Source organism: Clostridium sp. 2218st1_F5_2218SCRN_220325, assembly GCF_039062665.1.
In the GTDB taxonomy this organism is placed as follows: domain Bacteria; phylum Bacillota; class Clostridia; order Peptostreptococcales; family Peptostreptococcaceae; genus Intestinibacter.
Genome location: NZ_JBCLNH010000001.1, coordinates 1 through 57,671, shown reverse-complemented (window position 1 = coordinate 57,671; position 57,671 = coordinate 1). Strand labels below are relative to the sequence as shown.

Annotated in this window: 52 protein-coding genes, 1 pseudogene and 1 riboswitch (1 of these 54 running past the window's edge); of the genes and pseudogenes, 43 read left to right on the top strand and 10 right to left on the bottom strand. The window is 28.3% G+C overall.

What is annotated here, in order from left to right:
- The 18 genes and pseudogenes from ABCM86_RS00265 to ABCM86_RS00180 form a co-directional block, all read left to right on the top strand.
- Positions 1-508, top strand: partial view of an iron-containing alcohol dehydrogenase family protein gene (locus tag ABCM86_RS00265; RefSeq protein WP_343003199.1) — the final stretch only. It extends 581 nt beyond the left edge of the window; 508 of the gene's 1,089 nt are visible here — the last part of the coding sequence; its start codon lies off the left edge, out of view; the stop codon is at positions 506-508.
- Positions 509-773: 265 nt separating this feature from the next.
- On the top strand, positions 774-1,187 hold the full coding sequence (locus tag ABCM86_RS00260) for a hypothetical protein (RefSeq protein WP_195931647.1): 414 nt from the start codon (positions 774-776) through the stop codon (positions 1,185-1,187).
- Positions 1,188-1,189: 2 nt separating this feature from the next.
- Positions 1,190-2,035, top strand: coding sequence for a DUF5685 family protein (locus ABCM86_RS00255; protein ID WP_343003198.1), 846 nt, complete (start codon positions 1,190-1,192; stop codon positions 2,033-2,035).
- The gene (locus ABCM86_RS00250; RefSeq protein ID WP_343003197.1) at positions 2,028-2,789 is read left to right on the top strand and encodes a DnaJ domain-containing protein; all 762 of its coding nucleotides are present in this window, start codon (positions 2,028-2,030) and stop codon (positions 2,787-2,789) included. The genes ABCM86_RS00255 and ABCM86_RS00250 overlap by 8 nt, the downstream gene beginning before the upstream one ends.
- Before the next feature lie 27 nt (positions 2,790-2,816).
- Positions 2,817-4,553 (top strand): annotated as a pseudogene (dnaK, locus tag ABCM86_RS00245) (molecular chaperone DnaK); the annotation flags it as partial.
- A 163-nt stretch (positions 4,554-4,716) separates the two neighbouring features.
- Positions 4,717-4,819: riboswitch (SAM riboswitch) on the top strand.
- Between the two features lie 198 nt (positions 4,820-5,017).
- Positions 5,018-5,986 (top strand): methionine ABC transporter ATP-binding protein, encoded by a 969-nt coding sequence (locus ABCM86_RS00240; RefSeq protein ID WP_343003196.1) that lies wholly within the window; start codon positions 5,018-5,020, stop codon positions 5,984-5,986.
- Complete coding sequence (locus ABCM86_RS00235; protein WP_343003195.1) at positions 5,976-6,641, top strand: methionine ABC transporter permease; 666 nt, start codon at positions 5,976-5,978, stop codon at positions 6,639-6,641. Before ABCM86_RS00240 ends, ABCM86_RS00235 begins: the two co-directional genes overlap by 11 nt.
- Before the next feature lie 95 nt (positions 6,642-6,736).
- Positions 6,737-7,537 (top strand): MetQ/NlpA family ABC transporter substrate-binding protein, encoded by an 801-nt coding sequence (locus ABCM86_RS00230; protein ID WP_195931697.1) that lies wholly within the window; start codon positions 6,737-6,739, stop codon positions 7,535-7,537.
- 332 nt (positions 7,538-7,869) lie between these two features.
- Complete coding sequence (locus ABCM86_RS00225; RefSeq protein ID WP_295675432.1) at positions 7,870-8,550, top strand: response regulator transcription factor; 681 nt, start codon at positions 7,870-7,872, stop codon at positions 8,548-8,550.
- 134 nt (positions 8,551-8,684) lie between these two features.
- A complete protein-coding gene (locus ABCM86_RS00220) occupies positions 8,685-9,875 on the top strand; it encodes a HAMP domain-containing sensor histidine kinase (protein ID WP_295675435.1) in 1,191 nt (396 codons plus the stop codon).
- 275 nt (positions 9,876-10,150) lie between these two features.
- Positions 10,151-11,149 carry a LacI family DNA-binding transcriptional regulator gene (locus ABCM86_RS00215; RefSeq protein ID WP_295675437.1) on the top strand — a complete coding sequence of 333 codons (999 nt, stop codon included), beginning with the start codon at positions 10,151-10,153 and terminating at the stop codon, positions 11,147-11,149.
- 218 nt (positions 11,150-11,367) lie between these two features.
- On the top strand, positions 11,368-12,768 hold the full coding sequence (gene uxaC, locus ABCM86_RS00210) for a glucuronate isomerase (RefSeq protein ID WP_343003194.1): 1,401 nt from the start codon (positions 11,368-11,370) through the stop codon (positions 12,766-12,768).
- A gap of 24 nt (positions 12,769-12,792) precedes the next feature.
- Positions 12,793-13,431, top strand: a complete 639-nt coding sequence (locus tag ABCM86_RS00205) for a bifunctional 4-hydroxy-2-oxoglutarate aldolase/2-dehydro-3-deoxy-phosphogluconate aldolase (protein WP_295675441.1) — start codon at positions 12,793-12,795, stop codon at positions 13,429-13,431.
- A gap of 21 nt (positions 13,432-13,452) precedes the next feature.
- Positions 13,453-14,403, top strand: coding sequence for a sugar kinase (locus ABCM86_RS00200; protein WP_295675443.1), 951 nt, complete (start codon positions 13,453-13,455; stop codon positions 14,401-14,403).
- Between the two features lie 39 nt (positions 14,404-14,442).
- The gene (locus ABCM86_RS00195) at positions 14,443-15,891 is read left to right on the top strand and encodes a tagaturonate reductase (RefSeq protein ID WP_343003193.1); all 1,449 of its coding nucleotides are present in this window, start codon (positions 14,443-14,445) and stop codon (positions 15,889-15,891) included.
- Positions 15,892-15,963: 72 nt separating this feature from the next.
- Complete coding sequence (locus ABCM86_RS00190) at positions 15,964-17,451, top strand: altronate dehydratase family protein (protein ID WP_343003192.1); 1,488 nt, start codon at positions 15,964-15,966, stop codon at positions 17,449-17,451.
- A 391-nt stretch (positions 17,452-17,842) separates the two neighbouring features.
- Positions 17,843-19,351 carry an MFS transporter gene (locus ABCM86_RS00185; protein ID WP_295675449.1) on the top strand — a complete coding sequence of 503 codons (1,509 nt, stop codon included), beginning with the start codon at positions 17,843-17,845 and terminating at the stop codon, positions 19,349-19,351.
- A gap of 94 nt (positions 19,352-19,445) precedes the next feature.
- Positions 19,446-20,981 carry a glycoside hydrolase family 28 protein gene (locus tag ABCM86_RS00180; RefSeq protein ID WP_295675451.1) on the top strand — a complete coding sequence of 512 codons (1,536 nt, stop codon included), beginning with the start codon at positions 19,446-19,448 and terminating at the stop codon, positions 20,979-20,981.
- 406 nt (positions 20,982-21,387) lie between these two features.
- On the opposite strand, the gene ABCM86_RS00175 is transcribed toward ABCM86_RS00180, so the two are convergent.
- Both ABCM86_RS00175 and ABCM86_RS00170 read right to left on the bottom strand, forming a co-directional pair.
- On the bottom strand, positions 21,388-21,936 hold the full coding sequence (locus ABCM86_RS00175) for a DDE-type integrase/transposase/recombinase (protein ID WP_295675473.1): 549 nt from the start codon (positions 21,934-21,936) through the stop codon (positions 21,388-21,390).
- Positions 21,937-21,948: 12 nt separating this feature from the next.
- A complete protein-coding gene (locus tag ABCM86_RS00170; RefSeq protein ID WP_295675453.1) occupies positions 21,949-22,815 on the bottom strand; it encodes a hypothetical protein in 867 nt (288 codons plus the stop codon).
- 120 nt (positions 22,816-22,935) lie between these two features.
- Here ABCM86_RS00170 and ABCM86_RS00165 point away from each other — a divergent pair, with 120 nt between their 5' ends.
- The 7 genes from ABCM86_RS00165 to ABCM86_RS00135 all read left to right on the top strand — a co-directional run bounded on the left by ABCM86_RS00165 (position 22,936) and on the right by ABCM86_RS00135 (position 29,642).
- The gene (locus ABCM86_RS00165) at positions 22,936-23,466 is read left to right on the top strand and encodes a hypothetical protein (RefSeq protein WP_295675455.1); all 531 of its coding nucleotides are present in this window, start codon (positions 22,936-22,938) and stop codon (positions 23,464-23,466) included.
- Between the two features lie 274 nt (positions 23,467-23,740).
- Positions 23,741-24,586 carry a phosphate ABC transporter substrate-binding protein gene (locus ABCM86_RS00160; protein ID WP_295675456.1) on the top strand — a complete coding sequence of 282 codons (846 nt, stop codon included), beginning with the start codon at positions 23,741-23,743 and terminating at the stop codon, positions 24,584-24,586.
- 85 nt (positions 24,587-24,671) lie between these two features.
- The gene (pstC, locus tag ABCM86_RS00155; protein ID WP_195930731.1) at positions 24,672-25,592 is read left to right on the top strand and encodes a phosphate ABC transporter permease subunit PstC; all 921 of its coding nucleotides are present in this window, start codon (positions 24,672-24,674) and stop codon (positions 25,590-25,592) included.
- Positions 25,592-26,434, top strand: a complete 843-nt coding sequence (pstA, locus tag ABCM86_RS00150) for a phosphate ABC transporter permease PstA (protein ID WP_343003191.1) — start codon at positions 25,592-25,594, stop codon at positions 26,432-26,434. Before pstC ends, pstA begins: the two co-directional genes overlap by 1 nt.
- 86 nt (positions 26,435-26,520) lie before the next feature.
- Positions 26,521-27,285: a phosphate ABC transporter ATP-binding protein PstB gene (gene pstB / locus ABCM86_RS00145; protein ID WP_195930733.1), complete on the top strand. Its 765-nt coding sequence runs from the start codon at positions 26,521-26,523 to the stop codon at positions 27,283-27,285.
- A 52-nt stretch (positions 27,286-27,337) separates the two neighbouring features.
- Positions 27,338-27,994 carry a phosphate signaling complex protein PhoU gene (gene phoU / locus ABCM86_RS00140; RefSeq protein ID WP_195930734.1) on the top strand — a complete coding sequence of 219 codons (657 nt, stop codon included), beginning with the start codon at positions 27,338-27,340 and terminating at the stop codon, positions 27,992-27,994.
- 286 nt (positions 27,995-28,280) lie between these two features.
- The gene (locus tag ABCM86_RS00135) at positions 28,281-29,642 is read left to right on the top strand and encodes a leucine-rich repeat domain-containing protein (RefSeq protein ID WP_343003190.1); all 1,362 of its coding nucleotides are present in this window, start codon (positions 28,281-28,283) and stop codon (positions 29,640-29,642) included.
- Between the two features lie 122 nt (positions 29,643-29,764).
- On the opposite strand, the gene ABCM86_RS00130 is transcribed toward ABCM86_RS00135, so the two are convergent.
- Complete coding sequence (locus ABCM86_RS00130; protein ID WP_195930736.1) at positions 29,765-30,310, bottom strand: biotin transporter BioY; 546 nt, start codon at positions 30,308-30,310, stop codon at positions 29,765-29,767.
- Between the two features lie 254 nt (positions 30,311-30,564).
- On the opposite strand from ABCM86_RS00130, the gene ABCM86_RS00125 reads away from it, so the two are divergent.
- The 10 genes from ABCM86_RS00125 to ABCM86_RS00080 all read left to right on the top strand — a co-directional run bounded on the left by ABCM86_RS00125 (position 30,565) and on the right by ABCM86_RS00080 (position 41,722).
- Positions 30,565-31,326, top strand: a complete 762-nt coding sequence (locus ABCM86_RS00125; RefSeq protein ID WP_195930737.1) for a YoaK family protein — start codon at positions 30,565-30,567, stop codon at positions 31,324-31,326.
- A gap of 484 nt (positions 31,327-31,810) precedes the next feature.
- Positions 31,811-32,926 carry a glycine cleavage system aminomethyltransferase GcvT gene (gene gcvT, locus ABCM86_RS00120; RefSeq protein WP_343003189.1) on the top strand — a complete coding sequence of 372 codons (1,116 nt, stop codon included), beginning with the start codon at positions 31,811-31,813 and terminating at the stop codon, positions 32,924-32,926.
- Between the two features lie 128 nt (positions 32,927-33,054).
- Positions 33,055-34,239 (top strand): PucR family transcriptional regulator, encoded by a 1,185-nt coding sequence (locus tag ABCM86_RS00115; RefSeq protein ID WP_295762048.1) that lies wholly within the window; start codon positions 33,055-33,057, stop codon positions 34,237-34,239.
- A 131-nt stretch (positions 34,240-34,370) separates the two neighbouring features.
- The gene (locus ABCM86_RS00110) at positions 34,371-35,345 is read left to right on the top strand and encodes a DMT family transporter (RefSeq protein ID WP_295677513.1); all 975 of its coding nucleotides are present in this window, start codon (positions 34,371-34,373) and stop codon (positions 35,343-35,345) included.
- A gap of 170 nt (positions 35,346-35,515) precedes the next feature.
- Positions 35,516-35,800 (top strand): hypothetical protein, encoded by a 285-nt coding sequence (locus ABCM86_RS00105; RefSeq protein ID WP_295762054.1) that lies wholly within the window; start codon positions 35,516-35,518, stop codon positions 35,798-35,800.
- Between the two features lie 220 nt (positions 35,801-36,020).
- Positions 36,021-36,602, top strand: a complete 582-nt coding sequence (locus ABCM86_RS00100) for an ethanolamine ammonia-lyase reactivating factor EutA (protein WP_295677512.1) — start codon at positions 36,021-36,023, stop codon at positions 36,600-36,602.
- Between the two features lie 218 nt (positions 36,603-36,820).
- Positions 36,821-37,330 (top strand): VanZ family protein, encoded by a 510-nt coding sequence (locus ABCM86_RS00095; RefSeq protein ID WP_343003188.1) that lies wholly within the window; start codon positions 36,821-36,823, stop codon positions 37,328-37,330.
- 31 nt (positions 37,331-37,361) lie between these two features.
- Positions 37,362-38,903 (top strand): ASKHA domain-containing protein, encoded by a 1,542-nt coding sequence (locus ABCM86_RS00090; RefSeq protein ID WP_343003187.1) that lies wholly within the window; start codon positions 37,362-37,364, stop codon positions 38,901-38,903.
- 96 nt (positions 38,904-38,999) lie between these two features.
- Positions 39,000-41,219: an LTA synthase family protein gene (locus ABCM86_RS00085; RefSeq protein WP_343003186.1), complete on the top strand. Its 2,220-nt coding sequence runs from the start codon at positions 39,000-39,002 to the stop codon at positions 41,217-41,219.
- A 29-nt stretch (positions 41,220-41,248) separates the two neighbouring features.
- Positions 41,249-41,722: a S24/S26 family peptidase gene (locus ABCM86_RS00080; protein WP_343003185.1), complete on the top strand. Its 474-nt coding sequence runs from the start codon at positions 41,249-41,251 to the stop codon at positions 41,720-41,722.
- Between the two features lie 211 nt (positions 41,723-41,933).
- Here the strand turns inward: ABCM86_RS00080 and ABCM86_RS00075 are convergent, their stop codons facing one another.
- From ABCM86_RS00075 to ABCM86_RS00060, 4 genes are all read right to left on the bottom strand, one after another.
- The gene (locus tag ABCM86_RS00075; RefSeq protein ID WP_343003184.1) at positions 41,934-42,896 is read right to left on the bottom strand and encodes a metallophosphoesterase; all 963 of its coding nucleotides are present in this window, start codon (positions 42,894-42,896) and stop codon (positions 41,934-41,936) included.
- A 202-nt stretch (positions 42,897-43,098) separates the two neighbouring features.
- The gene (locus ABCM86_RS00070) at positions 43,099-43,788 is read right to left on the bottom strand and encodes an LrgB family protein (protein ID WP_343003183.1); all 690 of its coding nucleotides are present in this window, start codon (positions 43,786-43,788) and stop codon (positions 43,099-43,101) included.
- A 23-nt stretch (positions 43,789-43,811) separates the two neighbouring features.
- Complete coding sequence (locus ABCM86_RS00065; RefSeq protein WP_195931607.1) at positions 43,812-44,198, bottom strand: CidA/LrgA family protein; 387 nt, start codon at positions 44,196-44,198, stop codon at positions 43,812-43,814.
- 367 nt (positions 44,199-44,565) lie between these two features.
- The gene (locus tag ABCM86_RS00060) at positions 44,566-44,904 is read right to left on the bottom strand and encodes a phage holin family protein (protein ID WP_195931606.1); all 339 of its coding nucleotides are present in this window, start codon (positions 44,902-44,904) and stop codon (positions 44,566-44,568) included.
- 192 nt (positions 44,905-45,096) lie between these two features.
- Here ABCM86_RS00060 and ABCM86_RS00055 point away from each other — a divergent pair, with 192 nt between their 5' ends.
- Positions 45,097-46,161: a reductive dehalogenase domain-containing protein gene (locus ABCM86_RS00055; RefSeq protein ID WP_343003182.1), complete on the top strand. Its 1,065-nt coding sequence runs from the start codon at positions 45,097-45,099 to the stop codon at positions 46,159-46,161.
- A 219-nt stretch (positions 46,162-46,380) separates the two neighbouring features.
- Here ABCM86_RS00055 and ABCM86_RS00050 read toward each other — a convergent pair whose 3' ends face one another.
- A complete protein-coding gene (locus ABCM86_RS00050) occupies positions 46,381-47,223 on the bottom strand; it encodes an SH3 domain-containing protein (protein ID WP_195931604.1) in 843 nt (280 codons plus the stop codon).
- Positions 47,224-47,349: 126 nt separating this feature from the next.
- Positions 47,350-48,711 carry a dicarboxylate/amino acid:cation symporter gene (locus tag ABCM86_RS00045; protein ID WP_343003181.1) on the bottom strand — a complete coding sequence of 454 codons (1,362 nt, stop codon included), beginning with the start codon at positions 48,709-48,711 and terminating at the stop codon, positions 47,350-47,352.
- A 348-nt stretch (positions 48,712-49,059) separates the two neighbouring features.
- Between ABCM86_RS00045 and hcp the strand changes: the two genes are divergently transcribed.
- Entirely contained in the window at positions 49,060-50,781 is a 1,722-nt protein-coding gene (hcp, locus tag ABCM86_RS00040) for a hydroxylamine reductase (protein WP_343003180.1), read from the top strand.
- Between the two features lie 153 nt (positions 50,782-50,934).
- Here hcp and ABCM86_RS00035 read toward each other — a convergent pair whose 3' ends face one another.
- A complete protein-coding gene (locus tag ABCM86_RS00035) occupies positions 50,935-51,576 on the bottom strand; it encodes a Crp/Fnr family transcriptional regulator (protein WP_207743893.1) in 642 nt (213 codons plus the stop codon).
- A gap of 314 nt (positions 51,577-51,890) precedes the next feature.
- Between ABCM86_RS00035 and ABCM86_RS00030 the strand changes: the two genes are divergently transcribed.
- From ABCM86_RS00030 to ABCM86_RS00005, 6 genes are all read left to right on the top strand, one after another.
- A complete protein-coding gene (locus ABCM86_RS00030) occupies positions 51,891-52,073 on the top strand; it encodes a DUF1858 domain-containing protein (protein WP_195931704.1) in 183 nt (60 codons plus the stop codon).
- Positions 52,074-52,479: 406 nt separating this feature from the next.
- Positions 52,480-53,502: a branched-chain amino acid aminotransferase gene (locus ABCM86_RS00025; RefSeq protein WP_343003179.1), complete on the top strand. Its 1,023-nt coding sequence runs from the start codon at positions 52,480-52,482 to the stop codon at positions 53,500-53,502.
- Positions 53,503-53,771: 269 nt separating this feature from the next.
- A complete protein-coding gene (locus ABCM86_RS00020; RefSeq protein WP_195931612.1) occupies positions 53,772-54,725 on the top strand; it encodes an ABC transporter permease in 954 nt (317 codons plus the stop codon).
- A gap of 61 nt (positions 54,726-54,786) precedes the next feature.
- A complete protein-coding gene (locus ABCM86_RS00015; protein ID WP_187114992.1) occupies positions 54,787-55,725 on the top strand; it encodes an iron chelate uptake ABC transporter family permease subunit in 939 nt (312 codons plus the stop codon).
- Positions 55,722-56,477, top strand: a complete 756-nt coding sequence (locus ABCM86_RS00010; protein WP_343003178.1) for an ATP-binding cassette domain-containing protein — start codon at positions 55,722-55,724, stop codon at positions 56,475-56,477. Before ABCM86_RS00015 ends, ABCM86_RS00010 begins: the two co-directional genes overlap by 4 nt.
- Before the next feature lie 68 nt (positions 56,478-56,545).
- Entirely contained in the window at positions 56,546-57,517 is a 972-nt protein-coding gene (locus tag ABCM86_RS00005) for an ABC transporter substrate-binding protein (RefSeq protein WP_343003177.1), read from the top strand.
- Positions 57,518-57,671 lie beyond the last annotated feature (154 nt).

The window sequence follows — 57,671 nt, the reverse complement described above, 5'->3', positions numbered from 1 at the left end:
TATGGGTGTTGGGATAAGTAAAGTCTGTACAGAACCTCTTATAAAATACGGTAAAAAAGCACTAGAAGACTGCAAAAATAATACAGAGTCTGAAGAATTAAAACAAGTAGTGCTTGATATAATAATAAGTACAGGTTTAGTTTCAAACTTAACTACAACAGAAAATGACTACTATTACAACAGTTCACTAGCACATGCATTTTACAACGGTTCAACATTAGTAGAAGGAGCAAGAGGACTACATGGTGAGGTTGTCTCATTCGGTGTATTAACACTTCTTACTTGTGCTGGAGAAATACAAAAAAGAAATGAAATAGCTGAATTTAACAAAGAATTAGGACTTCCAGTTTGTTTAGCGGATTTAGGAATAGATAAAAGTGGAATACAAACAATAGTAGACAAAGCAGTGACTTTAGTTGAATGGAATGCTATAAAAGATAGAGTTACAAAAGATATGTTTGCAAAAGCAATATCTGACTGTGACGATTATGGAATGACTTTAAAATAATTTTAAATTATAGATTAAATAGTACTGAAAACAATTTTTTTAGTACTATTTTTTTGCCCAATATATCCATATTGTTGAAATTTAAGAGTTTTAAGACATGATTTTTAAAACTGCCCAATATATATTAATACTGAGATAAATTACTTGTATTAATATTAGTTAGTGTTAATATTGGGTACACATATAAGCTCTATTATTATCTAAAGTTAAAAAAATAAAGTACAATGATTTTAGTATATAAATAAATTAAATAGGAGAAAGTGTTATGAGAGAGAAATTGATGAGATTTATGCAAGGAAGGTATGGAATTGACCAATTTAATAACTTTTTAATGAAATTATTTATAGGAGAATTTATAATATATTTCTTATTTAGAAGGTTAATACCAGGCTTATCAGTAGCTATGTACTACTTGAGTTTAGCGACGCTGATTTATACTTATTATAGAATGTTCTCTAGAAATATATATAAAAGAGCAAGTGAAAATCAAAACTTTTTAAATAAGACAGCTAATATTAGAAAAAAGATAAATAATCAAAAAAGTATATTAAAACAAAGAAAAGTTTATCGTATATATAAATGCCCAACGTGCAAACAAAAAGTAAGAGTTCCAAGAGGAAGAGGAAAAATAAATATTCACTGCCCAAAATGTGACACTTATTTTATTAAAAGGAGCTAAAGATGTTTGGATATGTTCTTATCAACAAAGAGGAACTTAAATTTAAAGAATACGACGTATATAAATCATATTATTGTGGTTTGTGTCAAACATTAAACAACAGAAGTGGACGATTTGCCCAATTGACATTAAACTACGATATGACATTTTTACAACTTTTGTTGACAGGACTTTATGAACCTAAGACAAAACTAGAAAATTTTAGATGTAAGATACATCCATTTAAAAAGAGCATAAAAAGAAGAAATGAAATTACAGATTATATAGCTGATATGAATTTATTTTTAGCTTATTTAAACTGTATAGACGATTGGGAAGACGAGAAAAAATTAAGTCGAAAAATCTACACTATAATAGTAAAAAATAAGGTTAAAAAAATAAAAAAACAGTATCCAGAGAAAACTGCAAAACTTGAAGCTATACTAAAGAAATCTAGTGAATATGAAAAAAAGAAAGAACACGATATAGATAAGATTTCGTCTTACTCAGGAGAATTGATGAGTGAGTTATTTTTATATAAAGAAGATGAGTGGAAGCAAACCCTGTCAAGAATGGGATTTTTCCTTGGTAAATATATATACATCATAGATGCATATGAAGATATTGAAAAGGATTTAAAAAAGGGGAATTACAATCCTTTTTCAGAAATATATCAAAATGAAGGTTTTGATGATTTTGTAAATCAGATATTGACTATGATGATTTCAGAATGTGCGAGTGAATTTGAAGAGCTGCCTATTATTGAAGATGTAGATATTTTGAGAAATATATTATATTCGGGAGTATGGGCAAAATTCCAATCAATTAGAAATAAGAGAAAACAAGTGGAGGAAAAAACAGATGACTGATCCTTATCAGGTCTTGGGTGTATCTAGGGATGCCTCAAAAGAAGAAATAAAAAAAGCATATAGAAAATTAAGTAAAAAATATCATCCAGATGCTAATATAAATAATCCAAACAAAGAACAATATGAAGAAAAATTTAAAGAAATTCAACAAGCCTACCAAACAGTAATGAAGATGAAAAATGGTGGCTCAAATACATCTGGAGGATATGGATATGGAAATTATTCAAGTCCAGGTGATTATAGAAATAGCAACTATGGCGGATACACAGATAACGCTGGAGGTTATGGCAATCAACAAGATTTTGGTGACTTTGAAGACTTTTTCAGAGCATTTGGATTTGATACAGGAAGACAAGAACAAGGCGGATATAATCCGAACTTCAACCAAGAAGAAGATGTGCATTTAAGAGCAGCACTTAATTATTTTAATAATGGATATTACAATGAAGCTCGAAATGTACTTGATAATATAGAAAATAGAACATCTAAATGGTACTACTACAGTGCCAATGTTAATTATAAATTAGGCAATAATATAAAAGCACTTGAAGAAGCAAAAATAGCTCTTAATATGGAGCCAAATAATATTCAATATAGAAGATTAGTAGATGTACTTGAAGGTAGAGGAAATTGGTATAATCAACAACAAAGGACATATGGAAATTCGACTGGGGGATTAGATGATTATTGTTGCAAGCTTTGTATGTTAAACCTTGCGTGCAATATTTGTTGTAATGGTATGGTATGTTGCTGATAATTAGAAAGATAGGAGGCAGTTAAGGTGAGCAAAATAATTGGGATTGATTTAGGAACAACAAATTCATGTGTAGCAGTTATGGAAGGTGGTTCTCCAACAATTATAGCTAATGCAGAAGGTTTTAGAACTACACCATCAGTAGTTGCTTTTTCAAAAAATAGGGAAAGATTAGTTGGTGATACAGCTAAGAGACAAAGTATCACAAATACAGATAGAACTATTTCATCTATAAAACGCCATATAGGAACTAACTATAGCGTAAAAATAGATGGCAAAAAATATACTCCAGAAGAAATCTCTGCAATGATTCTGATGAAGTTAAAAAAAGATGCAGAAAGCTATTTGGGAGAGCCTGTTACAGAAGCTGTAATAACAGTACCTGCATATTTTAATGATTCGCAAAGAAAAGCTACTAGTAATGCTGGAAAAATAGCAGGCCTAGAAGTAAAACGTATAATAAATGAGCCGACTTCTGCAGCACTTTCATATGGACTAGATAACGAATCATCACAAAAGATAATGGTATATGATTTAGGTGGAGGAACTTTTGATGTATCTATAATTGAAATAGGAGATGGAGTTATCGAAGTTCTTGCGACTTGTGGAGATAATCATCTTGGGGGAGATGACTTTGACAAGCAAGTATCTGATTATCTAATATCAGAATTTAAGAAAAATGAAGGAATTGACTTAACTAAAGATATTGTCGCAGTTCAAAGGGTTAGAGAAGAAGCTGAAAAAGCAAAAAAAGAACTTTCAACAGCTATGACAACTAATATAAATCTGCCATTTATAGCAGTTGGAAAAGACGGACCAAAACATATGGATATAACACTTACTAGGGCTAAATTTGACGAGCTTACTTATGATTTAGTTGAAAGAACTGTTATACCTGTGAAAAATGCCCTAAATGATGCTGGTGTATCGACAAGTGAACTGAGCAAGGTATTATTAGTTGGAGGTTCAACAAGAATTAAAGCTGTCCAAGAAAAAGTAAAACAAATAACAGGAAGAGAGCCTAGTAAAAACTTAAATCCAGATGAGTGTGTTGCATTAGGTGCCGCTATCCAAGGTGGAAAATTATCAGGAGACCCATGTTTAAACGAGATTTTACTGCTTGATGTAACTCCATTATCTCTTTCAATTGAGACTATGGGAGGGGTATCGACAAGACTTATAGAAAGAAACTCTACTATTCCTACAAAATACAGTCAAATATTTACTACAGCAGCAAATTTCCAAACATCTGTAGATATAAAAGTATTACAAGGTGAGAGAAAATTTTCTAAAGACAACAAAATAATCGGCGAATTTAAATTAAAAGGAATAAAGAGAGCTATGAGGGGTATTCCTCAAATTGAAGTTACTTTTGAAATAGATGCAAATGGAATACTAAATGTATCAGCTAAAGACCTTAAAACAGGAAACAGCCAAAGTATAACAATAACGGCAAGTTCAAACTTATCAGACGAAGATATAGAAAAAGCAATAAGAGATGCACAATCTTATGAATCAGAAGATAATAAAAAGAAAGAATACATTGATATAATAAATGATGCTGAGTCACTTGTTTATAAAGTAGAGCAAGGTCTTGATACTTCAAAATCTGGTTTAGACAGAAGTAAAAAGTCTGAAATAAAAGGCAATTTAAGAAATCTAAAAAGATTAGTTAGAAAAGCAAAACCAGATAAAATCAACAATACAAAGATAAGTGAAATTAGACAAGTAAAAGACGATTTAGAAAATAGTGCAAGAGAGATTATATAACAAAATATATATTTAGATTTAATATATCAACTATAAATTAATTTAAATACGAATAATAGATGAAATGAATATTTTAAAAATCAAAATAAAATGTCGAAAAATCTATTGACAATTATCTTATACTCATATATTATTAATAGCATAACAACTGAACAAACTCTTATCAAGAGTGGTGGAGGGACTGGCCCTGTGAAACCCGGCAACCAATATTTAAAATATATGGTGCTAAATCCTGCAACTTTTAAGTTGAAAGATGAGTATAAGCTGATTACAATTGCCTAAGTTTATACTTAGGCTTTTTTTATACCTAAAATGATTAAACTTAAAATAAAAATATATAAATATTATCAAATAAGGAAAAAGATATAAGTTTACGTTGATATAAACATTTTATAAAATATATAAAATCACTATAATAAAATAATAATTTTATATATTTAAGGAAAGGAAGAAACTTAATGATAAAGATAAAAAATCTTAATAAATATTATGGAGATGTACAGATATTAAAAAATATAGATATGGAAATTTCAAAAGGTGAAATTTTTGGAATTATCGGACATAGTGGAGCTGGAAAATCAACTTTACTTAGATGTATAAATGGACTTGAAGATTATAGAGATGGAAGTCTTACAGTAGAAGGACAAGAAGTAAAAGATTTAACTGAAAAAGAAATAAGGGAACTTAGAAAAAACTTAGGAATGATATTCCAACATTTCTCACTATTAGAGAGAAAAACAGTATTTGAAAATGTTGCATTACCTCTAGAATGTTTTAAATATTCAAAAGCAGAAATTGAAAAAAGGGTTATGAATTTACTTGAATTAGTAGGACTAGCAGATAAAAGAGATGCGAAACCTAGAAACCTAAGTGGTGGTCAAAAACAAAGAGTTGCAATAGCTAGAGCATTAGCACTTGAGCCAAAAGTTTTACTTTGTGATGAAGCAACTTCAGCATTAGACCCAAATACAACAAAATCAATATTAGCTTTATTACAAGATATAAATGAAAAACTAAACATAACAATAATCCTTGTAACTCACCAAATGGAAGTTGTAAAACAAATTTGTACAAAGGTTGCAGTTATGGAAGGCGGTAAAGTTCTAGAAATAGAAGATACTGAAGATTTATTCTTAAATAATACAGAAGGATTAAAAGCATTAATAGGAGATGAACAAATAGTTCTTCCAGAAGGAACAAATATAAAAATAATATTCCCTAAAGAAATTGCAAACCAAAATATAATAACAAATATGGCGAGAACATTAGATTTCGATTTTAATATAAGTTATGGAAAACTAGAAAAATTCAGAGAAGATGTCCTTGGATCTTTAATAATAACAGTAAAAGACCACTATGCAAATGCAGTTAAGAGATATCTTGATGAGAAAAATATTAAATGGGAGGAGATAAAAAATGACAACTAAAACGACATTATATCAGTATTTAACTGACATACTGGGAGAAGCATTTTTACAAACAATATATATGATAATTGTACCGACTATAATCGCTACAATTTTAGGATTTATATTAGCAATAATATTAGTACTTACTAAACCAAAAGGATTAAAACCAAATAAATATGTATATTCAGTAGTAGGATTTTTGGTAAACATCGTTAGAAGTTTCCCATTCATCATATTATTAGTAGCATTAATACCATTTACTAGATTCTTAATTGGAACAAGTATAGGTGAAACAGCGGCAATAGTTCCTATAACTATCGGTGCAGCACCATTTATAGCAAGAATAATTGAAAGCGCATTAAATGAAGTTGATGAAGGATTAATAGAAGCAGCAAAATCTTTTGGGGCTACAAAAACACAAATAATATTTAAAGTTATGATAAAAGAAGCAATGCCTTCTATAGTATCAGGAATTACACTTTCAATAATATCAATATTAGGATATACAGCGATGGCAGGTACTGTTGGTGCTGGTGGTCTTGGTAAGGTAGCATTAGTATACGGACACCAAAGATTCGATACAGCAGTTATGGTATACGTTGTAATCACATTAATCATAATAGTACAAGCTATACAAATGCTAGGTGACTATGTATATAAAAAATTAAAATAACAAATATTAAAAGTAAAAAATAGAAAAATGAAACTTAAAAACAATAAAAAATTAATAAAAATAAATAAAGTTAAGGGAAAACAGGAGGAGTAAAAATGAAACTAAAAAAATTAGCAAAAGTATTATTAGTATCAACATTAGCAGTAGGTTTATTAACAGGTTGTTCATCAGGGAAAAATGATGAAAAAACTATAGTAGTGGGTGCATCTTCAACACCACATGCAGAAATATTAGAGGCAGCAAAACCTATATTAGAAAAAGATGGATATACTTTAAAAGTAAAAGAGTATGATGATTATGTATTACCAAATCAAGCATTAGCAGATGGATCACTAGACGCTAACTATTTCCAACACGTACCATACTTAGAGGAAACAGTTAAACAAAAAGGATATGATTTAACATACTGTGCAAAAGTTCATATAGAACCAATGGGAATATACTCAAATAAAGTGAAAAAATTAGATGAAGTTAAAGATGGAGACAAAGTAGCAGTTCCAAATGACTCAACTAATGAAGCTAGAGCACTTAAATTATTAGCAAAACAAGGTTTAATAGAAGTTAAAGACGGTGAATTAATAACTGTAAAAGATATAACTAAAAACCCTAAAAACTTAGAGTTTGTTGAAGTTGATGCAGCACAAGTACCTTCTACATTAGATGACGTTGCAATAGCTGTTATAAACACTAACTATGCATTAAACGTAGGATTAAACCCAACTAAAGATGCATTAGCAATAGAATCAAGTGAGTCTCCATATGCAAATATAGTTGCTATAAGAACAGAAGATAAAGACAGCGAAAAAACAAAAGCATTAACAAAAGCATTAAACAGTGATGATGTTAAGAAATTTATAGAAGAAAAATATAATGGAAGTATAGTTCCAGCATTTTAATATAAATTTATAGAAGATAAGAAAAAAACATTTGATAATAAATCAAAAGTAATAAAAATAGCATAGAACTACATAAAAAATATAAAAAGAGTATCTAAAGATGATTAATAAATTATTTATAGATACTCTTTTTTACTTAAAAATAACATAGTTTACAGAAAAATAAGATACAACATATTTTTAGAATGTTACTATAATATTAAGAGCTATTTTTAATATAAGAAAATATATATTTATTACTATATTTATAAAAGTTTTGATATTATATTATATATAGATAAAACATAAAAATCAGCAGGACATTATGATTTATATAAAATAAGGAGGGCTTTATGAAAAAAATATTAATTATAGATGATGAGATACATATAGTAGAATTATTGAGATTTAACCTTGAAAATAACGGGTATAAAGTAGATTATTCATATGATGGATTTGATGGATATTTAAAGACAAAAGAATTTCAACCTGACTTAATACTTTTAGATTGGATGCTTCCAAATATAAGTGGGATAGACCTTTTAAAAAAAATAAGATCTGATGAAAGTTTGGAGCAGATACCGGTGATAATGCTAACTGCTAAAAATATGGAAGAAGACAAACTAGAAGGCTTACAAGATGGAGCTGATGACTATATCACAAAACCATTTAGTGTAAAGGAAGTATTAGCGAGAATAACATCTGTACTTAGAAGATATAAATATACTTCAAATGAAAAAGTCGAAGTCTTAAAAGCTGATGATATTCAAGTAAATGTAAATAAACATATAGTAACTAAAAATGGGACAGAAATAGAATTAACATTAAAAGAATTTCAGATATTAAAACTACTTGTCGAAAATAGAGGAAATGTATTAACAAGGACTTTCTTACTAGATAAGATATGGGGATATGATTATTATGGAGAGACAAGAACATTAGATGTTCATATTAGACACCTTAGAAAGAAAATTGGTGATGATGATGCAAAATATATAGAGACTATAAGAGGTGTCGGATACAAAATTAAATAAGTTTGAGGTGAAAGAAGATGAATGAGACGGGGTTTTTAAATGGTATATATATTTTTATAATGCTGATTTTATTAATCATTACAATACTTTTAATTAGGTACACATTGAGTCTTCGAACTTATTTAAAGGAGTTTATGAAAGTATCGAGAGATATAAGTAATAAACAATTTGATAGTAAGGTTAGGGGACAGATGTCTGGAGAGATAGGTGAATTTGCTAAAAACTTTAACTATATGATAGACACAATAAACTTTACAATTAGAGATATAACAGATAAAAATACACAGTTAAAGTCAATTATGCAAAGTGTATCTCATGGAATTTTAGCTATTGATACTAGAGGGAAAATACTTTTAATCAATGACTTGGCAAAGAAAATGGTTGAAGGCGATTCATATGTAACTGCTGAAGGTAAAAATATAAGACAGTTTATAAAAAATGAATTGATTTTAGAAAGTGTTTTGCATAATATGTGTAGCGAGCATAGTACTATAATACAAAAAAACATTAAAAATGATATAATATATAAAATTAAGATAGACCCAGTACATTTTGAAGATACAGATGCAGTAATTGGTTTTATTATAAATATTGAAAATATAACAGAATATGCAAAATTAGAAAATATGAGAAAAGAATTTGTAGCAAATGTAAGTCATGAATTAAAAACTCCTATAACATCAATACAAGGATTTATAGAGACTTTAAAAATGACGGACAACTTAGATGAAGATACTAAAAATAGATTCTTAACTATAATAGAAAATGAAGCTACTAGATTGACTAGATTAATAGATGATATCTTATTATTATCAACTATTGAAAATAAAACAAAGAAAAAAGTAGAGAAAGTAGATCTATTTGAAGTTTTTGAAGAAGTACATGAAGTTATAAATTATATCGCAAAGAAAAAGAATATAAAAGTAAAATATGACTTTGAAAATAAAGATATAGATTTATGGGAATACTCAGGTTATATTAGACAAATACTTTTAAACATAATATCAAATGCTATAAAATATACTGGCGAAAATGGAAAAGTCAGTATAAAACAATATATAAAATCAGAAAAAGTATTTATAGAAGTTAAAGATAATGGAATAGGAATACCAGAAGAAGATATAGAAAGAATATTTGAGAGATTTTATAGAGTAGATAAAGCTAGAAGTAGAAGTGTTGGTGGAACAGGGCTAGGCCTTGCAATAACAAAACATATGGTAAAAGCATTAAATGGAAATATAAAAGTAGAAAGTGAATTAGGAGTAGGAAGTAAATTTATAATAGAATTACCGTTTAATACGGAATTAGCTAAAAAAGTAAGTTAAAATTTAATATTTATAGAAAAGACGACTAAAAGTCGTCTTTTTTTGGACTGCGTATAGTTTTTTAGAGTGGGTAATGTTACCATATGCATAGAGGGAATAATTTTGAAAAATTAAAAACAAATCAACTAGAACTGCTATGTTTAAAAGTGTAGTAGTTCTTTTTATTTCAACAAAAAACAATTCAAAATTTTATCAAAATAACATATTCCTATAGAATAAACTATTATTTTGTAATATAATTAACAACATGAAAATAAAAGTAAGGAGGATTAAATATGAGTGTGACAATAAAGGATATCGCAAAATTAGCCAATGTCTCACATACAACAGTATCAAGGGCCTTAAATAACAGCCCATATGTCAAACCTGAAACAAAGGAAAAGATAAAAGCTCTAGCAGAAGAACTTAATTATGTTCCAAACTACAATGCAAAAAGCCTTGTTTTGCTTAAGTCTTACATAATAGGAGTGTTCTTTTCGTCTATTAGTGAAGGTACATCTGATACGTTCTTCCACCAAGTTATAAACGGTGTCAATAAAGTTATGGACACGAAATACAACTTAATTATAAGGGGTATAGATAATTATGAGTATTCTAGACCTATTGATAATAAAAGTATCGATGGAATAATCGTTGTCAGTCAGAGTGAACGTGACGATGATTTTATAAAAACGATAATTGAAAAAGATATTCCTATGGTCGTTTTAAATAGAGCAATCGAGCAGGAAGGAATAGTAAATATTTTGTCTAATGATACGAAGGGATCTTATGATGCTGTCGAATATCTTATACAAAATAACCACAGAAAGATAGCTTTTATACAAGGGAATTCAGAGTTTGAATCAAATAAGTATAGAAAAAAAGGTTATATGAGGGCTTTGGAAGATTATAATATTAAAATCGATGATGATTATATTTTAGGTGGAAAATATACGCTTGAAAATGGTTATGATAATATGAAAAAGCTTATTGAATTGGAAGATAGACCTACAGCAGTTTTTTGTGCCAATGATGATATTGCAGTTGGGGCAATTAAGGCAGTATTTGAAAGTGGTCTTAGTGTGCCAGATGATATATCTATAATAGGATTTGATAATAGTAATTTCTGCGATTATGTAACTCCTACGCTTACAAGCGTCAAGAAAGATTCTCTTGTGATGAGTGAAATGGGGGGGACTTATCTTCTCGATATAATAAACAAAAAAAATGTCGACAAAAATAAAATCTTTATTGAATCTTATCTAGTTGAGAGAGATTCGGTCAAAAGGTTGTAATATCTAGTATATAGCCAAATAATAATAGCTAATCATCTATGTATTTGGCTATATTTACCAAAAAAAATGTTAGCGTGAACAAAAAAACTATTGCATTATACGCTGAAAACATATTATAATAACAGCAGATAGATATTATGAATAAAAATGTTAACGTTAAACATAAGTTGTACACTTAAATGTTAACGTGAACAGAAAATAACTGGAGGTAACTGTAAATGAAGAAGTTTATGGACGAAAATTTTATATTAACAAATTCTACGGCAGAAACATTATATCATGAGTATTCAGAAAAAATGCCTATTATAGATTATCATTGTCATATAAATCCAAAGGAAATATTAGACAATAAAAAGTTTAAAAATATAACTGAAGTATGGCTTTATGGAGATCACTACAAATGGAGACAAATGAGAACGTTCGGTATAGATGAAAAATATATAACAGGAGATAGTTCTGATTATGAAAAATTTTTAGCATGGGCGAAAACAGTTTCACATGCAATCGGAAATCCACTATACCACTGGACACATCTTGAATTAAAAAGATATTTTGGAATAGAAGAAGTGTTAAATGAAAAAACTGCACCATCTATATGGGAAAAATGCAATGAAATGCTTCAACAAGATGAATTTAGAGTGAGAGGTTTAATAAAAAGATCAAATGTCAAAGTAATCTGTACTACAGATGATCCTGTTGATTCATTAGAATACCACTTAGCATTAAAAGAAGACAAGTCTTTCGATGTTAAAGTATTACCAGCTTTTAGACCAGACAAAGCTCTTGGAGTTAACAAAGATACATTTAAAGAATGGTTTGGACAACTGGAAAATGTTATCGGAAAGAAAATCGATAGTTTTGATGAATATATAGACGCATTAAAATCAAGAGTAGAATTTTTCCACGAAGTTGGATGTAGAGTTGCAGATAACGCTTTAGATTTTGTTCCAAAAGGAAATGCAACATTAGAAGAACTTAATGAAATTTTTTCACACGTTTTAAATGACGAAAAAGTTTCTTTTGAAGATGAAAATAAAATAAGAGTTTATTTATTAAAATTCTTCGGAAAACTATACCATGATTTAGGATGGGTGAATCAATTCCATATGAACTGTATAAGAGATAACAACACTACAATGTACAACAAATTAGGTCCAGATACTGGATTTGATGCATTAAACGATACTCAAGTAGCAGTTCCACTATCAAATTTATTAAATGAATTAAATGAAGAAAAAGCATTATCTAAAACAATAATATATAGTTTAAATCCTAATGATAATGCAGTTATAGGTACATTACTTGGATGTTTCCAAGGCGATGGAATAAAAGGAAAAATTCAACATGGTTCAGCTTGGTGGTTCAACGATCATAAATTAGGAATGGAAGCTCAAATAAAATCATTAGCTAATTTAGGTATGTTAAGTACATTTATAGGAATGCTTACTGATTCAAGAAGTTTCTTATCTTATACAAGACATGAATATTTCAGAAGAATCTTATGCAATGTAATTGGAGAATGGGTTGAAAATGGTGAATTACCAAATGATACTGAATTTTTAGGACAAATAGTAAGTGATATAAGTTATAACAATGCTAAAAATTACTTTAATATGTAATATTAATTTTAGTTGAGGTGCAAAATGAGAAGAGAAGAAGTATTAAGAAAGATAAAAGAAGCTGGAGTTGTCGCTGTTGTAAGAGGCGATTCTAAAGAACAAGGATTAAAAATAGTTGAAGCAGCTATCAAAGGTGGAATAAAAGTTATGGAACTTACAATGACAGTTCCAAACCCAGTAGAATTTTTGAGAGAAGTTGCAGAAAAATATAGAGATACAGACATTATAGTAGGTGCAGGAACTGTTTTAGATGCAGAAACAGCTAGAGCATGTATATTAGCTGGAGCAGAATTTATTGTAAGTCCAAGTCTTGATATAGATACATTAAAGCTTTGTAATAGATATAAAGTATGTGTGATGCCAGGCGTTATGACAGTCAAAGATGCTATAACTGCTATGGAATACGGTGTAGATGTAGTCAAAATATTCCCTGCTAACCTTTATGGACCATCTGTAATAAAATCATTTAAAGGTCCACTTCCACAAGGAGATTTCATGCCAACAGGAGGCGTTACAGTTGAAAACTTACACGAATGGTTTGAAGCTGGAGCTGTAGTAGTTGGAACAGGTGGAAGCTTAACAAAAGGAGCTAAAACAGGTGACTATGATGCAGTAGAAAAAGAAGCTAAAAGATTTATAGATGCATATAAAGCATGCATATAGAGAAAAAGGAGATTAAATAGAATGGATCTTGTAACTTTTGGAGAGTCAATGGTTGTGTTTAATCCACAATCAAATAGGCCATTAAGATACGTCAATACATTTGAAAAAACAGTTGGAGGTGCAGAATCAAATGTAGCTACTGCACTTGCAAAATTAAATCACACAGTAGGCTGGTTTTCTAAATTATCAAATGATGAATTTGGAAGATATCTTATAAGTACTATAAGAGGTGAAGGTGTTGATACATCGAGGGTAATACTAGATGAAAATAATTCAACAGGAATAATTTTTAAAGAATATTATCAAAGAAGTAATCCTAATGTCTATTATTACAGAAAAAACTCAGCAGCAAGCACTATATCTCCAGATGATATTGACGAAGAATACATTAAAAGTGCCAAAATTCTTCATTTAACAGGGATAACTCCTGCTTTATCTGAAAGTGCTAGAGAAGCTGTTTACAAGGCTATAGAGATTGCTAAGGCTAACGACGTTTTAATATCTTTTGACCCAAATGTAAGACTTAAATTGTGGACAGTTGATGAAGCTAAAAAAGTATTGATAGATATTGCCAATAAGGCTGATATTATAATGCCAGGACTTGATGAAGCAGAACTTCTGTTGGGAATAACAGATAAAGATGAAGTATGTGATTATTTCTTAAATAAAAATGCAAAAATAGTAGCAGTGAAATTAGGCGCTGATGGATGTTATATAAAAACTAAAGACCAAAGCTACCTTGCTCCAGGATATGATGTATCAGATATGATTGTAGATACAGTTGGTGCTGGAGACGGATTTGCAGCAGGATTTCTTTGTGGATACCTTGATAATTTATCACTAAAAGAAATTGGAGAATATGCGAACGGAATGGGTGCTATGGCTACACTTTCAAGTGGAGATATGACAGGATATCCTTATTTTGATCAATTAATGGAGTTTATTGGCAGAAAACAAGGTGTAGATAGATAAAAATTATAAATGTAGTATTTATTTTAGGAGGACTAAAAAATGAAATTAAATAAAGAATTATATAGGGATCATAAGTCATACCCTGTAAAAGTAATTCAATTTGGAGAAGGAAACTTTTTAAGAGCTTTTGTCGATTGGCAAATAGATACAATGAATAAAGAAGCCGATTTCAATGGTAGTGTCGCTGTAGTTCAACCATTACCAGGTGGAATGATTCATAAATTAACTGAACAAGATTGTCTTTATACTTTATATTTACAAGGAATGCAAAACGGTAAAGCAGTTAAGACACACAGAGTAATTGATTGTATAGATAGAGCCGTAGATCCATACAAAAATTATGATAAATTCTTAGAACTTGCAGAAATACCAACAGTAAGATTTATACTTTCAAACACAACAGAAGCGGGAATAGTTTTTGAAGAAGACGACAAATTAGAAGGCGGATGTCAAAAAGGATATCCTTCAAAATTAACAGCTCTTTTATATCACAGATATAAGATATTTAATGGAGCAGCTGATAAAGGTTTAAATATAATTCCATGTGAATTAATCGATAGAAACGGTGAAAAATTAAAAGAAATAGTATTAAAATACGCTGAAATTTGGAACTTAGGTGAAGACTTTGTAAACTGGATAAATACTGCAAATACATTCTTCTGCAGCTTAGTTGACAGAATAGTTCCAGGTTATCCAAGAGATACAATCGATGAAATAACAAAAGAATTAGGATATGAAGATAATTTAGTTGATGTTGGAGAAATATTCCACTTATGGGTTATTGAAGGACCACAATCATTAAAAGAAGAATTACCAATAGAAAAATCAGGTCTTAATATAAAAGTTGTCGATGATATGACACCATATAGAACTAGAAAAGTTAGAATATTAAATGGATCTCATACTGCAATGGTTCCAGTTGCTTATCTTTACGGATTTGACACAGTTGCTGAAACTGTAGATCATGAAGTGATGGGTAAATATGTAAGAGAATTAATATTCGATGAAATAGTTCCAACATTAGATTTATCACATGATGAATTAGTTCAATTTGGTAATGATACAATTGAAAGATTCCAAAATCCATATGTAAAACATTATTTAATGAGTATAGCATTAAACTCTATGTCTAAATATAAAACAAGAGATTTACCAAGCTTAATAGAGTATTTAGAAAGAAAAGGAGAACTTCCTAAGAAATTAGTATTCTCTCTTGCAGCTTTAGTAGAATTTTACAAAGGTAAAAGAGGAGAAGAAGATATAAAACTTGCTGATGATGCTCAAATATTAGACTTATACAAAAAATTATGGTCAGAATGTGATGGATCAAAAGAAGGATTAAAGAAATTAGTAAGTGAAGTTTTCGCATACGATAAAAACTGGGGTATGGACTTAAATGAAATCGAAGGTTTAACAGACGCAGTAACTGAAGATTTAGCTCTAATTGAAAAATTAGGAATGAAAGAAGCTGTTAAATCAGTTCTTTAAAACTCAAATTCGTACTTACATAAATAAATTGATTAAAAGTAACAATTAGTTTAAAAAAAGCAGGTAGATAGAATGAAAGATTTTATAAAAATAAATATTAAAGATAATATCGTTGTTGCACTTAAAGACATAAATAAAGGTGAAACAATAGAAGTCGACAGCAAAAAAATAACTTTAAAAGAAGATGTTAAAAGAGGACATAAAATCGCTATAGAAGATATCAAAGAAGGCAGCGATGTAATAAAATACGGATATGAAATAGGACATGCAACTAAAAATATAACATCTGGAGAATGGGTTCATACACATAATCTAAAGACAAATTTAGATGGAATCAAAGATTATGAATTCAATAAAACATCTTATGAATGTGATATAGAACAAAGAAATTTAACTTTTGAAGGGTATGAAAGAGAAGACGGAAATATAGGTATAAGAAATGAACTTTGGATAGTTCCAACTGTAGGATGTGTAAATGGAATAGCAGATAGAATTATTGAAAGATTCAAAGAAGAAGTCAATGTAGAGGGTATCGATGGAATCGAAGCATTTAAACACAATTACGGATGTTCTCAACTTGGAGAAGACCATGTAAATACGAGAACTATGCTTGGAAATATTGCAAAACATCCAAATGCAGGTGGAGTATTAGTACTTGGATTAGGTTGTGAAAACAATGTAATGCCACAATTTATAGAATCACTTGGAGATTACAACAAAGATAGAATTAAATTTTTAGTATCTCAAGAGGTTCCTAATGAAATAGAAGAAGGCGTTAAAATATTAAAAGAATTATACACAAAAATGAAGGAAGATAAGAGAGTAACTCTTCCTATATCAAAATTAAAAGTAGGACTAAAATGTGGAGGTTCTGACGGATTATCTGGAATAACTGCCAATCCTCTTTTAGGAAGTTTTTCAGACTTTTTAGTTGCACAAGGTGGGACAACAGTTCTTACTGAAGTACCTGAAATGTTTGGAGCAGAAACTATTCTTATGAATAGAGCTAAAAATGAAGAAACATTTAATAAAGTTGTTCATTTAGTAAACGATTTTAAAGAATATTTCATGAAGTACGATCAACCTATATATGAAAATCCATCACCAGGAAACAAAGCTGGCGGGATTACTACACTTGAAGATAAATCATTAGGATGTACTCAAAAATCAGGAAATGCTACTGTTATAGATGTTCTTAAGTATGGCGAAACTCTTAAACACAATGGACTTAATCTTTTAAGCGGTCCTGGAAATGACTTAGTCGCTGCATCAGCATTGGCAGCAGCAGGATGTCATATGGTATTATTTACAACTGGAAGGGGAACACCATTTGGAACTTTTGTACCTACAATAAAAGTGGCTACAAATTCACCGCTATATAAATTAAAACCACATTGGATGGATTTTAATGCTGGATGTCTAGTTGAAGATAAGAATTTAGAAGAGACAACTGAAGAATTTATGAAATTTATAGTTGAAGTTTCTAATGGAAAATATGTAAATAATGAGATCAATAAGTTTAAAGAAATTGCAATACTTAGACAAGGTGTAACATTATAAATTAAAAAAAGCGTGTGCAAGTTTAAAAAAAGTATGAAATCTATATTATGAAATTTATATAATAAGATCTATATTTTTTAATAAAAATTGCACACGTGTGTATAAATAAAAATTAATTTTTTTACTTATGATTGATACAAATTTAACACAACGAAAATATATTTTCATAATATAAAGTGTTGAAATAATAAAAGAATATATAGTAAATAAGTATTATAATATTACCAACTTACATAAGTGGAAAATATTATAAAAGTTATATTAATTAAATTATTAAAAGGGTACAGAAATTGTAGGAAATTCGATATATTAAATGATTAAATAAAATAGGAAAACGTATTTCAAGGTGAAAAATATTATTATAACAAAGAAATTATTTGGAGGAGAAACAATGAAAAGAAAAATAACTTTTATGAATATGATTGGTTATGCATGTATAAACTTTTTAGGTAGTGGTTCACAAGCGATTATTTCAGGATTTTTAATGTTCTTCTATACACAATTCTGTGATATAGGACCAGCAAAAGCCGCTATGATATTTACAATTACAAGACTTATGGATGCTGTATTAAATCCTTTAGTTGGATCTATAAGTGATAATTTTGGTAAGACTGCATTAGGAAAAAGATTTGGTAGAAGAAAATCATTTACTCTAATTGGTATACCACTAGTTTTAATGATATTCCCAATGTTATGGACAACAGGTCATTCATATGGATTCTATTTTGGATTAAATTTATTATGGGAAGTTACATTTACACTAGTATTAGTTACAGCTTCAACTTTACCTGCTGAAATGGCTACTACTGCAGCTGATAAAACTAAACTTGTATCAGCTAAACAATATTGTGGACAAATTTCAAGTGCAATAGCTACAGTATTCCCAGCATTTTTCGTTGCAAGATTAGGAAGAACTAATCCAACTGGATATTTCTACGCAGGTATTAGTTATGCTGTAGTAATGGTAATATCTTTAATAGTATTTTATGCATTTACTTTTGAAAGAGATCCTAAAGATGTACATGTTGTTGAAACTAAGAGTTTTGCTGAAACTATGAAGAAAATGCTTCAAGATATTCCTTCAGCAATGAAAATCAAATCATTTAGATTACACGGAGCAATGTTATTATTAATAGGTATCTACAAAAACTTAGCATCAGGTATATTTACTTATTTCGTAGTTTACTGCTTAAGTTTATCAGCAGTAGAAGCAAGTTATATAACAGGTTCTTCACAACTTATTTCTATAGTTGCAGTTACTATAACTATAGCATTATGTTATAAATTTGGTTCAAGAAAAGCATTTAACGTTGCAGCTATTGTAGTCAGTGTGACATGTTTAGGATATGTTTGTTTAACTGGATTAAAAGGAACTCAAATTTTAGTACCAGCATTAATCGTTATTGCAACAGTCAATTTTATGGGTAGAGCTGCATGTGACTACATTCCAGTATTCCAATTACCATTTATGGCTGATATAGATGAAGCTGTTACTATGCAAAGAAGAGAAGGAATATTCAGTGGTGCTAATGGATTTTTAGGAAAAATCGCATCTGCAAGTGAAGCATTTATATTAGGTGCTATATTAGAAGCATCAGGATTTGTTAAAGGTCAAACAGTTCAACCAGAAGCAGCTGTACATACAATAACAATAATGACAGTAGTAGTTCCAATAACATTATTATTCTTATGTTTCTTATTTGCTAGAAGATTAAAATTAACTAAAGAAAGTCATAAGATATTAGTTGATGAAGTAAATAGAGTTAAAGCTGGTGGAGATAAAGCAGCAGTTACATCAGAAGCTAAACAAGCTATAGAAGATTTAACTGGATATGATTATGAACATTGTTTTGGAAACAACAATGTTGGATACCATGAAAAATCTGCAGTTAATATGTAAATTGAAATAGTATAAATAATTATTTTGATAGTAAAAAATTTCAGAAGTGAAGTGAGTTAGGATTTTATTTTTTTAATAAAAGGAGAATTTGTATATGTATAAGAAATTTGAATGGAATCAAGAATTATATAATTTAATTGAAAATACAGTAAATGATAATATAATGAAGTTTGATAATAAAACAGAATATAAGGTTGACGATATCAAATATAAAAATCTTGTAAGAGATATTGAGGAAGTTTACCTTACTCATCCTGATGGACCTTACAAAGGAAGTAAAAAAGAACTTAAAAATGATAAAGAATATATAGGAAAATCTTTAGTTAAAAATACACAAAATGTAACATATTATGGTGATGCAATACAAAAAGCTATCGACGATGCAACTAGCAATGGTGGAGGAAAAGTTATAGTTTCTGGAGGTAGCAAAGAAGAACCTAATGTTTACTACAGTGGTGCAATAACTTTAAAAAGCAATGTTGAACTTCATATTGAAGAAAATGCCGTAATAAAATTTGTGAGAAATAAGAACAATGAATTTTATCCACTAGAATATACTAGATGGGAAGGTATTGAAATGATGAATTTCTCTCCTTTTATATACAGTTATGGCGCTGAAAATATTGCTATAACAGGAAAAGGAATACTAGACGGAAATGCCGATGAATTTAACTGGATGCCTTGGAAATTTGGATATTTTAATGAAGAAGATCAACAAATTCAAAGAGAAAGATTATTCGATCTTGGTCAAGAAAATGCTGATGTTAGAACAGAGAGAATATTCAAAGACGATATCTCTACAATAAGACCTCCATTTATTCAACCTTATAAATCAAAAAATATACTTATTAGAGATGTAACTATTTTAAATTCACCATTTTGGGAAATAAATCCTGTTCTTTGTGAAAATATAAAAGTTGACAATATCATTATTGATACTCATCTTTACAACAATGATGGAGTTGATCCAGAATCTTGTAAGTATATGATAATTGAAAACTGTAAATTTAGTACAGGAGATGACTGTATAGCGATAAAATCAGGAAGAAATAACGAAGGAAGAAATATTGGTGTTCCTTCAGAAAACATTATAATCAGAAACAATAAGTTTGAAGACGGTCATGGAGGAGTGACAATAGGTAGTGAAATTTCAGGTGGAGTAAATGATATATTTGCTCATGACAATTACTTCGATAGTCCAGAACTTGATTATCCAATAAGATTTAAAACAAATGCTGAAAGAGGCGGAAAACTTGAAAAAATATATGTAAAAAACAGCGTTGTAAATAAATCTAAAATAGCAGTTATCCATGCTGATTTCTTCTATGAAGAAGGCGTAAACGGAAATCACAATCCAATATTAAGAGATATAACATTATCTAATATTAAAACTATCGAAGGTGGAAGTATCGATGCAAGCAATGCTTTATATTTAAAAGGATTCAAAGATGCACCTATTGAAAATATTTTAATTGAAAATGCAGAGCTAAATGGGGTTAAAGGTGACATGGTATTACAAAATGTAAAAGGCCTTGCATTTAAAAATGTATGTATAAATAATGTAAAAGTTGACGATAAAATTATAGATGTTGATGATGATTTTAATGCGAAAGAATATGCTTTAAACTAAGTTTAGGATTGTTCGAGCTAAGTTTAAAATTGTTTGCGATGAAATTAATCTAAAAATAGGACATATAAAACGTAAATTGATCTGTTTTGTATGTCCTATTTTATTTTACAAAGTCCGATCCTATAGAATAATCATTTTCGCTAAATTTTTGAACACTTGCGATTTTTTATAGAATTTAATTATAAAAATTGTAGTTTTTTGTAATTAACCATAAACAAAATTATGGTAAAATTTATGTATCAATTTACTCGAAAAGGTAGTGTAAAAAACATATGAAAAAATGGAAGAATCTAGTTTTTTATCAAAATCAAAAAAATTATATGTAAATTTAAACACTAAAAATAAACCTTAGCTTTATGATTTTTAAAAACTGAGGTACAAAAATAATATTATATTAATGGTAATATCATGCGGAAGCCTCAAAATTGATGATAAAATCTTGAGAAAGTTCTATTAACTTGCACCAACGTGCAGGCATAGTTGGCAATTCCTCTAAAGATTCGATTTTAACAGGAACTTTATTTTCTAGACTTTGATGAGGTCTAAGAAAATTAAAATAAGTAGAGTATAAACTTATGTAAGATAAAGCGCCTTCGGCTTTTCCAAATCCGTGTGTGTTTTTATAATTACTTTTAAAGCATCTGTTAAGTCTTTCAATTATTTGCTTAAGAGGTCTAAATTTTTTGGATGTTTCATCATTATTACTAAGACCAATAACTTGCATTATCTCAAAATTTATGCCGTGGGAAGCAAAAAACTGTTGAGCTAGCAAGTATATAGGGTTTCCGTCTGTTATTATATTTAAATTTTCAGGAATTTTTTTAAACTTACTCAATACATCGTCAAGAGCATAAATGGCAGAATTAGTATCTCTGTTTGGAGATGTATGGTAAGATAAAATAATTTTTTTAGCAGCATCCATAAAAAAGAATATATAATTCCATTTACCCTTAATTTTGATATACGTTTAATCACCACAAATTGAATCAGAAATATCATAAGGATAATGATCTACAAAAGGCTTTACTAGCGTAGCTACGCTATTTGCATAATTAAGTACAGATTGATGAGAAATCTTTATTCCATGTATATCATTCATGATTTCAGCTGTTTTTCTAGATCCTAGTCCATAATTAACATAGTATGTAAGTATTAAACCTAAAGTATACTGTGGTACTCTTATTTTTGGAAGAGAAACTAGAGTCTTGATTTTACTGTCTTTAGATAATGGTTTAAAATCAACTGTAAATAACCTATAAATATATCGAAGTTTAAATGTTTGAGGACTTTTATTAAATTTAATTTTATCCTCAGGAGATAAAGCATTTTTATTAGAAATATAAAAAGAGCATTCATTATTTCTACATTTATAGACTAAAAAACTTTTTCTAGTTTTTATTTTATCAAGCGGTTTAGAACAATAAGGACATCTAAGAATTACTTCATGCTTGAACTTATTATTTGATTTAAAAGTAGTTTTGCATAATTTGCATTGGTATTGGCCATTACCACCGTTATTATCATATATGTATTCATGCGGAGCATTACATCTAGGACAAATGATAGATTTATCAATAGAAGTAGTTGATTTTCTTCTAGATACAGGTTTGATTTCTTTATCAGTAGATTTTAAATGTTTTTGCAAAATTTCTTTAAAATCTAGTTTTTCAATATTTTCGATTTTAGGTAAAATATCAACCTTAAGTTTACGATATTTCTTCTTAATGGGTTCATCCCTTCGGGGAAGTAGGATTATTTTACCATAAAGCATAACCGCTAGGTTTATAACTAGATTATGTAGATAGATTATATATTCAAAAACTTGTAAGTTCATAAACTTATACCTCCAAACTTATTATTTTAAGATAATTTTATATAAAAATGAGGGGGAGGTATAGTTTAAATAGAAAATTAAGTAAAATCAAAGGGTTGATCAAAAATATAGTAAGTATTTTTGACAATACAAAAAATATTTGGAGGAATAATTATTAAAAGAAGAAAAACAGCATTATTATTATCTACTTTAGCAATTTGCTCAACTATGATGGTGACAGCAAATGCTGAGTCTCAATCAACAGAACTTGAATACACTATAAAAAATGATCCAACTTATACTGTTGAAATTCCAGCTAAAATAAAAATAGCTAAAGACGGATCTGATATGACAATTAAAGCATCAAATGTTAATTACTTAGATGGACAAAAAGTATCTGTATCAATAGCAGGAACAAGCTATTTTAGAAATCAAATGGTATTAACAAATTCTGAAACAATAGCAGTTATGAGATATCAAATAGTAAAAGAAGATGGAACAGTTATAGAAACAAATGGACAACAAAACCAAGTTAATGGAGTAGAAGTAGCATCATTTACTAAAGATGGAGAAGTTACTGATAAAGTTTTACCAGTAGAATTACCTTCTTCAACAACAGGTGACTACAGCGGAACAATAACTTTTGATATAGGTTTAGTAGATGCAAAATAATTGAACAAATGGTACTTATAGTTCTTAGAGTCGCTGATTTTTATAAAATTAGTGGCTCTTTTTTTAGTTTTCAGATTAACATTAAATTAACATACTTAACTTTATAATAACTTATACTTAATAAACGCTTAAGACGTGTTATGTACTATATAAAGTGTAAAGGGGAGGCAGAAAGATAAAGATAAGTTGCCAAGCCGCAAGCTTTAAAGCGCATAAGAAAGAACATTATAAGGTTATTAAAAATAAAATTTTAAAACATATTGGAGGAAGAAAGATGTTTAACAAAAAAAGATTAGTGGCAATTTTAACAGGGACTTTACTAGTAGGCTCACTTGTAGGGTGTAGTGCAGGAGGAGCATCAAATTCAGGTTCAGGAAGTAGTGATTCAAGCAAAATCACAATATCAGGTTCAACTTCAGTAGGACCAACAATGGAAATTTTAGCAGAAGATTATCAAAAAGCAAACAAAGGAACAACAATAGAAGTTCAACAAGTAGGTTCATCAGCAGGTATAACAAATACAATCGATGGAACTTCACAAATAGGAATGTCATCAAGAGATTTAAAAGATGAAGAAAAATCAGAACTAAAAGAATACCAAATAGCAATAGACGGTATAGCAGTTATAACAAATTCAGCAAATAAAGTAAAAGATTTAACATTACAACAAGTAAAAGATATATATACAGGAAAAATAACTAACTGGAAAGAAGTTGGTGGAGCTGACGCAGAAATAGTAGTTGTTTCAAGAGAAGATGGTTCAGGTACTAGAGATGGTTTCCAAGAAATTGTTGGATTTGAATCAAAAGATTTAACTTCAAATGCACAAATATCTGATGGATCAGGAAATATAAAAACAACTGTACAAGGAAATGAAAATGCAATAGGATATATATCATTTGGATATTTAGATGACTCTATAAATGCAGTTAAAATAGGTGGTGTAGAACCAAAAGAAGAAAATGTTTATAACGATAAATATCCAATATCAAGACCTTTCTTATTAGTTACTAAAGGTGAAGCAAGTGGAGATGCAAAATCTTTTATAGATTATATATTAAGTGATGCAGGTCAAAAAACTATAGAAAAACAAGGATTTATGAGTGTTAACCAAAAATAGATAAAGATATCATAGATATTCAAGAAAGTTTTAGCTGGGCTGTCTCATTGAGATAGCCTAGCATTTTAAAAAGGAGGAACTTAGATTGGAAAAGACAGAATCAATTAATGTAAAAGAAAGTAGTTCATCTAATAAAAATAAAAGCAAATATGTACTTGAATTTATAACAGAAAAAATATTTATGATAAGTGCCCTTATGGCAGTAGTAAGTTTGCTACTTATAATAGGATTTGTGTTTTATAAAGGCTTAATTCCATTTGTATCAGAAGGATATTCATTTATAGATTTTATATTTGGAACAGAGTGGTTACCAAGCTCTAAACAATTTGGAATAGGTTCTATGATAGTTACATCAATGGTGGCGACAATAGGTGCTTTAATAATTGGAGTTCCAATAGGTATATTATCAGCAATATTTATAGCTGAGATATGTCCAAAGAAATATGCAAAGATAATTTCAACAGCAGTAGAACTTTTAGCAGGTATACCATCAGTACTTTACGGTATATTTGGTCTAGCAGTAATCGTACCAGCAATACAAACAGTATTAAACCTTCCAAAAGGTCAAAGTCTATTAGCAGTAATTATAGTTTTAGCTATAATGATGCTTCCAACAATAATATCATTATCAGAAACATCTATTAGGGCAGTACCAAAATCATACAAAGAAGGATCTTTAGCTTTAGGTGCATCAAAAATAGAAACTATATTTAAGGTTACAGTCCCAGCTGCAAAATCAGGAATATTAGCTGGAGTAATTTTAGGAATAGGTAGAGCATTAGGTGAAACAATGGCAGTAATTTTAGTTGCAGGAAATTCAACAGCAATGCCGACATCACTACTTGATAGTGCAAGACCACTTACAACAAATATAGCCCTTGAAATGGGTTATGCAGCAGGAACACATCAAAATATGTTATTTGCAACAGGTGTTGTATTATTCATATTTATAATAATCATAAATTTAGTTTTGACTAAATTAACTTCTAAAGGAGTTGATAGATAATGGAAAATAATTTGAAGTCTAGAAAAACAAAAGATAGACTATTGATTTCACTAGTGTATTTATCAGCAATTATAACAGTAGGTCTATTACTAGTGATAGTAGGTTTTATATTTATAAAGGGGATAGGAAAAATAAATCTTAGTTTTTTATTTGCTGATTACTCAGCTAGTGGAAATGGCGGAATTTTACCAATGATTATAACAACAGTATATATGGTTTTAGTTGCAATATTAGTAGCTACACCAATTGGAATATTAGCAGCAGTTTATTTACAAGAATATGCTAAACAAGGCAAAGTCGTAAGAGTAATAAGATTTGCAACAGAATGTTTAGCAGGAATACCATCAATAGTATATGGATTATTTGGTGGGATATTCTTTGTAGTAGCACTAAAACTTCAATATTCCATATTATCAGGTGGTTTAACTGTAGCAATTATCATACTTCCAACAATAATCCGTTCAACAGAAGAAGCTCTAAAAACAGTACCAAGTACTTATAGAGAAGCGTCACTAGGTCTTGGAGCTACAAAGTTTCAAACACTTTATAAAGTTATATTGCCAAGTGCAATACCTGGAATACTTTCAGGGGTTATTTTATCAATAGGGCGTGTAATTGGAGAATCAGCAGCTATTTTATTAACAGCAGGAACAGTAGCGAAAATGCCGCTTACTGTATTTGATAGTGCGAGAACACTTACAGTTCATGCGTATTTATTGACTAAGGAAACTGGAGATATCCAAACAGCATGTGGTGTTGGTATAGTTTTAATTGTAATAGTATTTGGATTAAATACTATAGCAAAATTAGTAGCTAAAAAGTTAAACAAAGCAAATTATTAAATTAATTGAGATTGAGAGAAGAATTTAAACTAAATATTTTTATATAGATTAGTAATTAAGATTTTTTAAATAAGGAGATTGGTAATATGGATTCAGAAAATAGAACTAAGATAAGAGTTAACGATTTAGATTTATATTATGGCGAAAAACAAGCGTTAAAAGATATTAATATGGAGATAAAAGAAAACGAAGTAACAGCATTAATAGGACCTTCTGGATGTGGAAAATCAACATTTTTAAGATGTTTAAATAGAATGAATGATTTAATTGATAGTGTAAAAATAAACGGAAAAATCTATCTTGAAGACGAGGAAATACTTACAACTAATGATGTTATAAATCTTAGAACAAGAGTAGGAATGGTATTTCAAAAGGCTAATTTATTTCCAATGAGTATATATGATAATGTTGCTTATGGTCCAAAAAATCAAGGAATAAAAGACAAAAAACAATTAGATAAAATAGTTGAGGAAAGCCTAAGAGGGGCTGCAATTTGGGATGAGGTAAAAGATAGATTAAAATCGCCAGCCCTAGGTTTATCAGGAGGGCAACAACAACGTGTATGTATAGCGAGAACTATAGCTATGAAACCTGATGTTATATTGATGGATGAACCGACATCAGCTCTAGATCCAATTTCAACATCAAAAGTAGAAGATTTAATGGCTACATTAAAAAGTAAATACACTATAGTAATTGTAACTCATAATATGCAACAAGCAGCTCGTATATCTGACAAAACAGGATTCTTCTTAAATGGGGAATTAATAGAATTTAACAATACTAAAGATATATTTACAGTTCCTCATGATAAAAGAACAGAGGACTATATAACAGGAAGATTTGGTTAGAATTTAATAAATCGAAATTAAATATAAAAAACTATGTTATGGGGAGAGAAAAATGGCGAGTACAAATTTAGAAATGAGTATAAATACATTAAAAGAATATATAATTAGAATGATGGATAAATGTGAAAAAGCTATTGATTTATCTATTAAAAGTATGCTTACAAAAGACATAGAATTAGCTAAAAAAGTTATTGATGATGATGACGATATAGATATATTAAGAGAATATATAAGAGATAGAAGTATAGAATTAATGGCATTAAAACAACCTATGGCAAGAGATTTAAGAGAAATATACGCTTTAGCCGATATATCAGCAGAATTAGAGAGAATAGGTGATTATGCTGAAAATATAGCATCAGAAGTTGTATCAATTGCTGGAGAAGATTATATAAAAGAATTAATCGATATACCTAAAATGGCACAATATTGCTTGGATATGATAGAAGGTATAAAATCAGCTTTTTTAAATCAAGATGCTGACTTATCTTATAAAGTAGCACTTATGGATAAAGAAATAGATATACTTTATTATAAAGTGAGAGAAGATTGTCTAAAAGTTATGCATGAAAATCCAGAAAAGAATATAACTCAAGGAGTTAAGCTTGTATTTACAGCTAGATATTTAGAGAGAATAGGAGATCATATTACTAATATATGCGAAAAAATAATATATGCAAGAAATGGTAAAATGATTGAAATTGGATAGCGATAGGTATTATAATTAAGGTATGAGTAGTATATTACAGTTAAATATTGTATATACGATTATATTCTTTTAACCAACAAAATATATATGTAAACAGGTTGCCGATATACATTTAAGTGTATCGGCAATTCTGTGTTTTAATATAAAAAATATATTGTCGAATTAATGCGATAAATAGAATAAAATATTAATTCAAAATAAAGGTTTAGTTAAGTTTTCTAGATTAATATATAATCAGAAAATAAAAAAAGGAGAATTAATATGAAAAACGTTTTTAAAAAAAAGCATGACAGTATTATTAGCGTTGACATTTATATTGGCTATAAGCAATTTAAATGGAGTTAATACCTCATTTGCAGATACAGAGGATAATACAACACAAACGACAACTGAGCAAAGTAATAGTGAGGACTCAACAACATCAGATGATTCAGCTACAGATGATTCAACTACAACTGAAGAATCTACACAAGACTCAGAAAAAGATGAAAACACCCTTACAACAAAAGATGGATTTAAGTACATATTAGAAGAAGATGAAGTTACGATTAAGGGCTATGAAGGTAAAGAAAGTGATTTAGAAATACCAAGTAAAATAGATGGTCATAAAGTAACTAAAATCGGAGAAAATGCATTCGACGGTAATGAAGAAATAATAAATGTAACAATACCAGATAGTGTAAAAACTATAGATTTATATGCATTTTATAACTGTACTTCACTTGAAACAGTAAGCATACCAGAAAGTGTTACAAGCATAGGTGAAGGAGCATTTGCAAATTGTACAGCTCTTAATACGATAAATCTTCCGAGTAAGATAAAAACAATAAGTTATGGATTATTTGCAAGTTGTAGCAATTTAACTAAAATTGAAATACCAAGCAAAGTAACATCAATAGATGGATATGCATTTTATGCTTGTACATCTCTAAAAGATGTAAATATACCAGAGGGAGTTACAAGTATAGGAGAGGCAGCATTTTACTACTGTGTTGGATTAGAAAATCTAGAATTATCAAAGAATGTCACAGAAATAGGCGATTATGCATTTGAAAATTGTACAAACTTAACTATAACAGGATACAATAATACTAAAGTTAAGACTTATGCAACTGAAAATAGTATTCATTTTAAGACTATTTATACAGCATGGGATTATATAAAAATAATTTTGGGGCTTGTTTTAACAGCAGGAATAATATTCTTAATATATAAATTAAGAGCAATAATAAAAAATAAAAGATATTTAAAAAATAATATAGTATTTGATGAACCAGTTATAATACTAGACAATCAAGATTGCAAGATAGAGATAAAAGGTAAATCTAATAAAAAAATAATTGATGGAAAAGAAATAAATGCTAAGAAAAATTCTTCAGTAGCAGACTTTGTAGGATATGTTTATGAAATAGAAAATAAATCAAAATCACCAATAAAAGTATCTACTAAATATATAACTATTGGAGAATATACTGACAAATTTAATTTAAATGAAGAAATTCCAGCAGGTAAAAAGGCAAAAGGATTTACTTATTGCAAAAAAATAAACTCATTAAGTGAGCTTAAAGAAGTTAGTGGAATAGTTGTTATTTCTAAAAATAATGACGATATAAATGAAACAAAAGAATATAACTTCAATATAGACTAAGACTTACTTCAAAAATACATTATATCAATTAACTTTATAAAATAAAACTAAAATTTAATCAATATACTAAAAGGTGGATAAATACTTTTGTGAGAGTTTATCCACCTTTTTATAATATATAATTATTTAGCTATATTTAAACTTGAAAAAACTCTCTTACATACTGTTTCACCTATTATGTAAGCTAAAATTAGTTTTAATATATCGACTGCGATAAATGGAACTACACAGTAAATTAAACTTTGGAGTATTGTATTTCCTGTAATAAATGAGAACATAATAGTACCTAGAGTATAAACTATCGCTAAACCTAAAATCATACTTATAGAAGTTATAAAATTTGAATTGAATTTTTCTTTAGCATAACCTATAATAAATGCCATTAGAGGATACCCTAATAGAAATCCACCTGTTGGGCCAAATAAAACACTTATACCCCCTGCAAAGTTAGCGAATACTGGTATTCCTATTGCACCTAATATTAAGTAAATTAAAGTAGATATAAATCCACATTTAGATCCTAAAATGAGTCCAGTTATAGCAATACCGAATATTTGTAGTGTAAATGGAACAGTGGTAAATGGAAGTGGAATAGATATTTGAGCTAATATAGATATTAATGCTGCAAATAATCCGCATAAAATAATTTGTCTTGTTGAAAGTTTCATAAAATTATCCCCCTTTAAAATCTACATAAAAATCTCTTTCATAAAAAAATTTTCTGTAGTATATTACCTAAAATCTATTAATTTAAAATTAATGTCAACTTCAAAAATAGATAGGTTAACATTAATTTAGCACTGTGATAAAAAAATTTCAATAAAATATTGGAAAAAATTAATAAAAATATTTCAGCGCCCTTTTGAAAAATACATTGTGATATACTTAAATAGAGAAAAGTAATATTGGAGGGATAATGTGTATGGATGTTGCGCATAAAAAACATATGTCAGAATCGTTTAGATTGGCAGCGTTATTAGCTTTAGTTGGAGGTTTTTTAGATGCATATACTTACATATGTAGAGGAGAAGTTTTCGCAAATGCTCAAACAGGAAATATAGTATTAGTAGGGTTAGCTCTATCAAAATACAATTTTAAAGGAATCATATATCATTTTGTACCTGTTATAGCATTTATGCTAGGTGTAATACTAACAGAAATTATAAAAAGAAGAATAAAGCCTAGACGGACTTATATCCACTGGAGACAAATTGTAATAGGAGCAGAAATTATAGTACTTACTATAATGGCATTTATTCCAATGGGAAAATATGATGTTATAGTAAATATATCTATTTCATTTATTTGTGCAATGCAGGTTGAGGCATTCAGAAAGGTAAATGGAACAGCTCTAGCAACTACTATGTGTACTGGAAATTTAAGAACTGCTACAGAGCAGATATTTAAGTTAGTAGTAGAAAAAGACAAAAGTAAAATGCGAGTAAGTGCTCAAGCATATGGTGTAGTTATATTTTTTATTATAGGAGCATCTATGGGAGGTATTTTAACAAATATATATTGGGAAAAAGCAGTTTTAGTTGCTAGTGCAATTTTATTTGTCGTATTCATATTTATGTTTAGAAATATAGAGAAGTATATTTTAAAAGAATTAGAGCAAGAAGATGAAGTTGAGGAAGAAGAAATAGATACTGAAATAGAAGAGTTAAAACATATGAAAAATTAATATATAACTTTATTAATGAAAACTTAATATTTAGGTAAGGTTAAGTTAATATTTTTATATTATATTTTAAATATAGAAATTTAGTTAGTTTAAGTAAAAATTTACTTGAAAATATAAGCTGGTACAAATTCAGTTTATAATCTAGATGATTTTTCAATGTTACTCCTTTTTAAACAAGGCATACTGATTATGTCTTGTTTTTTTGTTTGAAAAATAAAAAAATATTCGTAAAGTCGAATTTTTAGATAAAAATACAACATTATGTAAAAAAAAAGACTTTGAATATTGACAATTTTCTGTAAAAAATATATTGTTTAATTAAAATAAGAAATATAAAAAATACAATTTCTAAAAGCAAAAATTTATTTATTTTTCAATGACAAAAATTCATAAGTTCTTGAAGTGTCTCAAGAGAATATCATAAAAAAACTACCGAGAAGTAAATACTCATTTTTTAAACAACTAAAAATATAGGGGGTTCATTATGGATGAATTAAAAAGAACATGTTTATTTGATGTGCATGAAAAGCTAAATGCAAAAATGTTTGAATTTGCAGGATGGGAAATGCCATTGGAGTATACTAGTGCAGTTAAAGAACATGAGCATGTAAGAAAAAGTGCAGGTTTATTTGATGTATCTCACATGGGAGAAGTAGAAGTAAGGGGAGATGAAGCTCAACAGTTTATACAGTATTTAATTACTAATGATGTATCAAACTTGAAGGCTGATGAAATTTTATATTCTCCGATGTGTTATGAAAATGGGACAACAGTAGATGATTTATTAGTATATAAGAGAGGGCAAAATGATTATTTACTAATTATAAATGCAGGAAATATAGACAAAGATTATGAGTGGATAGTTGAAAATAGCAAAAAATTTAATGTAGAGACAAAAAATATATCTGATAAAGTTGCACAATTGGCATTGCAAGGACCTTTAGCAGAAGAAATATTAAGCAAATTAACAAATCAAGATTTATCACAAATAGAGTTTTATAAATTTAAACAAAATGTAGATGTTTGTGGAGATCCTTGTATAGTATCTAGAACTGGATATACAGGTGAAGATGGATTTGAAATATATTGTGATAAAAATGTAGCACAAAAAATATGGAATGCTATATTAGAAGAAGGAAAAGAAAGAGTAGTTCCAGCAGGACTTGGAGCTAGAGATACTTTAAGATCAGAAGTAAATCTTCCGCTTTATGGACATGAAATAAGCGAAGAAATCCCCCCTTTAGAAGCAGGATTATCAATATTTGTTAAATTAGATAAAGATGATTTTATTGGAAAAGATAGTCTTAAAGCATTAAAAGAAAGTGGAAATGCTAGAAAACTAGTAGCGTTTGAGTTGACAGGAAAAGGAATGGTAAGAGGGGGATATGATGTAGAGATAGATGGTGAAGTAGTAGGTTTTGTAACTACTGGACTAAAATCTCCAACTTTAGATAAATTTATAGATGCCATGAAACAAATAGCAAAAGAAGCTGAAGAAAATCCAGAATTATTAAAAACTGCTCCTCATAATACAATAATTAAGAGAGTTGACGATGCTAGAGCAGTTAAGAAACCTATCTTAACTTGGAAAAATAGATAATAAATTAAGCTATAAATAGATAAGCTAGATTTTAATTATATAGAGTACAACCTCCATTTTGGGGGTTGTTTTCTTTTTACAAAATTTAATCTATAATAGTATAAAACATTTTAATAGGAGGGGGATTTATGGCGATTACTATATTGGAAGCAATGAAACTTCCGACTTTTAAAGATTTTGACTTAGTTGCCGGATATAGAGGTCTTGATAGGGAAATTCAAAGGGCGTCTATACTTGACTATGAATATGAAAGTAGTTTATTTGATAAGCCAATCCAGACTTACTTTGAAAAAGAGGACTTTGTTATAAGTAGTCTTATATATGCAAAAGATGATCAAAGTTTAATATTAGAGAGTGTAAAAGGATTAATATCAGATGGAGTAAGCGGACTTGCTATAAAAAATATATATTATGATGAATTACCAGAAGAAGTTATAAAATATGCAAATCAAATGGATTTTCCTATTTTTATGTTTGATAAAAAAGGTTCTTATTATGAAGACATAGTTACAGAGATTTATGATAAAAATAAAGAAAAAAATAGTCTTAAATATCAAGAAGCGAAAATCGCGATTTTATTAAAAGAAGATTTAGATAAGTCTAGTGTGAAAAATATGGCGAAAGACTTTAATATATCTTTCAAAGATAATGTATTTTGTCTTTGTATAAAACCTAAAAAATATATAGACGAAAATTCACTAGCAGATATAGTAAATATATTAAATAAGGATTTAGGTTCAAGTCATGCTGCTTATAGATACCATGGATGTATATTTATTATATATACTTTTGAAGATAATCATAGAGATAAGAGAACGATACAATTTGAAAAGCTTGTCGATATGATGATGTGTAGTTTATTTTTTAATTTAGATGATTATTATGTTGGTATCAGCAATTTCCATACATATATAGATGAGTTTAATTTTGCCCTAAAAGAGGCAATGTACGCCATGAGGGTATCATCTATAGAAGAAGTAAATAAAAAATATTATTATGAAATAGGAGTTTATAAGCTACTAATGCCTTCTTATGAACAAGGATATATGGCGAATTTTAATTCAGATATTGTTGGAAAGATAAATCAATATGATAAAAAATACAATACAGAACTACTTCAGACATCTATAAAATATATACAATCTGGCGGTAATATCAAACAAACTTCAAAAATAATGAATCTACATAGCAATACTGTAAGATATAGAATAAATAAAGTAAAAGAAATATTAAATATAGATAAGTCGGAGTTTGAATTTTATGAAGAACTTTCAATAGGAATAAAATTATATATGATATATCAAAATATATAGATTTTTATTTAAATTTTATATTTGTAAATTTTACAAAAAAAACATCATAATTTTTAATATTATACAATTATTTTAAATTATTATTTTTATATAATTATTTTGTGACATAAATATGTAGGAAGGTGATTATATTGAAAAATAATAAAGAAGTATTTTACAAACTATGTTTAATACTGTGCGCAATTATTTGGGGAAGTACTTTTGTAGTAATTAAAGATGCTACAAATACTATGACATCAGGATTTATAAATGCAGGTAGATTTACAATAGCGACACTTATTTTACTTGTTATATATTTTAAAAAGATAAAAAATATAAATAAAACTGAATTAAAAGGCGGAATTTTAATGGGAATTTCGCTATTTGGAGGATATTATCTACAAGTTTTAGGCATGGAGTATGGCTCAAGCGCGGGAAAATGCGCATTTTTATCAGCGACATTTTGTGTAATGGTGCCGTTTTTATCTTGGGCAGTATTCAAAAAAACACCTGATAAATATAGTGTGATTGCAGCTATTTTATGTGTTATCGGTGTTGCGCTTGTATCTGTTGAAAAAAATGCAACAATAACACTTGGTGATGGAATAATCTTAGTTTCGACGTTTTTCTATGCTGTAAATATAATGTTTACATCAGAGTTTTCAAGCAAAGAAAGTGCAGATGTGAAGGTTCTTGCATTTTTACAAATAGCAGTAGTAGCAATTTTAAGTTGGCTAATTGTAATAATAAAAGGTGATATACCACAAGCTTATAATATTAGAGCTGTTATGGGAGTTGTTTATTTAGGTGTATTTGCAACAGCGTTATGTCTGCTGATGCAAGTTATTGGATTAAAGCATATAAATTCTACATCAGCATCAATAATTCTAAGTTTAGAGTCAGTGTTTGGAGTAATTATATCAATAGCATTTTATAATGAAGTAATTACAACAAAATTGTTGATTGGATTTATAGTTATTTTTATTGGAATAATAGTTTGTGAAACTAAATTGAGTTTTATAACAAATAAAATAAGTATAAAAAAATTAGATACAGGAAAATATAAAGATAAATCTAAAAAAGAGTACTTTAATGCTGAGATACAGCGCTCTAAAACGTCAATCTAAAATCTATATGGATATAAAAACCCCCTAATTTTAGGGGATTTTTTCTGTTAAACACCTTTCAAGTAAAAAATTTGATATAATGAAAAATATGAGTTTAAAATAATAAAAATAAGACTATAAATAAAAAAGAAAAATAATTTTGCAAATTAATAATATAAAGAGGTTTTGTCATGAAAAGTATAATAGAAAAGACTTTAGATACAGGAAAGAAGATAGCTTTGACTGCTATTATTACATACGGTGCAATTAGAGTTTTAGAAGATGAAGAAGAAAAAACAACTAGAATAAAAGAAGTACAAAAGACAAAAAGAAAAAAATCTAAATATAAAAATAAAAGAAAATTTAAAGTTAAAAAGTTAAAATATAAAAATAAACAAAAGATAAAGGTTAAAAAATCTAAGTTTAAAAATAAGATGAAGGCCAAAAAATTTAAGTTCAAATTCAAGGGCGAGTAGTATAAAGAGGGAAGATTTATATAGCATATTGTATACATAAAAGAAAAATATTATAAAATAATAAGACTATAAAATTGACATAATTTCAAAAATTAACTAAGATAAAAGCATAAAATAAAAGAGTTATAATGTTTATATTTTAAAATTAAGTTCTAAATTAGTATTGCAATGGGGCATCTTAGTATTTTAGGATGTCTATTTATGTTTAGGGGGAAAAATTATGAATAACAAGTTTGTCAGTATAGTTATTGATAAGGAAGAAGGTTCAAGATTTCTTGTATCAGATGACAGAAGTATAGATACTGTAGATTTATCAAATGACAAACAGACTTCTATTGCCAGAATTAACATAAAAGACGATATTACTACTGTTTGTCGTTATGAAAATGGGGAATCTAAAGGAACTATAAGTCTTAATATTGGAAAAGAACAAGTCAAAATTGACTCAAGTAGCAATAAAATTACTTATGTAGATAACAATATTAGAGATTTAGCTAGACTATATAGCATAGATCTCAATGAAGGGGAAACTACAGATGTAGAAAAGATAAGAGGACTTTGCAAAATATTAGCAGATATAATGATTACAACAATCCATCTGAGTGATTACTCTTGGGGATTTTCAAAAATGGTCATAAACGGTAGAAAATCTTTTGAAGAAGATTTTTCACCAAGTATAATAATATTTACTGGAATAGCAGCAAAATATATTTTTAATAAAAATGAAAAAAATGTATTTGAAGATGGAAATATAGGCATGTTGCTCTGCCAAGAAATAAATAACTATAGCAAAAATACATGAAAATTAAAAAATCTATAGTTAGATAAATTTCTTGAAATAATTAAATTATCAAAATAAATGAACACTGAGAATTTTACCATTGGAAATTCTCAGTTTTTTTAATATATAGAAGTTTTGTTTATTTTTAGTTAAAAATAGATGATATAATAATTATTATCATTGTATAGAAAATAAAAGTTTACTTATACAATAAAAATCAGTATTTGAAAGGTGGAAAGATGAAGAAAAAAGGGAAAATAATTACTTTAACTATACTTGTTTTTTGTTGGATGGCATTTATATTTAGTATGTCAGCTAAAAATTCTACACAATCTTCTAATATAAGTGGAGGATTTACTTACAATATACTTAGTATGTTTTTTTCTCAATTTAGATCAATTGATAAAGCAACACAAGACAGCATAGTAGAAGGGTTACAATTTATAGTAAGAAAAGGAGCACATTTTACAGCATATGCGATATTAGGGGGACTTTGTTTTGCAAACTTAAGATCATTAAATAAGTTTAAATTAAAAAGCAATTTTTTAATAGCTCTTGTAATATCAGCTTTATATGCTGCATCTGATGAACTACATCAGTATTTTGTACCGGGGCGTTCGTGCGAATTTAGAGATGTTATGATTGATAGCTGTGGGGCTCTAACTGGTATAATTGTAGTTATTATTTTTAGTAAGATAATACAAAAATTAAATAAAATAAAAAGGGATAAAAATCAAGATATAATCTAGATAATAAATATATAAACAGGGGATGAAGTATATGAAAGCACTAAGTGAAAAAGTTTTTTTAAAACTAGATATGCCAAATAGCAAAGATATAAAAAGTGATAGAGATAGGATTTTAGATAAGTTAAAAATCAAATATAAAAATGTAGATATGCCTTATAAAATAACAAAAGACTTATATCCAAAGTGTAGAGAATCTAATTTTGAAATAACTGTAACTTTAGTAAAACGCACTTATGATTGGGTTGTCACAAGGATTGAACAAGGTGATAAAACAGACAAAAATTACGGTTTATGTGTAGATTTGGGAAGTACAACTGTAATTATGAGATTAGTAGACTTAAACACAGGCGATATAGTAGTAGAAGAGGGCTGTTTTAATAAACAGATTTCGTTTGGAGAAGATATTTTAAATAGAATATTTTATACTAGAAATTCTAAAGAAAAATTATACGAAATTCACAAGGCTACAATAGATACTTTTTCAGAGCTTATAGATATAATTACTGAAAAAAGTAAAATAAATAGCGAAGATATCAGCGTTATGACAGTTGCAGGTAATACTACTATGATACATTTTTTATTAAATATAGATCCATGGACAATTTTTCAAATGCCTTATACACCAATATTTAATCATACTGGATTTATAAGTTGTGATGAAATTGGAATACCTATAAATGGGTATCTATATTGCTTTCCATCAGTAGCAAATTATCTAGGTGGCGATATTGTAAGTGGTGTATTGTTTACAGAAATATATAAACAAAAAGAACTTTCAGCATTTATAGATATAGGGACAAATGGAGAGCTAGTTATAGGAAATGAGGAGTTTTTAGTTGCTGTTGCAGGAGCAGCAGGCCCAGCATTAGAAGGCGGTATAAGCAAGTTTGGGATGAGGGCGAAAGAAGGAGCAATCGACACAATTAAAATTGTAGACAATAATATAAAATATACAACTATAGAAAATAAAAAGCCTTTAGGAATATGTGGCTCAGGAATAGTTGATTTATTGTCAGAGATGTTTTTAAATGGATGGATAGATTTTTCGGGCGAGTTAAAAGAAAATGCCTCAAAAAACATAATAAAAGTAAACTCACAATTAGCTGTAGAATATGCAACTAAAGAAGAAAGTGAAAATCATGAATCTTTAATATTTACTCAAAGCGATATAAATCAATTTTTAAAGACAAAATCAGCAGCTCATACTATGGTAGCTTTTTTATTAGAAGAAGTTGGACTTACATTAAACGATTTGGATAAGTTCTATGTGGCAGGTGCTTTTGGCGTACATTTAGATATAGAATCTGCTGTTACAATAGGGATGTATCCTGATTTACCTAGAGAAAAATTTGAATGCCCAGGTAATTCATCACTTAAAGGAGCATATAAGTTACTTACGGATAGAAACTTACTCTCAGAAATAGATGATATTGTTGAAAAGATAAATTATATCGGCTTAGAAGATGCAAAGGATTTTATAGAAAAAATGAGAGCTGCTAGCTTTTTACCACATACAAATATAGATAATTATCCAACTGTAAAGCAAAAACTAATTGAAAGAGGATTGTTATAATATATAACACTTTTATTTTTTAAGTAAAATATTTGAGATGGTAGAATTTAGTGCTAAAATATTAATGTAAAAAATGAGGATATAAGGGGAAATGCGATGAAATTTTTCAAATTTGATAAAGCCAAGTTTAAACCAAACAAAAGCTCGATGAAAGAATTAATATATTTGGTCTATATATCTTTTATTATTTTTATAATTACAGAAGTTGTGTCGGCAATGGGGACGACAAGTTTTGGTTATATACAAAATAGTACGATATTTATAGGAGTAGGAATACTTTTAGGTATACTTTTTTTGATATTATTTGTATTTAAAAAAGATAAAAGAAATTATTATATAGGCGGATTTGTATTATTTTTAATTATGACACCATTGATTAAGTATATATGGGATAAGTTTTATGTATTTTTAGATATACCTTCAGACAAGATATGGTGTTTAATATTAGATTATTTAATTATTTTATTATTGTTAAGTCCATTAATTTTACTAAAGAAAAAAGTATTTTATACTGTATTAATGAGTTCTATTTTAATGATTTTATCGCTTTGTAATTATTTTGTATCAATATTTAGAGGGATACCTCTTGCATATAGTGATATTTATTGTATAAATGATGGTTTATCGTTGGCAAAAGATTTTTTAGGACAGAATAAATTAATATTTATAGTAATTATAGTGGCAATGCTTTTAGCTTTTATTGTATTTTTATTTATGAAAGACAAAAGAGAAGTTAGAATTACAAGTTATACAAATATAATTATTTTATTAGTTTTAATAAGAGGTACATACTCATATTATATAAATCTTGTTAATAGCAAGACCTTGATATACTACAGTGCAAATATGGTTAAAACATATAGATATAATGGATATGTATACTCAACATTAGAGTCGGGGATTAGATTTATAAGATTTAAACCAGATAATTATAATCAAGAAAGTATTGTAGCGATAAGAAAAGAAGTCGATTCAAAAACTCAAACTAATAAAGAGACAGCTGTAGCAAGTAGCAAATTGACAAAAATAAGCGACAATTCATCAAATAAACCAAATATACTATTTGTTCAGCTAGAAGGATTTATGGACCCTATGTCGATTGATAAAGTTATGTATAGTAAAGATCCAATACCTAATTTTAGAAAACTACAGAAAAATGGTATTTCAGGAAAGATGAAGACGCCTTCTATTGGAGGGGGAACAGCTAGGACAGAATTTGAAGTAATGACAGGATTAGACTTAGAATTTTTAACAGATGGGGAAGTGCCGCACTACACTATTTTAGGACATGAAACTTTAAATTCAGTAGCATCAACACTAAAAAAACAAGGTTATTCGACACATGCAATCCACAATAATCAAGGTAATTTCTACAATAGAAATAAGGCGTACAGTTCGCTTGGATATGATACATATACATCTGTTGAATATATGGACAATGTTGAGAGAACTGAAACTAATTGGGCAAAAGATACAGTGCTCACAAAATATATAAAAGAATGTTTAGAATCAAGTAAAGAAAGGGATTTAGTATTCACAATATCTGTTGAAGGACATAGTCCTTATCCGACAAATTCAGATATATACAATTTCCCTATTAAAGTAGTAAATAGCAGTCTTTCAAAATCAGATCAAAATCAAATATACTACTATATAAATAAAATTCATGAAAGTGATGAATTTATAGGTGATGTTATAGACTTGGTTGATTCTTTAGATGAAGATACAATCGTTGTATTTTATGGGGATCATACACCTGCACTAGATTTATTAAATAGAGATGGAGGAAATGTGGACAGAACTACTACACCATATGCTATTTACAGTAATTTTGATTTAAATACTGATTTTAAAGGTGGGGATATAAGTGCTTATCAAATGAGTACAATAATGCTTTCTTTAGCAGGAGTTGATTTAGGACCTATGGAAAATGTCCACAAATCACTGAGTTCAAAACAAGACTATAAAAAAGATTTAGAACTTATACAATATGATATATTGTTTGGAGAAGATTATTATTTAAATGAAGATGAAAAAATTAAACCTAGCAATTTAAAAATGGGCACAAAAGATATAAAAATTGAAAGTGCAGTATTACAAGATAATCAAATCTGTATAAAAGGGAAAAATTTCACGAGAAAGAGTACTGTATTTATTGATGGAAAAGAGAAAAGTACTATGTATGTAGATAAAAATACACTTAGAGTGTATTGCGGGGAAGATAATACAAAAGATATAAAAAATATCGTGGTTAAACAAATTGGGCTACACAATATTCCATTAAGTACTACAAATACAGTTAAGTTAAGTGAGTAATTATTATAAGGATTAAAGGGAAATGTTTTATGAATAAAAATACTTCATATAATGAAAAAGATATAGTTCCTATAATGGAAGAGGTTATAAAAAGTGGAGGTAGCTGTAAACTCAGAGTAACAGGTTATAGCATGAATCCGACATTGAGACACTTAAAAGATAGTGTAGTATTAGTAAGTCCACAAAAGAGAAAGCCACTAAAAAATGAGATAGTTTTTATAAAAAGAGATTCAGGAAAACACGTACTCCATAGAATAAGAAAAATAATAGATAATGATTGTTTTATAATGAATGGAGATGCACAACAGTGGACAGAAGTAGTTAGATTTGATCAAGTAATTGGAGTAGTGGAATCTTTTTATAGAGACGAAAAATTAATTTCATGCGATAATAAAAAATATAAAATATATATGAGGTTATGGGTATTATTAAAACCTATTAGACCACTAATTTTTAAAAGTAGAAACTTAATTAAAAAGATTATAAAAAAGAGATGTGATTAATTTTAAATAATGACTATGTTTTAATACAATGTTGAAATTTAATACTATTTAAACAATAAAAAGATGGCATATAATGCCATCTTTTTATTCGCTAAATATTTCGTACATCCCCATAAAACCTTCGGATATTAATAGTTTACTTTCATTACCTTTTTGTAATTGAAAACCTCTGCCGAATTGCTCAACAGTATAACCTTCTGATTGTTTAATTTTATTTAGATTTTAACGTGATTAAATTAAGCTCAGGGCTATTATTTATCCTCATAAATTTAGTATTGCCTAGCCCAGTGCTCACAAATAGTTGAGTATTTCCAACTTCATAAAGCCCTTTATTGTATTTTGGGAAAAACTTTCTTGCAGGGTCCAAAAGACCTTTATTGAAGAATCTTATTATTCCTCCATGAACATGACCAGAAAAAACTAAATCAAATTCGTAGTCTTTTAGGGTTTGTGCTCCAGTTGGATTATGGCTAAGTAATATATTAAACTTATTTTTATCTACTGTATTTAAAAAGTCTAAGTCTTTATCACCTTTAAGTATATTGCCTTTAGCATATTCATCTAAAAAGTAATAATATATTCCATATACATTTATTGATTGGTTTCCCCTTTGTATTGTAGTATAAGTATTATCGACAAATTTAACGCCTAAATTAGATAATTTGTTGATATATCTATTGTAAGCATTATCTTTATATCTATTTCTCAGGCTCCAATCCTTACCGTTGAAGATAGAATCAATACCTTCTTCATGATTTCCAGTAGAGTAGATGATTTCATATTTTTGTGAAAGATTTTTTAGAAGTTGAAAACCTGGCAAACTTTCCTCATCAAAATCTCGATTGTATGTATTATCTTCTTTTTTTAATTCTGAAGAAGAAAACATATCGCCTGTCACAAAGATAACATCTGGTGACAATTTATCTATAGTATATATTAAAGTTTTATTATCTTTATCAAATTCCATAGAGTGTAAATCGGTTATCTGTAGGATTTTATAGTCTTGGAAATTTGACGGCAATTTAGAAAAATACAAATCCTTTTTATCTACTATGAAAGATTGATTTATATTTATATTTTTATTGATAAAATATGCAGTATATCCTGTTATAGAAATTAAAATTGTTACTAGCAAAATACTTGTATGTTTTTTATATTGTTTAATAGTTTTCATAAATACCCCTTAGATTTTAAATTTATTTGTATTTCACAAATTTAGGAAATTAAATCTCAGTACTTATTATAACATATAGAATATTTTAATTTTATTAAAAAATACTTACAAAGAATTAAATAAAAAATAAAAATTCAAAGATATATTTACAAATAAAAAAGAGCCAAGATAAATTTCTTAGCTCTTAAAAAACTCTATTAAATTATATAAAATTAGCTAAAATAGGCACTAATATAACTGTTAAACATCCACCTATACCAATTGATAAACTACTCATAGCTCCTTCAATTTCGCCAAGTTCTAAGGCTTTACTTGTTCCAACTGCATGAGCAGCAATACCAAGAGCGACCCCTTTTGCTATAGGATGTTTAATTCTACCTATTTTAAGTACTGTTTCTCCCATTATATATCCTAAAATACCAGTAAGGATTATACAAACAACAGTTATGGATTGAATACCACCTAATATATTACTAAGAGATATACCCATTGGTGTAGTTATTGATTTTGGTAGTATTGAATATAATATCTCTGGGTTTGCATCTGCAACTTTACAAATTAAAACTACAGATATAAAAGATATAAATACTCCAGTAAGTATTCCTACTAATATTTCTTTCATATATTTTTTAAATAGGTGAAGTTGTCTATATAATGGCACTGCTAAAACTATTGTAACAGGACCAAGTAAAAAGTTGATTGTATCTGCACCTATTTTGAAATTTTCATAAGGTATGTTTGTACCCTTTAAAAATAATATTATAAGTATTATTGCTATTAAAAGACCATTGCATATAGGATTTCTAGCTTTTTTTTGAATAAATAATCCTATATTATAGAAAATTATAATTGTAAGTAATCCAAATAATTGTGTATTTAATATTTGTTCCATTTCTCCGCCTTCTTTAATAAATATTAAGCAATTTCTTGCTGCGATTTTGCTTGTTTTTTCTCTTTTAGTTTTATCATAAATTCAACGCTTATTCCGCTACCTATCATAACTGCGATATTTATAAGTATTATACATGATAAAAGTAAAATAGCATTTTCTTTTATTAAACCTAAAGATTGAATTAAAGATACACCTGCTGGTATAAAGAATATACCCATATTTCCTAATAAGAAATCAGCGACATCTTTGATTTTTTCTTCGCTAATAATTTTAAATTGAAGCAGTAAAAATAGTATTATCATACCTAATATAGATCCAGGAATGTTTATAATATTTTTTATAAATTGACTTACAACTTCTCCTGCTGCCCAGACTCCAAGGAGAATTCCGATTTGATTAAAAATCTTCATTTTAAAACCTCCATATTTTTACCAAAAATAGAATATAAAAGATTTCAAGATTAAAACTAAAATTGGAAAATTTAGATTGATATCCTGATACATATTATTATATATTATCAAAATTGAAAAATCTATAGTACTGATATAGTGGATAAATTTAATACAATAGATATATAATGGATAATTTATAATAATAGTTGATTATTCAAAATTAAAATTAAAGTGCATATGAAATGGGAAAATGTTAACATTGTTTGGATATGAATAAAATAAAAAGATATTTTTGTGCAAAAAAATATGATTTTGAAATTTAAATACAAAATCATATTCTTGATAATTTATATATAGGTATCTATTATTAGTTATTTTCTATTTATCAATCAAATACATTGTAGAAAATAGTATTGACAATAGTCAATAAAATTGCTGCAAGTATTGCGTTAAAAAATCCACTTATATGTGTGCCTGGAACAATGCTAAAAGCTAATTTTAATACTATCCCATTTATTACAAATGAAAATAAACCCAATGTTAAAATTGTCATTGGAAGAGAGAAAAACTGAATTAAAGGTTTAATAAATACATTTAGGCATCCAAATATTAAAGTCAATGTTATTAATGATGTCAAAGAGCCAATATACACACTGTCCATTAAAAGTGACACTATGTAAAGAGATATAGCATTAATTACAATAAATAAAGAAATTCGTTTCATAATAAAACCTCCCTTAAGCATTTAGTTTCCTTATAAATATTATACTACTAAAATCTAAAATTTATTAATTACTTTTTAAATGTGCTATACTAATTTTAGACATAAAAATACAAATAGATAATATATTTATTTAATAAAATCGATATTTTTAAAATGCTTAAAAAAAGATTTTATTGTAGGGAGGGGTTAAAATTGAATAGATCAGATGAAAGAGATACGATGTTTGCTAGAGCACATTATACACCAGGAAGTCAAGCGTATGAAGATTATTATAAGAGATTCCCAGAAAAAAAGGATATAGACGATAGTTTACGTCATAGACCAGATTTATGCCAAGAGGGAACTATGACTTATAATGAAGTAAATTCGCCAATGGGCTCAAGTGCATTTAAATTTTTAGCAGATATATTGCCGTTATGTGAAGGGGAAGTAGCGGATGAGAAAGTTGAGGTAAATCCTAAAACTATGACAAAGAGAATAAAGGGATTTGCTAAACATTATGGTGCTTGTGTAGTTGGAATTACAGAATTAAAAGATTATCATATATACACACATAGAGGGAGAATAGAAAGTGATTATGGAAAAGAAGTAAAACTAAATCATAAATACGCTATTGTTTTTGGATGTGAATTAGATAAAGAGATGATAAATAGAGCACCTATGATATGTGAAGTGATTGAAACTACAAAATCTTATGTGGATGCATCTATTATAGGAATGGTTTTATCTTATTATATAAGAAGTTTGGGATATGATGCGAGAAATCATATGGATAAAAATTATTTAGTAACTCCAGTGCTCGTAGCGAAAGATGCAGGATTAGGCGATATAGGAAGAAATTCTGTACTTACAAATAAAGATTATGGTTCAAGATTAAAATTGGGCGTAGTAACAACAGATTTACCGCTTGAAGTAGATGAATATAAAGACTTTGGCCTAGAGGATTTTTGTAATCTATGTAAAAAATGTGCACATAACTGTCCATCACATTCTTTAGAAGTAGGACCTAAGTTTGATGAATTAGGAAATTATAATTGGAAAGTAGATAAAGAAACTTGCTATGTAAAGTGGAGATATCTAGGAACGGACTGTGGTATGTGTTTATCTGCATGTCCATTTAGCCAAAACTTAGAGACAATAAAAAATGCAGATACTTTTAAAGGAAACGAAGAACTTATAAAAGAAGCATTAAAAGAATATAAAAAGAAATTTGGACAAAGAGTATTTGTGCCGGGAAATCCAGCATGGCTTAGATAAGAATTATAAAATCATAAAATATAATAAAGATTACAAAATAAATTAGATAGAATAAATATTAAATAGGGATTTGTAAAATAAAATTACAAATCCCTATTTAAGGAAAGTAAATCCTAAAAACATATCTATAATTCATTGGTAATTAATTTTTTAGCAACGGAATCTATAATTTGTGGGCAGTAACCTTTAAGCAACGGACGAAGTCGTTGGCGACAACCTTTAGTTAATTACAACTGTTGTAGTATCTAATATATTAGTATAAATCCAATGAGCATTATCAACAGCTAGTCGGATACATCCATGAGTTATAGCTTCTCCTAAAGTATCATTTATAATTTCTGTTCCTTGAGGATTAAATAAAACTGAATGATAATAATACCCACCTTTTATTCGAGTAGCGTATTTTACACGATATGAATCGGAGCCAAAGTAAGGTTTTCGACCAGATATATAAAATGTACCTTTTATGGTAGGCGTTTCAGGTTTTCCTATTGAACAAGACCATTTATAAAGTAAATCCCATTTATTATCAACTGTTTTTTGAAAAATATAAGTTAATTTATTTTGTAAATTTGTAGTTATTAAGTTATCGGTAGGACTTTTGATATTATTATCGTTTACAAATTGAGTCATATCTGTATTAAAATACTCAAAGTCATAGCTACCTGGTGGATTTCCATCATCTGATAAGAAGTAATTAAATATGTATCCTTCTTGGTCATTATAAATAACATTATCCCAATCACCAGTTGATTTTAAAACTTGAACTCTTGATTTAGTTGGGACAACTCCAAGTGAATTAGATTCAGAAGAAGGCAATGATCTCAGTAAAACATCTGTCCAAGTATATTTAGTAGTGGAGAGATTACCATTATATACATAACCTATTTGGTTGTCATAGCTGACTTTATACCAATCTTCAGCTGCATCAATAATACTGATTTTAGAACCGGCTGGTATGACGGTAATTATATCACCTGATGTGGATTTACTTTTTCTTAGATTTATATTTTTTAATGCATATTTATAATTTTCATCTGATTGCCTGTTATAAATTCTCATAATATCCTCCTTATATTAAAATTTGTTTAATTTTAATATATTTATATGAATATATGGATTTAATTATGAAAAAGAAACAGCTTGTCAATTCAAACAAGCTGTCTTTTATATATGTAATTATTATTTTTATGAATTATAAATATCTTTATTTAAAGTGTTTTCAGAGTGAGAAACAACTAAAGCTGTTGCAGCATCTCCAATAACATTAAGAGCTGTTGTATACATATCCATTGGTCTATTTATCGCTATTATTAACGCATATGCGATAAGTGTAGCATCGTTAGTATATCCCATACCAGATATTACAGTAAATAATACGATCATTGATGAACCCGGTGCAGATGGTGTACCGATTGATGCCATAAGAGCAAGTGCTGCAATTACTAGCATATTTGGAAGTGTTACCTCATATCCTGAACTTGCGGCGATAAATATTGAACCAACTACTTGCATTATAGCAGTACCGTTCATATTAATTGTCATACCTAGAGGAAGGACAAATGATGCAACATCTTCACTAATTCCAAGTTCTTCTTCTGAAGTTTTTAAGTTTAATGATAAGGCAGCAGCTGAAGATGCAGCAGATACAGCTAAAAGGGCAACCTTACCCATCTTTTTCATAAAAGTAATTGGATTTAATTTAGTGTTAAAATAAATAAATAGTGGATATGAGAATATTAAACAGATTGTAGCTGCTATTGTAACTGTTGCAAGATAAGCAAAGGCAGGTTTAAGATGTTCAACACCGTATACTGCGAATGTTCTTGTTATTAAAACGAATACAGCAACTGGACCAAATTTAAATATTACAAAATTTAAAAATGTAATTATTATATTATTAATATCCGTAAGTATATTTTTTAGGACTAAAATTTTGTCTCCTAGTTGGTTTATACAAAGACCAACAACTACTCCTAAAAATACTATTGATAAAACTCTACTATTTGTAGTCATTACAGTACCTATATTATTTGGGACTGCATCAAGTATAACCATCAGAGGATTTGTAGTAGAAGCGACTTCTGCTGTGCCTGAGCCTGATATTGAGACATTAAAAAATCCTAAATGATAAGTAATAAACCCACATATAATTGCAACTGCCAATGCAATAAATGATGTTGTCAAAAATCCTAATAATGTTTTACCAGAAATACGACCTAGTTTTTTTGTGTCACTGATTTCACACATAGCAAGTGCTATGGAACAAAAAATCATTGGCACTATTATTAGTTGAAGACAGTTTATAAATAATTGACCGATTATATAAAATAAACCTATTGAATTTTGCCCCTCTTCTGTACTTATATCTTGAAAAAATAAGCTATTTATAACATCCCATGTATTTTGGTGTCCATTATTTATTAAACTCTCCCTTAGAAATAATAGTAATCCCCCTACTAATAATCCGGCAACAAGTGCTATTGCCATTTTTCTAGCTAATGTATTAACCTCCTGGTTTTGCTTGCTTGTTAAAGCTTCAGAAGTCATGTTAAATCCCCCTTTAAATAATTTAATATGTTTATTATTTATTATATATAATATGATAGTTAATATTTTAACATAAGTCTAATAATTTTTGCTACTTAAATTGATAGATATATTTCATAAGAAAAAAGAATTATAAATAAAAAATAAGAGAGTGTGAAATAAATTTAACAATCTTTTATAAAACTTAAAATAATAATTAAATTTCTAAAAAAATTTATATATGTAACATATGTTACCGATTGTATTTAATTTTAAATATATAATAAGAGCATAAGATACGAGATGAGAGACACTGAATTAAATCTTACTAAAATATATAGATAAATATTAAAACCGGAGGAATACAAAATGGAAAATAAAATGTTTTGTTATCAATGTCAAGAGACAGCAGGATGTACAGGATGTACTAAATTTGGGGTTTGTGGTAAATCACCAGAATTAGCAAGATTACAAGATTTATTAATTTATACAACTAAAGGATTATCAGAAGTAACAACTAGATTAAGAGAAGAAGGTAAAACTGTAGATACATCAGTAAACCATTTAATAACTATAAACTTATTTACAACTATAACTAATGCAAACTTTGATGATGCAATATTCTATGCAAGAATAAAAGAAACTTTAGCAACAAAAGAAGCTTTATTAGCAGAGTTAAATAATAAAGAAAACTTATCAGAAGCAGCATTATGGAATGCTACAACTGAAGCAGAAATGGATCAAAAAGTTTCATTCTTAGAAAGAATAAAAAATTCATTCTCAAAAAATAAAGAAGAAGCAGTAGATATAAATAAAATATTAGATGAAAAAGCTCCATCAGTAGGTGTACTAGCTACTAAAGATGAAGATATAAGAAGTTTAAGAGAATTAATAACTTACGGAATAAAAGGTATGTCAGCATATATGAAACATGCTAATGCTTTAGGATATCAAAATGAAGAAATAGATGCTTTTATGCAAGCAACTTTAACTAAATTAATGAACGATAACTTAGGTGCAGATGATTTAGTAGCTTTAGCATTAGAGACTGGTAAAGTTGGTGTTGATGCTATGGCTCTATTAGACTCAGCTAACACAGGAACTTACGGACATCCAGAAATGACAAAAGTAAACATAGGTGTTAGAAACAACCCAGGTATACTTATATCAGGACATGACTTAAAAGACTTAGAATTATTATTAAAACAAACTGAGGGAACTGGAGTAGATGTTTATACACATTCAGAAATGTTACCAGCACACTACTACCCAGCATTCAAAAAATACTCTCACTTTGCAGGAAACTACGGAAATGCATGGTGGAAACAAAAAGAAGAATTTGAATCATTCAATGGTCCAATATTAATGACTACAAACTGTATAGTACCACCAAAAGCTAGCTACAAAGATAGATTATTCACAACTGGAGCTGCTGGATTTGCAGGATGTAAACATATAGCTGGAAACAGTGAAAGTGATAAAGATTTCTCAGAAATAATAGAATTAGCAAAAACTTGTCAACCTCCAACAGAAATAGAAACTGGAGAAATAGTTGGTGGATTTGCTCACAATCAAGTATTCGCATTAGCTGATGCTGTAGTAGATGCAGTTAAATCAGGAGCTATCAAGAAATTCTTCGTAATGGCAGGATGTGACGGTAGAGCTAAATCAAGAAACTACTACACAGAATTTGCACAAGCATTACCAAAAGATACAGTAATACTTACTGCAGGATGTGCAAAATACAAATATAATAAATTAAACTTAGGTGATATAGGTGGAATACCAAGAGTTTTAGATGCTGGACAATGTAATGACTCTTACTCATTAGCATTAATAGCTTTAAAATTAAAAGAAGTATTCGAGCTTGAAGATATAAATGATTTACCAATAGCATTCAATATAGCTTGGTACGAACAAAAAGCTGTAATAGTATTATTATCATTATTATACTTAGGAGTTAAAAACATACACCTAGGACCAACTCTACCAGCGTTCTTATCACCAAACGTAGCCAAAGTATTAGTTGAAAACTTCGGAATTGGTGGAATAACTAACGTAGAAGACGATATAAAAATGTTCATGGAATAAGAATATTTCCTGAAATAAAACAAAACAAAATACACCCCATTAATTGATAAATAATTATAATAAAATAGAATATTAATATAATTATATAAACATTATCAAAGCTCCATTTCGATATAAATATCTAGATGGAGCTTTGCTTAAAATAAAGATATATTATTCAGATAAAATTTTAAATAATGAATCTAAATCTAGGATTTTTATAGTATCTTTATAATAATCTATAATACCGATATCTTTCATATTTATAAGTTCTCTAGATAGAGAAGGTCTAGGTATTCCTAAAGTTTCAGCGAGCTTTTGTTTAGTCATATTTATATTTATAAGATGGCTATTTTGTTTTTTATACTCATCTAATATATAGTTGCTGATCTTTTGACGGATACTGTTGTATGATAATCGCTCAATAGATTTATTTAAAGTTAAAATTTTATTGCTTAAATCTCTTAAAAACATCTCTAAAAAATCGGGATGTGTATAAGTAAATTGCTTGAAGTTTTCTCTAGATATAAAGAGAACTTCTGACTTAGATGAAGAAATTACAGTTGCTGGATATTTATTTACATCAGAGAATATAATAACTTCTCCAAATAAATGACCAGGACCAAAAGAAGTCATCTGTATTATTTTATTGCTCAACATACGTTTAACGTCGACAGAGCCACTAAGTATAATACCAATGGCCACACATTCTTCTCCTTCAAGTGCAATAATATCATTTAAAGAGAAGCTTTTGACTTGATAATATGTATCTTTAAAGAAATTTAAAATTTCTTCTTTAGTCATACTAGAAAACATGTTTATTACCACCTTTAATATCTATTTGTAAATTATAATAAACAATCATATCACTTAAATATACAGTTAATCAATTATTTTTTATAGTTAATAGGGGATATTTATTTTGATAATAAAATATTGAAGAAATCTATAAAGAAAAATAAATAGATAATTATAATTTCAGTATTTGCTAAATTTATAAAAAAATGATGGATATTTGTTATAAAATACCCTATAATTGTAAATACTATGTTTGAAACATTAGGACAGAGTGTTTACATAATAACAATATATCATTAAATAATAGGTATAAAATACAGGAGGAAGAATATATGATAACAAAAGATATGACAATAGGAGAAATATTAAGAGTTAAACCAGAAGCTGCACAAGTTTTAATGGATATGGGAATGGGATGCTTAGGATGCCCATCTGCACAATTCGAAACTTTAGAACAAGCTTGTGAAGTACACGGACAAGAAGTAGAAGATATATTAGCAAAATTAAATAAATAATATTTGATATCAATTAAATAAGTAATATTTAAGCCAGTGGATTTGACACTGGCTTTTTTTAATTCTAAGGAAATTATACATTATCTAGTTTGTGGATAATTTAAATTTATAACTTATTATCTAAAGAGAAGACAAAGTCATTGGAACTATAAACGAAGTGAATTTTAAGCAACGTACGAAGTCGTTGGCGCCATGAACGCAGTGAATTTTAAGCAACGGACAAAGTCGTTGGCGATATGAACGAAGTGAATTTTATAAATATATTTTAGATATAATTAGATAAATAATAATATTGTAGAAATGTTGAGAATTTTTTAAAAATATAGCAAAATATAGAATAATCTGTTATTATATATTGTATACAAAAAATAGCAATAAAAGTTTTTTAAGAAAGAGGTAAATATTAATGCAAAAGGCGAATATAAAATGGGACGAGTTAGGATTTAGTTATCAATATGTAGACAATATGTATGTATCTTATTGGAAAGATGGTAAATGGGATGAAGGTAAGATACAAGACGGGGATAGAATATCTATAAGTATAGGGGCTACAGCATTACATTATGGGCAAGAATGTTTTGAAGGTTTAAAAGCGTATTCAACAAAAGACGGGGAAATACAATTATTTAGACCTGATATGAATGCAAAAAGACTTCAAGATAGTTGTGAAAGATTGTTAATGCCAGAAATACCAGTAGAAAAATTTATAGATGCTTGTAAACAAGTTGTAAAAGCAAATGAAAAATATGTACCACCATATGGCACAGGTGCTACTTATTATATAAGACCATTTGTAATAGGATGTGGAGATAATATAGGTGTTGGGCCAGCACCAGAATATCTATTCTGTGTATTTGGAATACCAGTAGGACCATACTTTAAAGGCGGATTTAAACCAGTTTCAATGACTACTGCTAAATACGATAGAGCAGCGCCATATGGAACAGGGGCAGCTAAAGTTGGAGGAAACTATGCAGGAAGTATGCTTCCACATAAGTTAGCTAATGAAGAAGGATATTCAGATTGTATATATTTAGATCCAGCTACTCATACTAAAATAGAAGAAGCAGGAGCTGCAAACTTCTTTGGTATAACTAAAGACAATAAATTTATAACACCAGATTCACCATCTATATTACCAAGTATAACTAGAAACTCACTATTAACAGTTGCTAGAGATTACTTAGGAATGGAAGCAATAGAAGGTGAAATATTAATGGATGATATAGATAAATTTACTGAAGTAGGTGCTTGTGGTACTGCTGCAGTTGTTGCACCAATAGGCTCAATATACTATAAAGGAAAAGAACATATTTTCCACAGCAAAGAAGAAGCAGGACCAGTTATCACTAAATTATATGAAACACTATATGGAATACAATTTGGTGATATAGAAGCTCCAGAAGGTTGGATAGTAAAAGTAAAATAATAAAAGGTTTAATATATAGTTGCATGCTGATATAGTGTGCAACTTTTTTTGTAGAAAAATAGAAGATTTTAAAGGTATGTATAATTGTAATTTTTTTAATTAAAAGCTTTATTAATTTAAAAATCTAATTAAAATTAAAAAATTATTAAAATGATAAAAAAAATATTGAAATAGTATATTGATTGAATTATAATATAAATATAAAATGATAATCGTTATCATGTGTTTATGATTATGAGATAACAAAAGGGCTAGGAGAAATAAAAATCATGAAAAAAAAATATTTAACGCTAATATTAATTACTTTATGTATAATCTCCTTGTTATTAGGAGCTAAAAGCATAAATATATTAGATGTATTTACTGGTCGTGATGAGACAATGCATCTTATGATGGTTAGTAGAATACCGAGATTAATAAGCACACTTGTAGCAGGTAGTGCTATGAGTATATGTGGTTTAATAATGCAACAAATAAGTCAAAATAAATTTGTTTCACCAACTACAGGAGCAACAATAGATTCAGCAAAACTTGGTATAGTAATTGCAATGGTTTTAGTACCAGGAGCAACAACTATGCAAAAAGCTATGATATCATTTGTTTTTGCACTAGCTGGAACAATGTTATTTATGACTTTTTTAAAAAATTTAAAAGTAAAGAGTGTGATATTCGTTCCACTTGTAGGTATTATGTTTGGTAATATAATTGGCTCAATAACTACTTACATTGGTTATGAATTTGACATAATGCAAAATGTTAACTCATGGTTACAAGGTAATTTTTCAATGATCTTAAAAGGAAATTATGAATTATTATATTTATCAATACCACTAATGGCAATTGCATTTTTCTATGCACACAAATTCACAGTTGTTGGAATGGGTGAAGATTTTGCAACAAACTTAGGCCTTGATTACAATAAAATTGTAAATCTTGGACTTATAATAGTATCTATAGTAACTGTCTGTGTAGTTATTATAGCTGGGGAAATCCCTTATATAGGGTTAATAGTACCTAATTTAGTTTCACTATACAAAGGAGACAATGTCCACGAGAATATATTAGATACTGCATTATTTGGGGCAATATTTGTTTTATTCTGTGATATTCTTGCAAGAGTATTTGTCTACCCTTATGAACTTTCTGTAGGTCTTACAGTTGGTGTAATAGGTAGTGGAATGTTCCTTTATTTAGTTTTAAGGAGGAAATCATATGCAAGCTAATCTGGAGAGAAATAAAATAGGTAAAAAGATAGGAAAAGTGGATAGAAAACAAAATTTATATATGCCGATAATAGTATTATCTCTAATGATATTAGCATCATCGTTATTATTCTTATTTATGGGCATCAACAAAGGGAGTATGGATTATGCTCTTTCAAAAAGAATACCTAGATTAATAGCAATAATTCTGACAGGTGGATGCATCGGATTTTCAACAATAATCTTCCAAACTATAACGGACAACAGAATCTTAACTCCAAATGTAATGGGTATAGATTCTCTATATGTAGCAATACAAACTATGTTAATATTTGCTTTTGGTTCAAGTAGTGCATTTGTATCAAATAAGAAAATAAACTTTTTAATTTGCCTAGTATTTATGATTTTAGGAACATCTTTACTATACAAATTAATATTTAAAAAAGATAATGCAAACATAATATTTGTATTATTAATAGGTATGATTTGTGGTACATTTTTCAGAAGTTTATCATCATTTATGCAAATGGTAATTGATCCAAATGAATATTTAGTTCTTCAAAACAAATTATTTGCTAGTTTTAACAATGTAAATGTAGATATATTATTCTTATCTATAATATTAGTTTTACTTATGATTCCATTTGTTTGGGATGATATAAAATACTATGATGTAATGAGTTTAGGTAAAGATCAAGCAATTAACTTAGGTGTTGACTATGACAAAATAATGAAAAAATCATTTGTGATAATAGCAATACTTATAGCAATTTCAACATCTTTAGTAGGACCTCTTACATTCTTAGGAATTTTAGTAGCAAATATAACTAGAGAAATGATGAAAACATATAAACATAGTTATTTAGTAACTGTATCAATATTAGTAAGTATATTTACATTAGTATTTGGTCAGGTATTAATGGAGAGAATTTTACATTTAAGTACACCTGTTAGTGTAGTAATTAATATGATAGGCGGTATTTACTTTATGTATCTACTTTACAAGGAGAGTCGAATATGATAGAAGTAAGAAATTTAAGCAAAAGTTATGGAGATAAAATGGTGGTACATAATGTATCGCTTAAAATACAAAAAGGAAAAATAACTTCTTTAATCGGACCAAATGGAGCCGGAAAGAGTACTGCATTTTCTATGATAACTAGACTTATGAAAAGAGATGGTGGTCAAGTATTTATAGAAGGAAAAGAACTAGATAGCTGGGATAAAAAAGAATTATCTAAAAAGATTGCGATATTAAAGCAATCTAACAACATAAACATAAGACTGACAATTAGAGAACTTGTCAGTTTTGGTAGATTTCCATATTGCGAGGGAAAATTACAAGCAGAAGATATTAAATATGTAGAAGAAGCTATAGAGTATATGAGACTTACTGATATTCAAGATAAATATCTAGATGAGTTAAGTGGTGGGCAAAGACAAAGAGCATATATTGCAATGGTTATAGCTCAAGGCACTGAATATATATTCTTAGATGAACCTCTAAATAACTTAGATATGAATAATTCAGTTCAGATGATGAAAGTCCTAAAAAAACTTTGTGATGAGCTTGGAAAAACAATAATCTTAGTTATGCATGATATTAACTTCACATCTTGTTATTCTGATTATATAATCTGCTTAAAAAACGGTATGATTGCAAAAGAAGGAATAGTTGATGAGATAATAAATAAAGAGACACTTGAAGATATATACGAGATGGACTTTGATGTCAAAGATATAGATGGTAAAAAAATAAGTATTTATTATTAAAAATAAAAAATTAAAGAAAGGTTATATATGACTTAATAAAAAAGTCATTATATATTGGGAGAATAAAAATGAACAAAAAAGCAGCTGCCATAGTAGGTGGAATTTTAGTATTAGGATTAGGAGTGTTTGGATTTACTAAATTAAATTCAGGATCACAAAATCAACAAACACAGCAAGAACAAAGTGCTGAACAAACAACTGTTCAGATAACAGATGCAAATGGCGAAAAATCAGAATTAAAAAAGAATCCAAAAAGAGTTGTAGTATTTGATTATGGTGTAGCAGATATATTAAAAAACTTAGGTGTTGATGCGGTAGTTGGACTACCTAAAAATGGAAAAATGCCAGAAATATTATCAAATTACTCAGATGATAAATACACTAATGTAGGAAGCTTAAAAGAAACTGATTTTGAAGCAGTTGAGTCTTTAAATCCAGATTTAATAATAATAGGTGGAAGACAAGCAGAAGATATAGATAGTTTCAAAGAAATAGCTCCAACTGTAAACTTAGCAGTAGATGGACAAGATTACATGAATTCATTCAAAACTGTAGTTACTGATTTAGGAAACTTATTTGATAAACAAGATGAAGCTAAAAAAGCTATAGATGAAATAGAAGCTAAAATAGCAAAAGTAAACAAAACTGTAACAGAAAAAGGATTAACTGCTAGTGTTGTTATGGCTAACGAAGGAAGTATAAGCACATTTTCTGCTAAATCAAGATATGGATTAATATATAATGGTTTAGGATTTACTGAAGCTGACAAAAATATAGACGATTCAACTCACGGACAACAAGTATCATTTGAATATTTCTTAGAAAATAAATCAGATTATGTATTTGTTGTAGATAGAGGAGCAGTTACTGGTAAAGGTGAAGCTGCATCTAAATTATTTGACAATGAAGTAATGAACAAAACAGAAGTTGCTAAAAATGGAAATATAGTTTACTTAAACTCTGTTATATGGTATACAATGACTGGTGGAATCGAGTCTACTAACCAAATGATAGATGAAATAGCAGATGCTATAAAATAATAAGAAATAAGTTCAATAATAAAATAAAAACTTAGGGTAAAGTTTAAATACTGTGCTCTAAGTTTTTTTATTTTAAAGATGAATTATCATATTAAGTGCAACACTTAAAAATGGATAAAAAAATAGCTCATAAGTTTATGTTCATGTTACAGTA

Coding starts and splice junctions, on each gene's coding strand:
- ABCM86_RS00195 (WP_343003193.1), top strand. CDS start 14,443: ATGAAATTAAATAAAGAATTATATAGGGATCATAAGTCATACCCTGTA.
- ABCM86_RS00030 (WP_195931704.1), top strand. CDS start 51,891: ATGATAACAAAAGATATGACAATAGGAGAAATATTAAGAGTTAAACCA.
- ABCM86_RS00085 (WP_343003186.1), top strand. CDS start 39,000: ATGAAATTTTTCAAATTTGATAAAGCCAAGTTTAAACCAAACAAAAGC.
- ABCM86_RS00005 (WP_343003177.1), top strand. CDS start 56,546: ATGAACAAAAAAGCAGCTGCCATAGTAGGTGGAATTTTAGTATTAGGA.
- ABCM86_RS00200 (WP_295675443.1), top strand. CDS start 13,453: ATGGATCTTGTAACTTTTGGAGAGTCAATGGTTGTGTTTAATCCACAA.
- ABCM86_RS00240 (WP_343003196.1), top strand. CDS start 5,018: ATGATAAAGATAAAAAATCTTAATAAATATTATGGAGATGTACAGATA.
- ABCM86_RS00075 (WP_343003184.1), bottom strand. CDS start 42,896: ATGAAAACTATTAAACAATATAAAAAACATACAAGTATTTTGCTAGTA.
- ABCM86_RS00185 (WP_295675449.1), top strand. CDS start 17,843: ATGAAAAGAAAAATAACTTTTATGAATATGATTGGTTATGCATGTATA.
- ABCM86_RS00225 (WP_295675432.1), top strand. CDS start 7,870: ATGAAAAAAATATTAATTATAGATGATGAGATACATATAGTAGAATTA.
- ABCM86_RS00020 (WP_195931612.1), top strand. CDS start 53,772: ATGAAAAAAAAATATTTAACGCTAATATTAATTACTTTATGTATAATC.
- ABCM86_RS00255 (WP_343003198.1), top strand. CDS start 1,190: ATGTTTGGATATGTTCTTATCAACAAAGAGGAACTTAAATTTAAAGAA.
- ABCM86_RS00035 (WP_207743893.1), bottom strand. CDS start 51,576: ATGTTTTCTAGTATGACTAAAGAAGAAATTTTAAATTTCTTTAAAGAT.
- ABCM86_RS00060 (WP_195931606.1), bottom strand. CDS start 44,904: ATGAAACGAATTTCTTTATTTATTGTAATTAATGCTATATCTCTTTAC.
- ABCM86_RS00080 (WP_343003185.1), top strand. CDS start 41,249: ATGAATAAAAATACTTCATATAATGAAAAAGATATAGTTCCTATAATG.
- hcp (WP_343003180.1), top strand. CDS start 49,060: ATGGAAAATAAAATGTTTTGTTATCAATGTCAAGAGACAGCAGGATGT.
- ABCM86_RS00230 (WP_195931697.1), top strand. CDS start 6,737: ATGAAACTAAAAAAATTAGCAAAAGTATTATTAGTATCAACATTAGCA.
- ABCM86_RS00220 (WP_295675435.1), top strand. CDS start 8,685: ATGAAAGTATCGAGAGATATAAGTAATAAACAATTTGATAGTAAGGTT.
- phoU (WP_195930734.1), top strand. CDS start 27,338: ATGGCGAGTACAAATTTAGAAATGAGTATAAATACATTAAAAGAATAT.
- ABCM86_RS00125 (WP_195930737.1), top strand. CDS start 30,565: ATGGATGTTGCGCATAAAAAACATATGTCAGAATCGTTTAGATTGGCA.
- ABCM86_RS00215 (WP_295675437.1), top strand. CDS start 10,151: ATGAGTGTGACAATAAAGGATATCGCAAAATTAGCCAATGTCTCACAT.
- ABCM86_RS00070 (WP_343003183.1), bottom strand. CDS start 43,788: ATGGAACAAATATTAAATACACAATTATTTGGATTACTTACAATTATA.
- ABCM86_RS00015 (WP_187114992.1), top strand. CDS start 54,787: ATGCCGATAATAGTATTATCTCTAATGATATTAGCATCATCGTTATTA.
- ABCM86_RS00260 (WP_195931647.1), top strand. CDS start 774: ATGAGAGAGAAATTGATGAGATTTATGCAAGGAAGGTATGGAATTGAC.
- ABCM86_RS00050 (WP_195931604.1), bottom strand. CDS start 47,223: ATGAGAATTTATAACAGGCAATCAGATGAAAATTATAAATATGCATTA.
- uxaC (WP_343003194.1), top strand. CDS start 11,368: ATGAAGAAGTTTATGGACGAAAATTTTATATTAACAAATTCTACGGCA.
- ABCM86_RS00160 (WP_295675456.1), top strand. CDS start 23,741: ATGTTTAACAAAAAAAGATTAGTGGCAATTTTAACAGGGACTTTACTA.
- ABCM86_RS00180 (WP_295675451.1), top strand. CDS start 19,446: ATGTATAAGAAATTTGAATGGAATCAAGAATTATATAATTTAATTGAA.
- ABCM86_RS00250 (WP_343003197.1), top strand. CDS start 2,028: ATGACTGATCCTTATCAGGTCTTGGGTGTATCTAGGGATGCCTCAAAA.
- ABCM86_RS00045 (WP_343003181.1), bottom strand. CDS start 48,711: ATGACTTCTGAAGCTTTAACAAGCAAGCAAAACCAGGAGGTTAATACA.
- ABCM86_RS00025 (WP_343003179.1), top strand. CDS start 52,480: ATGCAAAAGGCGAATATAAAATGGGACGAGTTAGGATTTAGTTATCAA.
- ABCM86_RS00090 (WP_343003187.1), top strand. CDS start 37,362: ATGAAAGCACTAAGTGAAAAAGTTTTTTTAAAACTAGATATGCCAAAT.
- ABCM86_RS00205 (WP_295675441.1), top strand. CDS start 12,793: ATGAGAAGAGAAGAAGTATTAAGAAAGATAAAAGAAGCTGGAGTTGTC.
- ABCM86_RS00010 (WP_343003178.1), top strand. CDS start 55,722: ATGATAGAAGTAAGAAATTTAAGCAAAAGTTATGGAGATAAAATGGTG.
- ABCM86_RS00115 (WP_295762048.1), top strand. CDS start 33,055: ATGGCGATTACTATATTGGAAGCAATGAAACTTCCGACTTTTAAAGAT.
- ABCM86_RS00105 (WP_295762054.1), top strand. CDS start 35,516: ATGAAAAGTATAATAGAAAAGACTTTAGATACAGGAAAGAAGATAGCT.
- gcvT (WP_343003189.1), top strand. CDS start 31,811: ATGGATGAATTAAAAAGAACATGTTTATTTGATGTGCATGAAAAGCTA.
- ABCM86_RS00235 (WP_343003195.1), top strand. CDS start 5,976: ATGACAACTAAAACGACATTATATCAGTATTTAACTGACATACTGGGA.
- ABCM86_RS00170 (WP_295675453.1), bottom strand. CDS start 22,815: ATGAACTTACAAGTTTTTGAATATATAATCTATCTACATAATCTAGTT.
- pstB (WP_195930733.1), top strand. CDS start 26,521: ATGGATTCAGAAAATAGAACTAAGATAAGAGTTAACGATTTAGATTTA.
- ABCM86_RS00095 (WP_343003188.1), top strand. CDS start 36,821: ATGAAGAAAAAAGGGAAAATAATTACTTTAACTATACTTGTTTTTTGT.
- ABCM86_RS00190 (WP_343003192.1), top strand. CDS start 15,964: ATGAAAGATTTTATAAAAATAAATATTAAAGATAATATCGTTGTTGCA.
- pstA (WP_343003191.1), top strand. CDS start 25,592: ATGGAAAATAATTTGAAGTCTAGAAAAACAAAAGATAGACTATTGATT.
- ABCM86_RS00135 (WP_343003190.1), top strand. CDS start 28,281: ATGACAGTATTATTAGCGTTGACATTTATATTGGCTATAAGCAATTTA.
- ABCM86_RS00130 (WP_195930736.1), bottom strand. CDS start 30,310: ATGAAACTTTCAACAAGACAAATTATTTTATGCGGATTATTTGCAGCA.
- ABCM86_RS00100 (WP_295677512.1), top strand. CDS start 36,021: ATGAATAACAAGTTTGTCAGTATAGTTATTGATAAGGAAGAAGGTTCA.
- ABCM86_RS00065 (WP_195931607.1), bottom strand. CDS start 44,198: ATGAAGATTTTTAATCAAATCGGAATTCTCCTTGGAGTCTGGGCAGCA.